The sequence below is a fragment of the Flagellimonas meishanensis genome (assembly GCF_019880545.1).
Taxonomy (GTDB): domain Bacteria; phylum Bacteroidota; class Bacteroidia; order Flavobacteriales; family Flavobacteriaceae; genus Flagellimonas; species Flagellimonas meishanensis.
Genome location: NZ_JAINVW010000001.1, coordinates 115,343 through 173,013 on the forward strand (window position 1 = coordinate 115,343; position 57,671 = coordinate 173,013).

At 44.1% G+C, this 57,671-nt stretch carries 51 protein-coding genes and 1 tRNA gene (2 of these 52 running past the window's edge); 30 read left to right on the top strand and 22 right to left on the bottom strand.

Annotation, left to right across the window (positions count from 1 at the left end; translation table 11 throughout):
- Both topA and K7G75_RS00520 read right to left on the bottom strand, forming a co-directional pair.
- A protein-coding gene (gene topA / locus K7G75_RS00515; RefSeq protein WP_222981661.1) for a type I DNA topoisomerase crosses the window boundary here: on the bottom strand, window positions 1-318 show its 5' portion. It extends 2,166 nt beyond the left edge of the window; only the first 318 of its 2,484 coding nucleotides appear in the window; it begins with the start codon at window positions 316-318; its stop codon lies off the left edge, out of view.
- A gap of 117 nt (window positions 319-435) precedes the next feature.
- Window positions 436-1,686, bottom strand: a complete 1,251-nt coding sequence (locus tag K7G75_RS00520) for an LVIVD repeat-containing protein (protein WP_222981663.1) — start codon at window positions 1,684-1,686, stop codon at window positions 436-438.
- A 141-nt stretch (window positions 1,687-1,827) separates the two neighbouring features.
- On the opposite strand from K7G75_RS00520, the gene miaB reads away from it, so the two are divergent.
- The 7 genes from miaB to groL all read left to right on the top strand — a co-directional run bounded on the left by miaB (window position 1,828) and on the right by groL (window position 8,448).
- Window positions 1,828-3,291 carry a tRNA (N6-isopentenyl adenosine(37)-C2)-methylthiotransferase MiaB gene (gene miaB, locus K7G75_RS00525; RefSeq protein WP_222981665.1) on the top strand — a complete coding sequence of 488 codons (1,464 nt, stop codon included), beginning with the start codon at window positions 1,828-1,830 and terminating at the stop codon, window positions 3,289-3,291.
- A gap of 3 nt (window positions 3,292-3,294) precedes the next feature.
- Window positions 3,295-4,566, top strand: coding sequence for a sigma-54 interaction domain-containing protein (locus K7G75_RS00530; RefSeq protein ID WP_222981666.1), 1,272 nt, complete (start codon window positions 3,295-3,297; stop codon window positions 4,564-4,566).
- Between the two features lie 29 nt (window positions 4,567-4,595).
- Window positions 4,596-5,114 (top strand): LptE family protein, encoded by a 519-nt coding sequence (locus tag K7G75_RS00535; RefSeq protein WP_222981668.1) that lies wholly within the window; start codon window positions 4,596-4,598, stop codon window positions 5,112-5,114.
- Window positions 5,115-5,118: 4 nt separating this feature from the next.
- Window positions 5,119-6,006 (top strand): hypothetical protein, encoded by an 888-nt coding sequence (locus K7G75_RS00540; protein ID WP_222981670.1) that lies wholly within the window; start codon window positions 5,119-5,121, stop codon window positions 6,004-6,006.
- A gap of 8 nt (window positions 6,007-6,014) precedes the next feature.
- Window positions 6,015-6,374: a preprotein translocase subunit SecG gene (gene secG, locus K7G75_RS00545; protein ID WP_222981673.1), complete on the top strand. Its 360-nt coding sequence runs from the start codon at window positions 6,015-6,017 to the stop codon at window positions 6,372-6,374.
- A 145-nt stretch (window positions 6,375-6,519) separates the two neighbouring features.
- Complete coding sequence (locus tag K7G75_RS00550; RefSeq protein WP_166523534.1) at window positions 6,520-6,798, top strand: co-chaperone GroES; 279 nt, start codon at window positions 6,520-6,522, stop codon at window positions 6,796-6,798.
- A gap of 21 nt (window positions 6,799-6,819) precedes the next feature.
- Complete coding sequence (gene groL, locus K7G75_RS00555; RefSeq protein WP_222981675.1) at window positions 6,820-8,448, top strand: chaperonin GroEL; 1,629 nt, start codon at window positions 6,820-6,822, stop codon at window positions 8,446-8,448.
- Window positions 8,449-8,496: 48 nt separating this feature from the next.
- Here groL and K7G75_RS00560 read toward each other — a convergent pair whose 3' ends face one another.
- The 4 genes from K7G75_RS00560 to K7G75_RS00575 form a co-directional block, all read right to left on the bottom strand.
- Entirely contained in the window at window positions 8,497-9,207 is a 711-nt protein-coding gene (locus K7G75_RS00560) for a heavy-metal-associated domain-containing protein (RefSeq protein ID WP_222981677.1), read from the bottom strand.
- Entirely contained in the window at window positions 9,208-9,576 is a 369-nt protein-coding gene (locus tag K7G75_RS00565; protein WP_222981679.1) for a heavy-metal-associated domain-containing protein, read from the bottom strand.
- Between the two features lie 19 nt (window positions 9,577-9,595).
- The gene (locus tag K7G75_RS00570; protein WP_262420211.1) at window positions 9,596-11,830 is read right to left on the bottom strand and encodes a TonB-dependent receptor; all 2,235 of its coding nucleotides are present in this window, start codon (window positions 11,828-11,830) and stop codon (window positions 9,596-9,598) included.
- 84 nt (window positions 11,831-11,914) lie between these two features.
- Window positions 11,915-12,325, bottom strand: a complete 411-nt coding sequence (locus K7G75_RS00575) for an HYC_CC_PP family protein (protein ID WP_262420212.1) — start codon at window positions 12,323-12,325, stop codon at window positions 11,915-11,917.
- A gap of 161 nt (window positions 12,326-12,486) precedes the next feature.
- Here K7G75_RS00575 and K7G75_RS00580 point away from each other — a divergent pair, with 161 nt between their 5' ends.
- The 8 genes from K7G75_RS00580 to rodA all read left to right on the top strand — a co-directional run bounded on the left by K7G75_RS00580 (window position 12,487) and on the right by rodA (window position 22,687).
- Entirely contained in the window at window positions 12,487-14,901 is a 2,415-nt protein-coding gene (locus tag K7G75_RS00580) for a hypothetical protein (RefSeq protein ID WP_222981681.1), read from the top strand.
- Window positions 14,902-14,940: 39 nt separating this feature from the next.
- Window positions 14,941-15,402, top strand: a complete 462-nt coding sequence (locus K7G75_RS00585; protein ID WP_222981682.1) for a GAF domain-containing protein — start codon at window positions 14,941-14,943, stop codon at window positions 15,400-15,402.
- Between the two features lie 92 nt (window positions 15,403-15,494).
- Window positions 15,495-17,027, top strand: a complete 1,533-nt coding sequence (gene purH, locus K7G75_RS00590; protein WP_222981684.1) for a bifunctional phosphoribosylaminoimidazolecarboxamide formyltransferase/IMP cyclohydrolase — start codon at window positions 15,495-15,497, stop codon at window positions 17,025-17,027.
- 53 nt (window positions 17,028-17,080) lie between these two features.
- The gene (locus tag K7G75_RS00595) at window positions 17,081-18,109 is read left to right on the top strand and encodes a rod shape-determining protein (RefSeq protein ID WP_222981692.1); all 1,029 of its coding nucleotides are present in this window, start codon (window positions 17,081-17,083) and stop codon (window positions 18,107-18,109) included.
- Window positions 18,110-18,175: 66 nt separating this feature from the next.
- Window positions 18,176-18,991 carry a rod shape-determining protein MreC gene (mreC, locus tag K7G75_RS00600; RefSeq protein WP_222981695.1) on the top strand — a complete coding sequence of 272 codons (816 nt, stop codon included), beginning with the start codon at window positions 18,176-18,178 and terminating at the stop codon, window positions 18,989-18,991.
- Window positions 18,984-19,490, top strand: coding sequence for a rod shape-determining protein MreD (locus K7G75_RS00605; RefSeq protein WP_222981702.1), 507 nt, complete (start codon window positions 18,984-18,986; stop codon window positions 19,488-19,490). Before mreC ends, K7G75_RS00605 begins: the two co-directional genes overlap by 8 nt.
- A 55-nt stretch (window positions 19,491-19,545) precedes the next feature.
- Window positions 19,546-21,414: a peptidoglycan D,D-transpeptidase FtsI family protein gene (locus tag K7G75_RS00610; RefSeq protein WP_222981705.1), complete on the top strand. Its 1,869-nt coding sequence runs from the start codon at window positions 19,546-19,548 to the stop codon at window positions 21,412-21,414.
- Complete coding sequence (gene rodA, locus K7G75_RS00615; protein ID WP_222981707.1) at window positions 21,404-22,687, top strand: rod shape-determining protein RodA; 1,284 nt, start codon at window positions 21,404-21,406, stop codon at window positions 22,685-22,687. Before K7G75_RS00610 ends, rodA begins: the two co-directional genes overlap by 11 nt.
- Here the strand turns inward: rodA and K7G75_RS00620 are convergent.
- The gene (locus K7G75_RS00620; RefSeq protein ID WP_222981709.1) at window positions 22,684-23,481 is read right to left on the bottom strand and encodes a DNA/RNA non-specific endonuclease; all 798 of its coding nucleotides are present in this window, start codon (window positions 23,479-23,481) and stop codon (window positions 22,684-22,686) included. The genes rodA and K7G75_RS00620 overlap by 4 nt on opposite strands.
- A gap of 92 nt (window positions 23,482-23,573) precedes the next feature.
- Complete coding sequence (locus K7G75_RS00625) at window positions 23,574-25,748, bottom strand: carboxy terminal-processing peptidase (RefSeq protein WP_222981711.1); 2,175 nt, start codon at window positions 25,746-25,748, stop codon at window positions 23,574-23,576.
- A 199-nt stretch (window positions 25,749-25,947) separates the two neighbouring features.
- Here K7G75_RS00625 and surE point away from each other — a divergent pair, with 199 nt between their 5' ends.
- Genes surE through K7G75_RS00650 form a run of 5 tightly spaced genes read left to right on the top strand, consistent with a single transcriptional unit; the run spans window position 25,948 to window position 30,735 of the window.
- Window positions 25,948-26,718, top strand: coding sequence for a 5'/3'-nucleotidase SurE (surE, locus tag K7G75_RS00630; RefSeq protein ID WP_222981713.1), 771 nt, complete (start codon window positions 25,948-25,950; stop codon window positions 26,716-26,718).
- On the top strand, window positions 26,718-27,005 hold the full coding sequence (locus K7G75_RS00635) for a hypothetical protein (RefSeq protein WP_222981715.1): 288 nt from the start codon (window positions 26,718-26,720) through the stop codon (window positions 27,003-27,005). Before surE ends, K7G75_RS00635 begins: the two co-directional genes overlap by 1 nt.
- Window positions 27,006-27,031: 26 nt before the next feature.
- Complete coding sequence (gene lpxB / locus K7G75_RS00640; protein ID WP_222981717.1) at window positions 27,032-28,144, top strand: lipid-A-disaccharide synthase; 1,113 nt, start codon at window positions 27,032-27,034, stop codon at window positions 28,142-28,144.
- Between the two features lie 33 nt (window positions 28,145-28,177).
- On the top strand, window positions 28,178-28,717 hold the full coding sequence (locus K7G75_RS00645; RefSeq protein WP_222981719.1) for a C40 family peptidase: 540 nt from the start codon (window positions 28,178-28,180) through the stop codon (window positions 28,715-28,717).
- Window positions 28,717-30,735 (top strand): ComEC/Rec2 family competence protein, encoded by a 2,019-nt coding sequence (locus tag K7G75_RS00650; protein ID WP_222981721.1) that lies wholly within the window; start codon window positions 28,717-28,719, stop codon window positions 30,733-30,735. Before K7G75_RS00645 ends, K7G75_RS00650 begins: the two co-directional genes overlap by 1 nt.
- Here the strand turns inward: K7G75_RS00650 and K7G75_RS00655 are convergent.
- Together K7G75_RS00655 and K7G75_RS00660 are read right to left on the bottom strand one after the other, a co-directional pair.
- Window positions 30,732-32,264 (bottom strand): peptide MFS transporter, encoded by a 1,533-nt coding sequence (locus tag K7G75_RS00655; protein ID WP_222981723.1) that lies wholly within the window; start codon window positions 32,262-32,264, stop codon window positions 30,732-30,734. The two genes, K7G75_RS00650 and K7G75_RS00655, sit on opposite strands and share 4 nt — an antisense overlap.
- Before the next feature lie 16 nt (window positions 32,265-32,280).
- Window positions 32,281-34,479 carry a S9 family peptidase gene (locus tag K7G75_RS00660; RefSeq protein WP_222981725.1) on the bottom strand — a complete coding sequence of 733 codons (2,199 nt, stop codon included), beginning with the start codon at window positions 34,477-34,479 and terminating at the stop codon, window positions 32,281-32,283.
- Window positions 34,480-34,655: 176 nt separating this feature from the next.
- Here K7G75_RS00660 and K7G75_RS00665 point away from each other — a divergent pair, with 176 nt between their 5' ends.
- Genes K7G75_RS00665 through bla form a run of 3 tightly spaced genes read left to right on the top strand, consistent with a single transcriptional unit; the run spans window position 34,656 to window position 37,626 of the window.
- Window positions 34,656-35,972, top strand: a complete 1,317-nt coding sequence (locus tag K7G75_RS00665; RefSeq protein ID WP_222981727.1) for a hydroxymethylglutaryl-CoA reductase, degradative — start codon at window positions 34,656-34,658, stop codon at window positions 35,970-35,972.
- Window positions 35,972-36,886: a GYDIA family GHMP kinase gene (locus K7G75_RS00670; RefSeq protein ID WP_222981729.1), complete on the top strand. Its 915-nt coding sequence runs from the start codon at window positions 35,972-35,974 to the stop codon at window positions 36,884-36,886. The genes K7G75_RS00665 and K7G75_RS00670 overlap by 1 nt, the downstream gene beginning before the upstream one ends.
- 2 nt (window positions 36,887-36,888) lie before the next feature.
- Window positions 36,889-37,626 (top strand): subclass B1 metallo-beta-lactamase, encoded by a 738-nt coding sequence (bla, locus tag K7G75_RS00675; RefSeq protein ID WP_222981731.1) that lies wholly within the window; start codon window positions 36,889-36,891, stop codon window positions 37,624-37,626.
- Between the two features lie 44 nt (window positions 37,627-37,670).
- Here bla and K7G75_RS00680 read toward each other — a convergent pair whose 3' ends face one another.
- From K7G75_RS00680 to K7G75_RS00710, 7 genes are all read right to left on the bottom strand, one after another.
- The gene (locus tag K7G75_RS00680) at window positions 37,671-39,791 is read right to left on the bottom strand and encodes a peptidylprolyl isomerase (RefSeq protein WP_222981733.1); all 2,121 of its coding nucleotides are present in this window, start codon (window positions 39,789-39,791) and stop codon (window positions 37,671-37,673) included.
- 84 nt (window positions 39,792-39,875) lie between these two features.
- Window positions 39,876-41,165, bottom strand: a complete 1,290-nt coding sequence (locus K7G75_RS00685; RefSeq protein ID WP_222981735.1) for a hemolysin family protein — start codon at window positions 41,163-41,165, stop codon at window positions 39,876-39,878.
- A gap of 3 nt (window positions 41,166-41,168) precedes the next feature.
- The gene (locus tag K7G75_RS00690) at window positions 41,169-41,372 is read right to left on the bottom strand and encodes a hypothetical protein (RefSeq protein ID WP_222981737.1); all 204 of its coding nucleotides are present in this window, start codon (window positions 41,370-41,372) and stop codon (window positions 41,169-41,171) included.
- Window positions 41,373-41,975, bottom strand: a complete 603-nt coding sequence (lptC, locus tag K7G75_RS00695; protein ID WP_313777798.1) for an LPS export ABC transporter periplasmic protein LptC — start codon at window positions 41,973-41,975, stop codon at window positions 41,373-41,375. It lies immediately after the preceding gene.
- A 1-nt stretch (window position 41,976) separates the two neighbouring features.
- Complete coding sequence (locus K7G75_RS00700; RefSeq protein WP_222981739.1) at window positions 41,977-43,350, bottom strand: tetratricopeptide repeat protein; 1,374 nt, start codon at window positions 43,348-43,350, stop codon at window positions 41,977-41,979.
- A gap of 102 nt (window positions 43,351-43,452) precedes the next feature.
- Complete coding sequence (locus K7G75_RS00705; RefSeq protein WP_222981741.1) at window positions 43,453-44,718, bottom strand: BamG family beta-barrel-assembly machinery protein; 1,266 nt, start codon at window positions 44,716-44,718, stop codon at window positions 43,453-43,455.
- A complete protein-coding gene (locus K7G75_RS00710; protein ID WP_222981743.1) occupies window positions 44,719-45,447 on the bottom strand; it encodes a type III pantothenate kinase in 729 nt (242 codons plus the stop codon). It abuts the gene before it with no gap.
- A gap of 102 nt (window positions 45,448-45,549) precedes the next feature.
- On the opposite strand from K7G75_RS00710, the gene K7G75_RS00715 reads away from it, so the two are divergent.
- Window positions 45,550-45,622 (top strand) — tRNA-Phe (locus K7G75_RS00715).
- Window positions 45,623-45,740: 118 nt separating this feature from the next.
- Here the strand turns inward: K7G75_RS00715 and K7G75_RS00720 are convergent.
- Together K7G75_RS00720 and K7G75_RS00725 are read right to left on the bottom strand one after the other, a co-directional pair.
- Window positions 45,741-47,630 carry a serine hydrolase domain-containing protein gene (locus K7G75_RS00720; RefSeq protein WP_222981745.1) on the bottom strand — a complete coding sequence of 630 codons (1,890 nt, stop codon included), beginning with the start codon at window positions 47,628-47,630 and terminating at the stop codon, window positions 45,741-45,743.
- Between the two features lie 74 nt (window positions 47,631-47,704).
- The gene (locus tag K7G75_RS00725) at window positions 47,705-48,778 is read right to left on the bottom strand and encodes a helix-turn-helix domain-containing protein (RefSeq protein ID WP_222981747.1); all 1,074 of its coding nucleotides are present in this window, start codon (window positions 48,776-48,778) and stop codon (window positions 47,705-47,707) included.
- Between the two features lie 261 nt (window positions 48,779-49,039).
- Here K7G75_RS00725 and K7G75_RS00730 point away from each other — a divergent pair, with 261 nt between their 5' ends.
- A complete protein-coding gene (locus tag K7G75_RS00730) occupies window positions 49,040-49,267 on the top strand; it encodes a hypothetical protein (RefSeq protein ID WP_222981756.1) in 228 nt (75 codons plus the stop codon).
- A gap of 425 nt (window positions 49,268-49,692) precedes the next feature.
- Here K7G75_RS00730 and K7G75_RS00735 read toward each other — a convergent pair whose 3' ends face one another.
- Window positions 49,693-51,243, bottom strand: coding sequence for a glycoside hydrolase family 32 protein (locus K7G75_RS00735; protein ID WP_222981758.1), 1,551 nt, complete (start codon window positions 51,241-51,243; stop codon window positions 49,693-49,695).
- Between the two features lie 192 nt (window positions 51,244-51,435).
- On the opposite strand from K7G75_RS00735, the gene K7G75_RS00740 reads away from it, so the two are divergent.
- From K7G75_RS00740 to K7G75_RS00755, 4 genes are all read left to right on the top strand, one after another.
- Window positions 51,436-52,053, top strand: a complete 618-nt coding sequence (locus K7G75_RS00740) for a TIGR04282 family arsenosugar biosynthesis glycosyltransferase (RefSeq protein WP_222981759.1) — start codon at window positions 51,436-51,438, stop codon at window positions 52,051-52,053.
- Complete coding sequence (locus tag K7G75_RS00745) at window positions 52,046-52,861, top strand: purine-nucleoside phosphorylase (RefSeq protein ID WP_222981761.1); 816 nt, start codon at window positions 52,046-52,048, stop codon at window positions 52,859-52,861. The genes K7G75_RS00740 and K7G75_RS00745 overlap by 8 nt, the downstream gene beginning before the upstream one ends.
- 101 nt (window positions 52,862-52,962) lie before the next feature.
- The gene (locus tag K7G75_RS00750; RefSeq protein WP_222981763.1) at window positions 52,963-53,706 is read left to right on the top strand and encodes a DUF547 domain-containing protein; all 744 of its coding nucleotides are present in this window, start codon (window positions 52,963-52,965) and stop codon (window positions 53,704-53,706) included.
- Complete coding sequence (locus K7G75_RS00755; protein ID WP_222981765.1) at window positions 53,693-54,400, top strand: TIGR04283 family arsenosugar biosynthesis glycosyltransferase; 708 nt, start codon at window positions 53,693-53,695, stop codon at window positions 54,398-54,400. Before K7G75_RS00750 ends, K7G75_RS00755 begins: the two co-directional genes overlap by 14 nt.
- A gap of 12 nt (window positions 54,401-54,412) precedes the next feature.
- On the opposite strand, the gene K7G75_RS00760 is transcribed toward K7G75_RS00755, so the two are convergent.
- Entirely contained in the window at window positions 54,413-55,270 is an 858-nt protein-coding gene (locus K7G75_RS00760) for a hypothetical protein (protein WP_222981767.1), read from the bottom strand.
- 181 nt (window positions 55,271-55,451) lie between these two features.
- Window positions 55,452-56,468: a glycoside hydrolase family 113 gene (locus K7G75_RS00765; protein WP_222981769.1), complete on the bottom strand. Its 1,017-nt coding sequence runs from the start codon at window positions 56,466-56,468 to the stop codon at window positions 55,452-55,454.
- Between the two features lie 145 nt (window positions 56,469-56,613).
- Here K7G75_RS00765 and K7G75_RS00770 point away from each other — a divergent pair, with 145 nt between their 5' ends.
- Window positions 56,614-57,671, top strand: partial view of an NAD(P)/FAD-dependent oxidoreductase gene (locus K7G75_RS00770; protein ID WP_222981778.1) — the 5' portion only. 286 nt of this gene lie beyond the right edge of the window; only the first 1,058 of its 1,344 coding nucleotides appear in the window; it begins with the start codon at window positions 56,614-56,616; its stop codon lies off the right edge, out of view.

Genomic DNA, 57,671 nt, shown 5'->3' on the forward strand with positions numbered 1-57,671 from the left:
CTTGGTCTTTTGCTTATCCAGTTGCAGTTCTTCCGCCAGGTGCCAAGAAATGGCCTCTCCCTCCCGGTCCTCATCACTGGCAAGCCAAATGGTATCCGCTTTTTTGGCCAGGTCCCTCAGTTTCTTCACCAGGGCCTTTTTTTCCTTATCTACGGTATATTTTGGTTTGAAATCGTTCTCCACATCAACACCCAGCTCTTTGGAGGGAAGGTCCACAATATGACCAAAACTAGATTCAACTTGGTATTCCTTTCCTAAAAATCGCTCTATGGTCTTTGCCTTTGCAGGGGACTCAACGATGACTAAATTCTTGGGCATGTGTTGGGTTTTGAGGAACAAAAGTATATCAATTTTTCGATTTTGGGTTTTCTCTTAAAACTATGGGCAAAAAAATATCCCGTTTAAAACGGGATATTTACTTGAACAGTATCCTTTTTAATTGAGCCCAATTTGGCTCATCAACTTGATGCCATCATCCAGATATTCATATTGGTAGAGCACCCCATCACCCACCATGATCAGATGTGTTTCCAAAGGAATCACGTCAAATGTGATGATATCCTTAAAATGGTCCAATTGTATCAAATCGTTGATATCGGTCTTATCATAAACCTTGAGTCCCGAAGCTCCATCGCACACAAAAATCTTCTCATTTTGGATACCAAGGCCGTAGGGCTCATCCATAGGGTAGGAAATGGCCAGTTCAGGATTTTCAATATCGGAAATGTCCACGATAAAAAGGCCGCTTTCCAAGGCCCCACACCCGTTCCCCCCCCTGAGGGTCACATAGGCGTAGTTGTCATCTACCACTACGGGGTCGCAGGCAGTGCCATGCTGAAATTCGGAAACAAAGGTAGGAGTCGCCGGATCTGTGATATCATAAATGTACATGCCCCGCATGCTGCCCAAGAAGAGATATTCGCCGCGATTAAAAATGGTCTCAATATCAAACCCTGCGTAAACATCCTCTAAATCCTGGGGATTTTCCAAATCGGAGATATTGAACACATTGATGTTGTGACTGTCCACGGCATACAGATAATCGGCAACTATCTTGAACCTGGCCAAGGATCCACCCTGCCCCGTCGTACCATTGGCGGACTCGGCAATGGCAAAGCCATCAAACAGGCCCCAACCATTTCTTTGCTCAACCTCAGAAATCAACCGTCGTTCGGTCGTGGTCTCCCATCCAATGAGTATCTCATTTTCAAAATCATAATTCTCGCCTTCCACAATGTCGGCTTCAAAGGGCCAAAAGACATTGTTGTAGAGCACATTTTCCAATCGATTCACCTGGGTGATGTTGTTAATATCTGAAATGTCCAATACCACCAAATCCATAAGGCTGTCCGCATACAGATAATCGTCCTTGGCCGAGATGTCCACATTCCCGGGAATCTTGATGAATGCTATTTTTACAGGTTGCAGCGGATTGCTGTTGTCAATCACATGTACGCCTTGGTAACGATCGTTCACAAAAATGTAATCTTTATAGGTATAGATTTTGCCTGACTCGTTAATGGGCCTGGGTGTTACGATATCGACGCTGGCGGAGAATTCGGCCTTGCTCATGATCAACGGTCTGGCCACAAGATAGTCGGCAAATTCACCATCCCCGTTGTCATTATCACAGGCAACAAAAGAGAGTATGGTCAGGAAACACAGGAATAGGATGCTCTTTTTCATAATTGTTTAATTTTTTTGGATAGTTTTTTGCCATTAGATTAAAAACCTTAAACAAAGTTGCTTCGTTTTTATCCAAATTTTAACTGCCAAATTGTCACTAAAATGGAATAAGCGCTATCTTTGCACCCCATTACCGCTGAAATGATAAAGGACGACACTGTAGAAAAAATTATTGACGAAAGTCAACAGGGCAGCACCTTGGCCTTGGAACACAGGGAGAAGAACACGCGCAAACTCTACATCGAAAGTTATGGATGCCAGATGAACTTTTCCGATAGCGAGATCGTGGCTTCCATTTTGTCCAAGGAGGGATTCAATACCACCCAAGATTTGGCCGAGGCCGATTTGGTCTTGGTGAACACCTGTTCCATCAGGGAAAAAGCGGAGCAGACCGTGCGCAAGCGTTTGGAGAAATTCAATGCCGTGAAAAGGACCAATCCCCATATGAAGGTTGGCGTGTTGGGCTGCATGGCGGAGCGCTTGAAAAGTAAGTTCCTTGAGGAGGAAAAAATTGTGGATATGGTGGTAGGCCCTGATGCCTACAAAGACCTTCCGAACTTGATACAGGAAATTGATGAGGGACGCAATGCGGTCAACGTTATCCTCTCCAAAGACGAGACCTATGGCGACGTGGCCCCTGTCCGTTTAAACTCAAACGGTGTTACCGCCTTTGTTTCCATTACCAGGGGCTGCGACAACATGTGCACCTTTTGTGTGGTCCCCTATACACGCGGTAGGGAACGTAGCCGGGACCCACAATCCATACTGGAAGAGGTAAACGATCTTTGGGAGAAGGGCTTCAAGGAAATCACCTTGCTTGGGCAAAATGTGGACAGCTATCTTTGGTATGGCGGTGGGTTAAAAAAGGATTTTGACAAGGCTTCCGAAATGCAAAAAGCCACATCGGTAAACTTTGCAAAACTTTTGGAACTGGTAGCCCAGGCCCAACCCAAAATGCGCATTCGTTTTTCCACGTCCAATCCGCAGGACATGACCCTGGACGTAATCGAGGCCATGGCCAACCATGAAAATATCTGCAACTATATCCATCTGCCCGTACAAAGTGGAAGCAATCGGATTTTGAAGGCCATGAACCGTTTGCACACCCGGGAAGAATATTTTCAGCTTATCGATAATATCCGAAGGATTATTCCCGATTGTGCCATTAGCCAGGATATGATCGCTGGATTTCCCACAGAGACCGAAGCGGATCACCAAGACACCCTGAGTCTCATGGAATATGTGAAATATGACTTTGGTTTTATGTTCGCCTATTCGGAAAGACCGGGCACTTTGGCGGCCAGAAAATTGGCTGACGATGTTCCCGAGGAAACCAAAAAGAGGCGCTTGCAGGAAATTATTGCGCTTCAACAAAAGCACGGCCTATATCGCACCCAACAACATGTGGGCAAAGTGGAAGAAGTTCTGATTGAAGGGACTTCCAAAAAATCGGATGCCCATTGGATGGGTCGAAATTCCCAAAACACCGTGGTGGTCTTTCCAAAGGAACACTACAAGGTCGGTGATTTCGTCAACGTGAAAATAAATGACTGTACCTCGGCAACGCTGATTGGCGAAGCTGTGGAATATTCAAAGAACAACTAGGATATGGAAAGTGTTCAGTCCATAAAACAACGGTTTGAGCTCATTGGCAACGATGTTAAGCTGAACCGTGCCCTGGAAAAGGCCATTCAGGTGGCCCCAACCGATATTTCGGTGCTGGTTACGGGAGAAAGTGGTGTGGGCAAGGAGGCCATTCCCAAAATAATACATTCCCTTTCACATCGAAAACATGCCAAATACATCGCAGTAAACTGTGGGGCAATTCCGGAAGGAACCATCGACAGTGAGCTTTTTGGGCATGAAAAAGGAGCCTTTACCGGTGCCACCCAAACCCGCAGTGGGTATTTTGAGGTAGCCGATGGAGGCACCATCTTTCTCGATGAAGTGGGAGAACTCCCCCTAACAACGCAGGTAAGATTGCTGCGGGTTCTGGAGAATGGGGAATTCCTAAAAGTGGGGTCTTCACAGGTTCAAAAAACCGATGTGCGGATCGTGGCAGCGACAAACATAAATATGTTTGAGGCCATCAAAAAGGAAAAGTTCCGCGAAGACCTTTATTATAGGTTGAGCACGGTGGAAATTGGCATCCCCCCGCTGCGTGAACGAAAGGAGGACATCCACCTATTGTTTAGAAAATTTGCATCGGATTTTGGTCAGAAATACAAAATGCCCACCATCCGTTTGGAAGAGGATGCAGTGCAATTACTGCTGAAATACCGATGGCCCGGAAACATAAGGCAACTGCGAAACATAGCCGAACAGATTTCGGTTTTGGAGGAAAACAGGAATATTTCCGCCATCACACTTAACGGTTATCTGCCCCACGCGAACGACTCCAACCTGCCCGCCGTTATAAATCAATCCAAAAAGGAAAGTGATTTTAGCAACGAACGGGAAATTCTTTACAAAGTCTTGTTCGATATGAAAAGTGATCTTAACGATCTCAAAAAACTTACGCTGGAGCTTTTGAAACATGATGATTCGGAAAAAGTGCAGGAGGAAAATGAAACCTTGATCCGTAAAATATATGGAAATGGCAATGACATAACCGCTGCCGACGATGAAGCGGAAGTATTGCATTTGCCACAGCCCGTAGTGGACGCCGCAGAGGCTGTCCCCTCCATGCAAACCCAGGAGGACAGGTACCACTTTGCCGAGGAAATTGAAGAAGAAGAAACCCTATCTTTACAGGAAAAGGAAATAGAGCTCATTAAAAAAGCACTGGACAGGAACCGGGGAAAACGAAAGGCCGCTGCAACCGAGCTGGGCATTTCGGAGCGCACACTATATCGAAAAATAAAGCAATACGATCTATAAAAGGCCATCGTTCCATAAGCATGATATTAATGAAAAGACACAGGTTGAAAATTGGAATACTGGGATTGATACTATCTTTTTACGGCTGTGGGGCATACAATTTTTCAGGTGCCGACATTGGCACCGCGGAAACCTTTCAGGTTAACTTTTTCCAGAATTATGCCGATCAAACACCCGGGTCAACCATTGAACCAGGGCTGGACCGGGATTTTACATTGGCACTGCAAGATCTTATCCTCAATCTCACGAGCCTTTCCCTAACCGGAAGCAATGGAGATCTGTTGTACGAGGGTGAAATTGTGGAATACAAGGTGGTGCCCATGACGGCCACCGCTGACCAGCGTACCGCCCAAAACCGACTTACCATGGGTGTGAACGTGCGTTTTTTTAACAAAACCAAGGACGATGCCGATTTTGAGCGCCGTTTTTCCTTCTTTTTTGATTTTGACGCCGCATCCTCCTTAACTTCGGTCCAGGCCCAGGCACACGAGGAAATCTTTGAACGTTTGACCCAGGATATTTTTAACGCCTCACTTGGAAATTGGTAGTCCCATGAACGTATCCGATTTTTTACATATTCTGAACAAATCGAACACCATACTGTCCCCCCAGCAGACCAGGGAACTTGAGGACATATTGGAGGAATATCCCTACTTTCAAGCTGCAAGGGCGCTGCACTTGAAGGGCCTAAAAAACTTGGACAGCTATAAATACAACAATGCCCTTAAGGTCACTGCCGCCTATACCGCAGATCGGGACACGCTTTTTGATTATATCACTTCCCAAGAATTTGTGCAAAACAACATAGCGGATACCATCTCAGGCAAAACGGCCAAACTGGAGGATCAAAATGCAGTTTCTGAGGAAATTGAACCCAATCCCGAAGCGGCAACCATTCAAGGGGAATCCGAAGAAGCGCTGCCACAGAACATCCATGATGCCGAAAAAATCCTGAATCCAAAGCTCTTCAGTTCAAAAAACCCAGAGGATTCCTCGGAGGCTTCCACAGTCGCTAAAGAACCCGATCCCGAGGAAGACCTACAGTTGGGAAAGCCGCTTCCGTTTACCAAAAAGGAAAAACACTCCTTTACCGAGTGGCTGCAACTGACCAACAAGAAAAAAATGGCAACTCCCGAAAGCTCGCCGGAAGAAAGGCTGGAAAAAAAGCAAAAGTTTGATCTGTTGGACAAGTTCATCGAGAACAACCCCAAGATTTTGCCAACGGAAAAAATCAAGGCAAAAGTGAACATCAAGGAGTCGACCAAAATTGACAAAAATGAGCTGATGACCGAAACTTTGGCCAAGGTGTATCTGGAGCAAAAAAAGTACAAAAAAGCCATTCAGGCATTCAAAATTTTGCGTTTGAAATATCCAGAAAAAAGTGGTTTCTTTGCAGACCAAATTCAGGCGGTGAAAAAGCTGCAGAACGAAAAAGATTGAATTAAGCAATGAGCACATTTACCATTTTTTTGATCCTGATCATTATTGTATGCCTTTTGTTGGTTTTGGTCATTATGGTCCAAAATCCCAAAGGTGGTGGGCTTTCCTCCTCATTTGGTGGAGGTGGCAACCAGATTGTGGGTGGTGTTAAGAAAACCGGGGACTTTTTGGATAAAAGCACCTGGACCCTTGCCACATTATTGATCGTGTTGATCTTACTGTCCAACGTATCCTTAAAAGGAAGCTACAGTCAAGCGGAATCCAAATTGCTCCAGGGTGATGATACCGAAACAACGGTGCCGGAAGAAGTGCCAGAACAACTTCCTCCTGCAGACAATACGGCAAACCCAGCGGATACCATCAATTGATATAATGAACAACAAGCATCCAAAATGCCAGTTTGAATGACAAGCTGGCATTTTTGCTTTCCAGAATGTCAGTTTTTGGGCAATGGCATAATTTCTGCCAACATGATTGGAGAATTTTAAAAACAAATACCTAAAAATTAAAAATATGGCTAAAGTAAATATCAAACCATTGGCTGATAGGGTTCTTGTGGAACCTGCAGCAGCCGAGACCAAGACAGCTTCAGGTATCATTATTCCAGATACTGCAAAGGAAAAGCCCCAAAAGGGAAAGGTGGTAGCGGTAGGTCCAGGTACCAAGGATGAACCGATCACTGTAAAAGTTGGCGATATGGTCCTATACGGAAAATATGCCGGTACCGAGTTGAAACTGGACGGTGTGGATTATTTGATCATGCGCGAAAGCGACATTTTAGCAATTGTTTAATTCAAAAAAATCAACTAGAAAATGGCAAAAGATATTAAGTTCGATATAGATGCACGTGATGGCCTAAAAAGGGGTGTCGACAAATTGGCTGAAGCGGTCAAAGTGACATTGGGCCCTAAGGGACGTAATGTAATCATCAGCAAATCCTTCGGGGCACCGCAGGTCACCAAAGATGGGGTGACGGTGGCCAAGGAAATTGAATTGGAAGACCCACTTGAGGATATGGGAGCGCAAATGGTGAAGGAAGTAGCTTCCAAAACCAACGATCAGGCTGGTGACGGTACCACCACAGCTACCGTTTTGGCACAGGCCATTGTAAAGGAAGGATTGAAAAACGTTGCGGCCGGAGCAAACCCCATGGATTTGAAGCGCGGTATTGACAAAGCCGTGGAAGCCATAGTGGGCGATCTTGAAAAACAAGCCAAAAAAGTTGGTAACGATTCCGATAAAATCAAACAAGTTGCCGCCATTTCTTCAAACAACGACGAGACCATTGGAGACCTTATAGCCACTGCTTTTGACAAAGTGGGCAAAGAAGGCGTCATCACTGTTGAGGAAGCAAAGGGCACTGACACTTATGTGGATGTGGTTGAAGGTATGCAGTTTGACAGGGGCTACCTTTCTCCCTACTTCGTTACCGATACTGACAAAATGATTGCTGATCTGGAGAGTCCTTACATTCTTCTTTTCGACAAGAAAATCTCCAACCTACAGGAAATTCTTCCCATCCTTGAGCCCGTTGCTCAATCCGGAAGACCCTTATTGATCGTTGCCGAAGATGTGGAAGGTCAGGCATTGGCCACTTTGGTCGTAAACAAATTAAGGGGTGGCTTGAAGATCGCAGCCGTAAAAGCTCCTGGTTTTGGTGACAGAAGAAAGGCCATGTTGGAAGATATCGCCATCTTGACCGGTGGAACTGTAATTTCAGAGGAACGAGGCTTCTCTTTGGAAAATGCTTCTTTGGATATGTTGGGTACCGCAGAAACCGTAACCATCGACAAGGACAATACCACTATCGTCAATGGTTCCGGAAAAGCTTCTGACATCAAGGCACGGGTAAACCAAATCAAATCACAGATTGAAACCACTACCTCGGACTACGACAAGGAAAAACTTCAAGAGCGTTTGGCCAAATTGGCCGGTGGTGTCGCTGTATTGTACGTTGGTGCTGCATCCGAAGTTGAAATGAAGGAGAAAAAAGACCGTGTTGACGATGCGCTTCATGCTACACGCGCTGCCGTGGAAGAAGGTATTGTTGCCGGTGGAGGTGTTGCCTTGGTTCGAGCCAAAAAAGTGCTAGAAAAATTGGCAACTGACTCCCTTGATGAAACCACTGGGGTACAGATCGTTGCCAAAGCAATCGAATCTCCCTTGCGAACCATTGTGGAGAATGCCGGGGGCGAAGGTTCCGTGGTGATTGCCAAAGTAATGGAAGGCAAAAAAGACTATGGTTACGATGCCAAAGCCGACAAATATGTGGACATGTTGCAAGCGGGAATCATCGATCCCAAGAAAGTAACTAGGATTGCTTTGGAGAACGCCGCTTCCGTGGCTGGTATGATCTTGACCACCGAATGCGCATTGACCGACATTAAAGAAGATACGCCAGCCGGACCTCCAATGGGTGGAGGTATGCCAGGAATGATGTAATCTTTTGGGAAACAACAATAAAAGACCGCACCAATTGGTGCGGTTTTTTTATATCAACAGCATCCAAAAAGCCATGACCAACATGATGGCATTCTCAATAAAGGTAGCCTCCGTCATGGGAAGATTGAGTGCGGTTCCCAGACATGCGCAACGGATACTTTTCTTGTCCAACAAAGTTTTGGTCACGCCAAAGGTGGTGATCCCCAATATGACTATCGTGGCAATCAATGCAAACTGAACCTGTATGCGCCTCAAAAACAATAGCCCCAGGCCCAACTCAATAAAGGGATAAACCCAGCCATAGGCAGGAACCATTTTTGCCAATGGATCATACATACGGAAGCTATCGGGAAAGCCTTTCAAATCCAAGAACTTGAAGAAACTGAACACAATATAGAACAGTCCCATGAAATCCAGCATGGCCTCGGACAAGTTCCAATCTTTGTAATGCAACAAAAATGCTGCTGCAAATAGGTAGGCAAAAATCAAAAAGAGGGGTCGTAGCTGCATCCATTTTGATTCTTCCTTTGGAAAGGACATTTCCATAGCATGATTACCTTTCTCGCTGATGCCGTATTTTTCGGGCAAGGAGGATCTCAGCTTTTGAAGGGGAACGTGCTTAGCCATAACAATTTCAGCCTCACCTTTTTCCAAATTCACTTGTACCTCTTGAACATCATCAACCTGTGACAATTTTTCCTGCACCGAGGCCACACAGTTTTGACATGTCATCCCGGTTATTGAATATATATGCTTCATCTAGTGTTTCATTTGATGGTGTTTGCTGTCGTCAGTGTCATCTTCCCTGTATTTACAGCAAGGATGTATCCCATCATAGGCTTCTTGGGTGGCCTTCAGTTCCTTGGTGTCGTGGCCCACTTCGGCCAATGCCATTTTTATCTCCATCGGGTTCGTTTTCCGTTCATCCACCACAAGCGACAATTGGTGTGTGGGAATGTCCCAAAGGGCATACTTGACCCCGGGCACGTTCAGGGCCGCTTTTTCAATGCGCACCTTGCACATTTCGCATTTGCCATCCACCTCGAAGGCCATTTTCTTATTCTTTTGTTGCGCCATGCCCATCATGGAACCCAAAAAACATATTATAATTAAAAGGCGTGTCTTCATCTTTATAGGTATTTAATATTCAGGATTTAAATCTAAAGCCCATATAGAGCATTCTTCCAAAAATTGGTGCGTACACAATGGTAGTGTCAAAATTTGTTCCGAAAGGGTCGTCCGCTCCCAAAATGGGATTGGGTTGCATAAAATTAGTCAAATTCTCGCCCCCGACATATACCTCGAATTTATTGGAAAAAACCTTGGTCACCTGTGCGTTCATCAGCGAGTAACCGTCTACAAAATCTTCCAATTGCAACTTCGCTGGATTGGTGTCGGTACTGGGTAACCGCTGTTGTCCCAAGACATGCAGGGTATAATCAAACCGCCATTGCGATCCATTCTCCCTTGGAGCGGTGTTATATCCCAAATTGGCAAAATAACGATGCTCTGCCTGAAGCGGTTTCTGCAACAGTCCTATTTGAAAATCAGTTTTCACATCATAATATTTATAAGCGGTCCTGAGCTCAACCCTCGGTATAATCTCGTGGTTCAATTCTACCTGAAGGCTGTTGGCAAAACTTTTGCCGTCCAAATTGGTGAACCTGACCTCTCTAGGGTTTTCCCAATCGACCACTACTTGGTTTTCAAAATCAGTTCTATAAAAATCCATTGAAAAATCTCCTGGGCGTTCAAACAATAGAAATTTTTGTATGAATCCGAAACCGAAATTAACCGCCTTCTCTGGATCAAATCCGTAAATATTTCCTCCGTTTCCAATAAGTTGGATGTTTCTTGCGGAAGCGAACATTCTTTGGTTTTCAGCAAAAATATTGGCCGCCCTTCGCCCCAATCCAAAGGAACCTCTTAGGCTGGCCTTTTCCCATGGTGTATAACGAACATGCAACCTGGGTGTAAAAAAATTGCCCAGTCTATTGTGTGTATCGAACCTGAGCCCTGCCGTGAGGCTCAATTTTTCCAAATTGGTGTAGCTGTACTCAAAAAAGGCGCCAGCAGACCGGTCTGTCCTTGAGAATGGCTGTCCGCTCACCGATTCGTCGTACCCATCATAGGCAACGGCAATCCCTGTTTTGAAATTGTGCTTGGTATTTCCTAAAATGGAGTTGAAAATCAAATTGGAATAGAAACTCTCGTGGTCAATGGCATAGGTGTTGAATCCATAATACGAGTCCTGCTCATGGTCGCTGTAGGAAGCCTGAAAGCCCAAACTCTGGAAAGGCAATTCCGGGAAAACATAGCCCAGTTTCAATGAACCATCAAACCTACGCGTATCTATTTCGCTTCCCCATGCATTGGTAGTGAAGCGGTCCGTATCTGGATCAAAACTGGTCTGCCCCAATTGTTTTTCATCATTCAAAAACCGAATGTTGAGAAAACTCACCCATCCCTTCTCAGGGTTTTGGTACTGCCAACGGTTCATTATATTTATTTGGTTTGCCAATGGGGTATCCAAAAAGGCATCGTCGTTTTCGTCAACTTCAATATCCCTTCGGTTGCCGTGCAAATAAAGGCCGGTACTCCACTTTTCGGACAACTTGGTATTGATATGGGTGTTCAGTTCCAAGCGCCCGTTCATGTTGGCATAACCGTTAACAAAAATGGGGAAGTCGGTGAGCGGTTTTTGGAGTTCGGTATTTATCTGTCCTGATATGCTCTCGTACCCATTGACAACACTACCCGCACCTTTGGTGATCTGGATGCTCTCCACCCAGGTCCCTGGGGTAAAAGTGAGTCCAAAAGATTGGGATGCCCCTCTCACCATGGGTATATTTTCTTGGGTAATCAACAAATAGGGACTTGTAAGGCCGAGCATTTCTATTTGTCTTGTTCCCGTGAGTGCATCATTGAAATTGACATCGATGGCAGGGTTGGTCTCAAAGCTTTCGGAAAGGTTGCAGCAAGCAGCCTTCAAAAGCTCTTCACTGTTTATGGTTACCACATTCTGTGAAGAAAACAGGGTCTTTTCAACCGCTTCCCGTTCTTGTTCCACGACCACTTCATCCAACTGATTGGAGGGAACCAACCAATGGTGGATCATTCTGGGTTCGTTTACTGTAAGCGTATCAGACTGAAAACCAACATAACTGATTACCAGTTTGTTGTATTTAACGGAATAAGGAATGGCAAAGGTTCCATCTTCCTTGGTAATGGTCCCTATGGGGGAGTTTTGCCAATATACGTTGGCCCCTGAGAGCCCCAAGTGTTTGTTCTCGGTATTGGCCTCCATGACCATACCCGTGATTTCTTCTTGGGCAGCAATGATGGTTGGAAACCAAAAAAATAGTATTATAAAGTATTTCATGTTGTATTGAATCAAATTGAACCAGTGTAAAAAGCCAAGCCCTTTTTATTTAAAAGAAAAGGGCAAACCAAAAAGTTCAATACATCAAATAAGGAAGACCTGATCCAAAACATGGATATCCATGACCAACATGGGCGGCGGATATTTATCATTGGCAACAGGAAGTTGTTCAAGGAGAAGGAATAATTCCAAATGGAACCGCAAAAAAGCCACTAGGAAAATCTGCTGCTCCACATCCAGATCGGACCACGAAAATTTCAGATCATCTTGACCTTTTAAGGTGAAGGATTCATCCTCACAGCAGCCGTTCTGGTCCAATTCATCCTCCAAGGCGTCCATTGCAGCCTCCGTGGCACAGTCCTTAGCACTTACAAAGAAGGATAGGTCCATTACCTTTCCCATACAGAGATGCTTGTCCACGGTCCAAGAAACTGTGGAGAGTAGCACCATTAGTGCCAAAAAAACCGACACACTAGGATGAAAGCCTTTTTTCATGAAGGTAAAATTACGATTTTCAGGAAGACATAGTGGGGTGTTAACCAAACATTGGGATTTTGGTAAATTATAACTTCTTGTTTTGAAGCCCATTAATTCGTATTTAACTTTTTCTAAACACCAAAAATGATTCCATCACAATATCTTGTATAAAAATACTTATGAAAAGAAAAATTCCACTTCTCCTCTTCAGTTTTGTTGCAACAACCATATTCGCACAAAATACATTGAACCAAGTGTTGGACTCTTATGAAAACTATTTCAACTTACCCAGGGAAACCCTATTTGTCCACACGAATAAGACCGCATACCTGCCTGGTGAGATTATTTGGTTCACAGCCTATTTATATGATAGAAAGGGGAGCGTTCCCATATCAGAAGACACCAACTTGATCTGTGCGCTATTTGATGAAACAGGCAAAATAATTGAAGACATGATGATTAATGTGGTCAACGGTATAGGTTCAGGTCATATTGAGCTTTCTAGCGCTATTCAGGGAGAAAGGATTTTTCTAAAGGCAAGAACCACATGGATGAAAAACTTCAAAGAAGACGATTCATTTACAGCACCTTTGGAACTAGTTGGAGCCTATAGGGAGACTGTGCAGCATTCACAATCAGAGGCTGTTGCTTTCGAAAATAGTATTGAACTAATGCCGGAGGGGGGGCATTTGGTTGCCAATACGGTCAATACTATTGGCTTAAAACTGGTGAACCTTCAAAAATCTGATACTCCGAAGACCTTAAGCCTCTTATCCAAGGATGGGGCCGTATTGGTCCAATCGATACAGACCAACAAGGAAGGGATTGGTAAGTTTGAGTTTATTCCGTTATCGAACCAGGAATATTTTGTGGAGGGAGAGGGAAAAAATGGAAAAAAAATGTGGGCGAAACTAGGGAAGGCTGAAGCCCAAGGCGTTACACTTTCGGTAAATAATCTATTTGATGACAAAGTGGCCATCTTATTAAAGACCAATGAACGAACATTGGACCATATTAGAGGAAAAGACTACTTTGTTGCAATACACAGGGATGGTATACTAACACTGAATGCATTTCAGTTCAATGATAGTGAACATTCCATTTTGGTCTCAAAGGATAAGTTGTTGAAGGGCATGAACATTATAACTGTCTTTGATCATAATCTCAATCCAATTTTGGAACGATTGATTTTCAATGAGACCAACCTCAACACAACAAGGGCTTCGATATCGAAAATTCCCGATTTTGGAAAAAAAGATTCTGTAGGACTGAAAATCAACCTGTTTTCAAAAACGCAAGCTAAAGCAAGACTTAGTGTATCAGTGCTCCCCGAAGAAGCCGAATCCATGTATCCCGATCAATCCATAATTTCGGCCTTTTTGATTCAACCATACATAAAAGGCCCAATACGAAATGTAACAGAATATTTGAAAAATCTGGATAGGATAAAAAAATATGAACTTGACAACCTACTGCTCACCCAGGGTTGGAGTAGATATGACTGGTCGGGAATCTTTGGCGAGCCCCCTGTGCAAAGTTTTCCTTACGAACATGGTTTTCAACTAAGAGGCAAAGTACTGAACGCCGAAGCTGGCAAGGATAGATTTCTAGCCATATACCAAAAAAGCCATCCGCAGGTATATCAAGCCGAGGTTGACAATAACAAAGAATTCCAGATAAAGAACATAGTACTTCACAAGGGTGAGGAGGTGTTCGCAACTTTGCTCAATAAACGCAATAAGACGGAAGAACCCAAAATTACCGCGGAAATCACAGCTCCACATGAAGATTCAAAAATGACACTTTCAGAAGTTTTTTTAAACACGCAGACTAGGGGAACTATAGGCAATAAGGAGGAAGAAGAATACTTACTGTCCGATCAGGATTTTTTTATTGATGATAAAATCATACCCCTTAAAGGGGTAACAGTCACCGAAGAAAAATTCGAAAAAAAGCTCGTTCATAAACCGGTGGGGGTAAGCGAAGCCATTTTTGATGGGTTAAAGATTACCGAAGATGAAGTCAAGAAAAGGCCTACTTTGCAGTTGGTCCTTCAGAATTTGGGTTACCGGACTATGATTTCTCCTTTAGGAGAAGGGATCATACTTCCCAAGCCTGGCGCTCCCAATATTGGTGCTCCAATAGTTATAATTGATGGTATAGAGATGTTCAATCCATCCAGAAATATATTCAATCTTCCTCCGAATCTTTTAAATTCAAACTCTGCAGGTATAGATGAGATTTACTATACGCATCAGCCCATCGAAATGGGAAACAGGCCGGTAATATACATTTATAGAAAATATGGAAGCTATGTTGGTGAAAAAACCAAAGAGCGTTTCGCGTCATTTATGGCCACACAAGGTTTTCAAAGGCCAAAAGAGTTCTATAATCCGCAGTATGCATCCGTATCCACCCAAAAATTCAGGTCGTACGGTACGCTCCATTGGGAAAACCAGCTTAACACGGATGAAAATGGAGAGGCCAAATTCATGGTCCCTTGCTTGGAACAAAATGGAGCCAAAGTCTATGTGGAAGGTTTTACGGAGGACGGGGCTTTGATTTCAGAATACCAAATCATAACTTTTGAATAGATTTGCACATCATATTGATCAAGAGATAACCGCAAACAAATGGCGAAAGACTTCAAGCTTCTCAAAGAAAGGGCACAACAAATCTTTAATGATGAGCAGAGCCCTACGGATAATCGCTTACAGGTACTATGTGAATTACTTCGTGAAGAAATTCCATACTACGACTGGGTAGGCTTCTATTTTAAAAATGGTGACAGGGAAGAACTCAAACTGGGCCCATATGCCGGAGCGCCAACGGACCATACCATTATTCCCTTTGGGAAAGGCATTTGCGGTCAGGTTGCCGTAAGCAACAAGAATTTTGTGGTGCCCGATGTCTCGGCCCAGGACAACTACATAGCCTGCAGCATAACGGTCAAAGCCGAGATAGTGGTCCCCCTATTTGTCAATGGTGAGAATGTGGGTCAAATCGACATTGATTCCAATACCCCAGATCCATTTACAGAGGAAGACGAGCGCTTTCTGGAGTTCATCAACAGCAAAGTGGCCGAAATTCTGTAAAACTAATGCCATTTTGTTGATAACCCTTCCAATTTAATAGTGACAAAAAAATTACTTTTGTGTGCTTAAGAAACTGATTTTTAAGACACCCAATGAGCTCTGCCAAAAAAGCCTCCGCTGCATTAATTTCTGTATTCCATAAAGACGGTCTTGAACCTATTGTAAAAAAACTTGATGAACTTGGTGTAACCCTGTACTCCACGGGGGGAACGGAAAAGTTTATCCGCGACCTGGGCATCGATGTGGTGCCCGTGGAAGAAGTAACGAGCTACCCTTCCATCTTGGGGGGGCGCGTGAAAACATTGCACCCCAAAGTGTTTGGAGGGATCCTCAATAGGCAGGACAACGCAAGTGATGTGGCCCAGATGGACGAGTTCAATATCCCGCAGTTGGACATTGTAATCGTAGACCTATATCCTTTCGAAAAAACTGTGGCCAGCGGTGCTTCAGAGCAAGACATAATCGAAAAAATAGATATCGGGGGCATTTCACTGATCAGGGCAGCGGCCAAAAACTTCAAGGATGTACTCTGTGTTTCTTCCATGGAGGATTATGGCGATTTCCTGAACGTCATTTCCAAAGGAAATGGCTCAACCACTTTGGACGACCGAAAGCGTTTTGCTTCAAAGGCGTTCAACGTTTCCTCGCATTACGATACGGCCATTTTCAATTACTTTAACAAGAATCAGGGAGAAGTGGCCCTCAAGATCAGCGAAACCAAGGGACAAATACTGCGTTACGGTGAAAACCCTCATCAAAAAGGATATTTCTTTGGAGATTTTGAGGCCATGTTCACCAAACTACATGGCAAGGAACTCTCCTACAACAACCTTTTGGACGTGGATGCCGCGGTTAATCTCATGGAAGAGTTCAAACACGATGATCCCACCTTTGCCATCCTGAAGCATAACAACGCTTGTGGCCTTGCCACCCGCACCACCATCAAACAGGCATACCTGGATGCCTTGGCCGGCGATCCCGTTTCAGCCTTTGGTGGAATTTTGATTTCCAATGTTGAAATTGATGCTGGGACCGCCAAGGAAATCCATGAGCTGTTCTGCGAAGTGGTGATTGCCCCAAGTTATTCAAACGAAGCGCTGGAAATCCTTAAAGGCAAAAAGAACCGCATAATTCTTGTTCAAAACGATGTTGCATTACCGGAAACTTTGGTGCGGACCTGCCTTAACGGTGTATTGGTACAGGATAAAGATTTTAAGACCGATTCCAAAGCAGATTTGCAAAATGTGACAGATAAAAAACCGTCGACACAGGAAATTGAAGATTTATTGTTCGCCTCCAAATTGTGCAAGCATACCAAGAGCAATACCATTGTTCTGGCAAAAAACAAACAACTCTGTGCGAGTGGCACCGGGCAAACCTCTCGTGTAGATGCCCTGAACCAGGCCATCCATAAAGCAAAGTCTTTCAATTTTGATTTGGATGGCGCCGTCATGGCCAGTGATGCTTTCTTCCCTTTTCCCGATTGTGTGGAGATTGCCCACAAGGCAGGCATAAAAAGCGTCATTCAGCCGGGTGGGTCCATAAAGGACCAATTGAGCATTGATTACTGCAACGCGAACGGAATTGCCATGGTAATGACCGGCACAAGACATTTTAAGCATTAATTTTAGTACATTAGCCGATAATTTTTGCGCTAACTCAAAAAACTGAAGTTTTTATGGGATTTTTTGATTTCATGACCGAGGAAATTGCCATTGACCTCGGTACGGCAAACACCCTGATCATCCACATGGACAAAGTAGTTGTGGACAGCCCTTCGATTGTGGCCAGGGACCGTATATCCGGAAAAATTATAGCTGTGGGCCGTGAGGCTAACATGATGCAGGGCAAGACCCATGAAAACATAAAGACCATTAGGCCCTTGAAAGACGGGGTGATCGCCGATTTCGATGCTTCGGAGAAGATGATCAACATGTTCATCAAAAACATTCCGGCCCTGAAGAAAAAATGGTTCCCGCCTGCATTGCGCATGGTAATTTGTATCCCTTCAGGAATCACCGAAGTGGAAATGCGCGCTGTGCGCGAATCGGCCGAGCGGGTGAATGGTAAGGAAGTGTACCTTATCCATGAACCCATGGCAGCGGCTATAGGTATTGGATTGGACATTATGCAGCCCAAAGGAAACATGATTGTGGACATTGGTGGTGGAACCACAGAAATTGCGGTTATCGCCTTGGGTGGGATTGTGTGTGACAAATCGGTTAAGATTGCGGGTGACGTGTTCACCAACGATATCATTTATTATATGCGCACCCAGCATAACCTGTATGTGGGTGAAACTACCGCAGAAGCCATTAAAATAGAAATTGGTTCGGCCACAGAGGATCTTAAATCCCCCCCGGATGACAAATCGATTCAAGGAAGGGATCTTTTGACAGGAAAGCCAAAACAGGTCCACGTTTCATACAGGGAAATAGCCAAGGCACTTGATAAGAGTATCCTCAGGGTGGAAGATGCCGTAATGGAAACCTTGTCGCAAACCCCTCCGGAACTAGCCGCGGATATTTACAATACCGGAATTTATTTGGCAGGTGGTGGTTCCATGCTCAGGGGACTAGATCGCAGATTGTCCCAAAAAACGGACTTGCCCGTGTATATCGCAGAGGATCCTTTGAGGGCGGTGGTTCGGGGAACCGGAATTGCCCTTAAAAACCTGGAGCGCTACAAGAGCATTTTGATCAAATAGAGCAGATTACTGTATTGTGCCCGACCTGATCACGTGCGTTTGGGCTTTCTTACTAATTTAGATGACATGCAACGCATCATCAATTTTATTCTAAACAATAGAAATGCCTTTCTTTATGGATTTCTATTGTTGGTCTCTTTGGTGATCACCGTTCGTTCGCACTCCTATCATCAATCCAAGTTTTTTAATTCTTCCAAGTGGCTCACTGGCAATATTTATCAAACCGGCGCCAATGTTTCATTCTATTTTGGGCTCAGGGAAGAAAACCAAAGATTGGTAAACGAAAATGAACAATTGCGAAGGATGCTTTTCAACATGGAGACATCCGGTGCCCTGCTTTTGGACACCACCGCAATCGATTTTGAAGTGATGAGTGCCAATCTGATAAAGAACAGCTTCGCCTCCCCAAGAAATTACCTGACCATTGATCGTGGCAGGAAAGATAGTGTGGTCCAAGATATGGGTGTGATCACCACGAAAGGCATTTTGGGCATCGTGGAAAATGTTTCCAAAAATTTTGCAACCGTGCAAAGTGTGCTGAACACAAAATCCAACATCAACGCGAAAATAAAGAACACCAACTTTTTTGGATCATTGATCTGGAATGCCGAGGATTACAAAGTGGTCCAGTTGGTCGATATCCCCAGATTGGTTCCCCTTGTGGTTGGAGATACCATTGTCACCGGAGCCATGTCCAGTATTTTCCCTGAAAATATTCCAATTGGGGTCATCAAAAAATATGATCTTAATACCTCCAAAAGTTTCTACAACATCGATGTGGAACTTTTTAATGATATGGCAAACATCAAGAATGTGTACTTGATCATGAACAAAAACCGGCAAGAGATCAAAACCTTGGAAGCAATTACCTTGGATGAATAGCACAGTGCTCCTAAATATCGTCCGTTTTGTGCTTTTGGTCTTGGCCCAGGTATTGATTTTCAATACGTTGGGGTTTTTGGATTCCATCAACCCGATGGTATATGTCATATTTTTCTATTGGTATCCCATCAAGGGCAATAGGGCAATTTTCATGCTCACTGCGTTTCTTTTGGGTTTCATCATAGATATTTTTTCCGACACCTTGGCCCTACACGCCATAGCATCGCTCACCATAGCCTATGCACGACCAGTGATCATGCGTTTCTGCTTTGGTGTGAACTACGAATTCCAAAACTTTAGTTTCAAGAACACCACCAAAGTGCAGCGGGTCACCTTTTTGGCATTGGTGGTCCTTTTGCACCATACCGTTTTCTTTTCGTTGGAAATTCTTAGTTTCTCCCATGTATTGCTCATTCTGAAAAAGGTTTTTTCAATTGGTATTGTTACCTTAGTGTTCTGTGTGCTTTTCAGTTCACTTTTTAGTCCTGCCCGCGAATAAAAAAGTTCATTTTTCGTTAAGTAAAATAGGTTAGGAGCCCTAAATTTGTGCATTAATGAAAAAACTCCTTTTATCTTCCATTATCGTTATTATAGGATTCACCTTTATTGGGAGACTTTCCTATTTGCAGCTTTTTCGCTTTTCTCCGGACCAAACTTTTGAGGATCCCGCCATCAAGGCCATTTACGATTACCCAGAGCGTGGCTATATTTATGACCGAAACGGCGAATTACTGGTCGGGAACCAACCTGCCTATGATGTAATGGTTATCCCCAGGGAGGTTAAGCCATTGGACACTTTGGAGTTTTGCGGCCTCTTGGGAATTGATAAGAACACCTTTGTGGAGAAAATGGAAAAGGCCCGGATTTACTCTCCCAGGCTTCCTTCGGTGTTGGTGCACCAGCTCTCCAAAGAGGATTATGCCCGTCTTCAGGAAAAAATGCGCCATTTTGAAGGTTTTTATATTCAAAAAAGATCTTTGCGCTACTATGCGACCAACAGTGCCGCCAATGTGTTGGGATACATAAGCGAAGTTGGGGAATGGGACCTTAAAAACAATCCTTACTACCGTGCGGGCGAACTGAAGGGCCGGACAGGGATTGAAAAACAATATGAAGAGATTTTGAGGGGCCGGAAAGGGGTCAAATTCATTCAAAAAGATCGTTTCAATAGGGATATAGGCCCCTATAAAGATGGTAAGTTGGATACTTTGCCCGAACAGGGAAAGGAAATCCAGATCACGGTGGACAAGGCCCTTCAAGAATATGGCGAGGGATTGATGCATGGCAAACGTGGGGGGATTGTGGCCTTGGAACCCAAATCGGGCGAGATTTTGGCCATGATTTCAGGACCCACATATGATCCCTCTCTTTTAGTGGGTCGCCAACGTTCCAATAATTACAGTACCCTGCACTACGATACCATTTCAAAACCAACTTGGGACCGCTCCATTTTGGCCGAACCCTCTCCGGGATCGCCTTTTAAAATACTCAATGCACTGGTGGCGCTTCAGGAAGGGGTTATAGAGCCAAGCACCACATTTAAATGTTACCATGGGTTTTATGTGGGCAGTACATTGCGAGGATGTCATTGCGGAGGCGGTACTCGGGACATGAACACTGGCATATTTCGCTCCTGCAACGCTTACTTTGCAGGCACATTTAGAAAAATCTATTCAAAATACCCCACAACGGATGAAGGCATGGATGTGTGGGAAAAACACATGAAGAGTTTTGGCCTTGGCGGATATCTAGGCTCAGACCTTCCCACAGGAAGACCTGGAAGAATTCCCGATAAAGCCTACTACGACAGGGCCTATGGCGATAATAGATGGGCATCTTCTTTCATTATTTCCAATGCCATTGGCCAGGGAGAAGTGGCCGCTACACCATTGCAATTGGCCAACATGACGGCTGCCATTGCCAATCGCGGATATTATTACACACCACATGTCATAAAAAGTGTTGGCAACAAAGGTGCCATAGACCCGAGATATACCGAACCCAACTACACCACCATAAATCGGAAGCATTTTGAGCCAATTATTGAGGGTATGGCCAATGTGTACAAATATGGTACGGCCAAATGGCTTCAGGTTCCCGAGATTGAAATTGCGGGAAAAACGGGAACGGTGGAAAATTTTGTCCGTATAAACGGGGAACGGATGCAGCTTACGGATCACTCCATCTTTGTGGCCTTTGCCCCTGTTGAGAATCCCCAGATTGCATTGGCGGTATACATTGAAAACGGATATTACGGCGCGCGCTACGCTGGCCACATCGCCTCTCTTTTGATTGAAAAGTACATCAAGGGAGAAATCACCAGAAAAGATTTGGAAAAGCGTATGTTGGAGAAGACTTTGGAGCATGAATACGCCAAACCATTCAGTGGCGAACCTTTCAATATAAACGAATATGTCTGGTAGGGGACTCTTTGGAAGGATAGATTGGCTTACTGTTTTTCTTTATTTGTTTTTGGTGCTGATTGGGTGGGTAAACATTTATTCTACCACCTTAAGTGATCCAAACCTTTCCATTTTTGATTTCTCCACGCTATATGGGAAGCAACTTTTGTTCATTGGCATGGCCATTTCGGGTGTGCTTTTGGTGCTTTTTATAGAAACCAACTTTTTTGAACGCTTTGCGTCCATTTTCTATATCATATCCATCGTATTGCTGCTGGGGCTTTTTCCCTTCGGGAGAACCATTGCTGGTGCAACTTCGTGGTACGACCTCGGTTTTTTTAACCTACAACCCTCAGAGCTGGCCAAGGTGGCCACGGCCCTGGCCCTGGCCAAATTCTTAAGTGATATCCAAACCGATATCAAAAAGCCTAAGCATCAGCTGTTTGCTGTGATTATTATCCTATTGCCCGCACTTTTGATCCTGCCCCAACCCGATCCAGGGAGTGCCCTGATCTATTTTTCACTTTTTTTCGTGCTCTTCAGGGAAGGGTTTCCCCTGTATTATTTGGCCATTTTGTTGTTCTTGGTAATCCTGTTTGCCACCACCTTGATGTTTGGCACGGTATGGGTAGCCATTGGTCTGGCAGTGTTGACCGTATTGGTATACACTTTTAAAAAGGCATCCACAAAAATTCCATTCATTCCGGTTTTGGGCATCATTGTGGTTGCGGTGCTGTATTCCCTATCGGTCAATTTTGTTTATGAAAATGTTTTTGAACAACGGCACCGTGATCGTTTTGCCCTTTGGCTAAGTTTGGAAAAAGATGAAAGCAAGCTGGAAGAAATCCGAAAAACAATCGGGTACAATACCTATCAATCTGAAAAGGCCATTGAATCCGGAGGTTTTTTTGGGAAAGGATTTCTGGAGGGCACACGGACCAAAGGGGATTTTGTTCCGGAACAGCACACCGATTATATTTTCAGTTCGGTGGGAGAGGAATGGGGATTTGTAGGTACCGGCACGGTAATTCTTCTATTCACGATCTTCTTTTTAAGGTTGATCCACCTCGCTGAGCGGCAAAAGAGTGAGTTCAACCGGATGTTTGGGTATGGGGTCATTTCCATTTTATTGTTCCATTATTTCATCAATATAGGCATGGTGATCGGACTCTTGCCCACAATCGGTGTCCCGCTTCCGTTTTTCAGTTACGGCGGCTCCGGACTGATCTTTTTTTCCATGCTGCTCTTCGTTTTCCTAAAATTGGATTCCAATCGCCTAAAGGATGGCATTTAGAATTTCCAACCCTTACTTTTAACCTCGGTTTCAAATGTTTCTTGCCAGGTCGATGGTTTTTTTTCAAAGAAATCAATCCCTGTCCTCCTTTCTATCTCATCAATAGGGACCAAGAAAGCATTGAGCGGCAATGTGCTCTCGCGATGCGGAATAATAAAGGCCACAATTTTTGATGCATGGTTGTTTTCCCTAACAACTATCTTATAAAAAGCCTTGGGCACGTCCACATCTTCCTGTCCAATTTCCTCCAATCCCTCTTCCAAAATCCCTCCTGTTATAATGGTAAGCTCGCCGTATTTTTTGCACCAGGAGCGCACCTGTTGTTCCAGACGGTTCCAGATACCCGCATTAAAATCCCGGTCCTGCGGCACAATATTGCTGGTGTAAAAAGTCTCGTTATAGGCATATTCTGAAAAACGACGGTCCCCGGCCGGACACAAATGCCCCCGGTCGTACCCAGAGCCTCGGTAGTTTCGCCAATCGGCAGACTTGGTCTTTACCTTTGGATCTTCAATGAAGTGGGGACGCTCTCGGTCATCGTAGGTCAAATGATCTTTTTGGAGTTTATAGAATACCCATTCGGCCTGTTCATAGGGCTCATTATAGGAAAGCATATAGTGTTGGTGTTTTACCACCATCCCCGTTGTGGAACTTGGCAGTAGCTCGGTTTCTGGCCCCTCGGTATTTTTCGGATTTGGATTGGAATATGAAGCTGGGGTATAAAAGTTCTCGAAAATCCAAAATCCAACCACACAAAGGACAAACAAAAGGGTATACAGTGTTCTATTCTTCAAATTGACGGGATTTGTTTACAAAACTAAGCATCTCCAGAAACTAAAAAGCCGACTTTGTCAAGTCGGCCTTTTCATTTTTTATACTGGTATTATTATCCTTTTACACTGGCCAGTTTGCGCTCACTGCTTTTGATATTGTTCAACTGCAGGTCCTTCAACACATTGACGGCTTCTTCCACATAAATATCCTTGGCCAGTTCCTTGTGCCATCTGTCGCGTTTTTCACGTAATACGGAATCTTGCGTGAACAGTTCCGTTTCATACCTCAGTGACTGGAAGGTCAATTTGGAATCGTAATCCCTGAGGCTCTTGAATTTTTCAGAACGTTTCTTCGCCTGTTCCTCCCGCTGCACGTATGCATCATAGCTTAGAGAAATTACCGTTTCATCCTGCTGTTCTTTCAACCATTTGGCATTTTCCTCGATCAATTTGATCTGTGGGTTATTGGCCAATCGCTTTTTACTGTTGGCCACCGTGGTTTCAAAATCTATATAGCCATCCCACACTTTATAGTCGGCTGCGGTGATCTTGTCCCATCCCAATGGATTTTCTTGATCGCGCTCGCCCAAATCGATGTAGCTATATCGGTCTGGGACCACAATGTCACTTTTCACGCCTTCGAGCTGGGTAGATCCTCCATTGATCCTGTAGAATTTCTGGGTGGTCAATTTGATGGCACCCAAATCGCCATGTTCGTTGCTTCGCACAATGTTGTCCAAAGGAATCACATTTTGAACGGTTCCCTTGCCAAAGGTCTGCTTACTGCCAATAACAACGGCCCTTTTATAATCTTGCATGGCGGCCGCCAAAATTTCCGAGGCGGATGCGGAAAGCTCGTTGACCAAAATCACCAACGGACCATCCCACTGAATGCGCTCGTCCTTGTCCTCGTGTACCTCTTTTCTTTGTCCGGAAGACCTCACTTGAACAATGGGGCCGTCCTTGATGAACAATCCGGCCATTTCCACTACGGTCTTTAATGAACCTCCTCCATTGTCCCTAAGGTCCAAAACGATGCCTTCAACACCTTCTTCCTTCAATCGTTCAACTTCCTTGGCCACATCGGTGGCAGCGTTCCTTTCGGTATAGTCCTCAAAATCCACATAGAATTTTGGTAGGTTTATCAAGCCGTATTTGTTCTCTTCTCTTTGAATTGTTGCCGATTTGGCATAGGACTCTTCCAATTCGACCACATCGCGTGTAATGGAGACCTCCCCGATGGTGCCATCCACTTTCCTAACGGTAAGGTTTACCACGGTACCTTTGGGCCCTTTTATAAGTTTTATTGCATCGTCCAAACGCATGCCCACAATATCGATGGGTTCTTCACCTTCTTGGCCGACCTTCAGAATTTCGTCACCGACTTCCAGGGTTTGTTCCCTCCATACGGGGCCTCCCGAAATGATTTCGACAATACGGGCACCCTCCGGTTTCTTTTGTAATCTGGCACCAATGCCCTCAAACTTTCCGGACATTCCAATATCAAATTTCTCCTTATCATCAGGCGCAAAATAGAAGGTGTGGGGGTCAAATTCTTCAACAATGGTATTAATGTACTGTACGAACCAATCCTTGCGCTCTAGGTCGTCCACAAAATCAAAAAACTCATCCAGTGTGTTTTTTGTGTTCTCACGTGCCTCCTCTTCTGTCAAAGCCCGGTCCACCGACGTGGGGATTTCTTTAAAAGAATAGCTTACCGAAGCCACTTCGTCCCCAGATGACTGTTGGATCTCCACGATCTTGTTCTCAACCTTGTTCTCGAAAATGGCCAGTGTGTTGTATTTTAGCTGTTTTCTCCAGCGTTCCTTGAGTTGCTTTCTATTTGCGGCAAACTCTTGATCTTCATAATCAATGTTGATGGTCTCGTCAAGCGCATAGTCAAAAGGTTCTGCCAAGACTTCTTTATAGATTTCCTTGGCCTCTTCCATGCGTTTCATCAAACGTTGGTACACCACATTGAAAAAGGTGATCTCCGTGTTCCTGATCTCATCATCGATCATGAACCTGTATTTTTCAAACTCCCTGACATCGCTTTGCAGAAAGTATCTTTTTGTGGGGTCCACTATGTCGATGAAATCATCAAAAACATTGGAACTGAAGGTGTCGTTCAAATCTTTGGGCTCATAGTGTCCGCGTTCCAAAACATAGGTGATCAAGTCCAACAACAATTTGTCCTTGTCATCATTCTCAAAAGACTTGTTCGTGAAACTGCAGGAGGCAACTGCAACGAGCATAATCAAAAGTGCCAGGATGAAATTCTTTTTCATGATATTTTTTTTAGGGGCAAGATTCTTTGACTTTTTACCGTCAAAAATCCTTCACACCATCCATCGTTTCTGTTTGAATGAATCTCTAAGATACTGAAAAAACCATGCCAGTTCCGAGCTTTGCGTTTAATTTTTTGTTAAACGTACAAAGGTTCATATCCTTTTGAAAAACGTATTTTTATGCCATTAATTATACCGTATGAAAAAACCACTCATCTTGGTTACCAACGATGACGGAATAACTGCCCCGGGATTGCGGACCCTGATCCGCATTATGAAAGAGCTTGGCGAGGTGGTCGTGGTGGCCCCCGATAGCCCCCAATCGGGCATGGGGCATGCCATAACAGTGGACAGTACCCTGTTCTCAAAAAAGGTGATCGTGGACCATATGGAAGGGGCGCCAAACGAATACAGTTGCAGTGGAACCCCTGCGGATTGCGTCAAATTGGCACTCCGTGAAATTTTGGAAAGAAAGCCCGATATCTGTGTGAGCGGGATCAATCACGGTTCCAATTCGTCCATAAATGTGATCTATTCCGGCACCATGAGCGCGGCCATCGAAGCGGGTATCGAGGGAATTCCAGCTATTGGTTTTTCCCTCTGCGATTATTCCTGGGAAGCCAATTTTGAACCCTCGGTTCCTTTGGTAAGGAAAATTACCAAGGAAGCTTTGGACAATGGCATTCCCAAAGGAACGGTGCTCAATGTGAACATACCCAAGACCAATGAAGCCCCAAAGGGAATCAAGGTGTGCAGGCAGGCCAGGGGCAATTGGAAGGAACAGTTCGACAAAAGAACAAGCCCATCGGGGAAGGACTATTATTGGCTCACCGGTGAGTTTGAACTATTGGACAGAGGCCAGGATACGGATGAATGGGCCCTGTCCCAAGGCTATGTTTCCCTGGTGCCCACCCAGTTTGACCTGACCGCACACCATGCCATACCGCAAATTAACAATTGGAATTTTTGATGAAGAACAAGAAAGAAATCCTGATCGGTTTTATTGTTGGATTAATCGCAAATAGTTTTGGCACCTTGCTGTACATACTTATTTTCTCCGATTTGGGAATTATCGAAACATTCATGGCTGCTGTTGACCAAGGTCATTTGGGCAGTCTGCTGGCGCTGGGGGCCATATTGAATCTGATAGCATTTTTTGGTTTTCTTCGGATACGGAGGGAACAAAGGGCACGGGGAGTGATGATGGCTACCCTGCTCACGGCACTGATCATTTTGGGTTACAAAGTGTTTTTTTAAGCTGCAATGAAACTTGAACGCAATCCATGAAGTACTACATTATAGCCGGTGAAGCCTCTGGGGACCTCCACGGCTCAAATCTGATCAAGGCACTTAAAAAAGAGGACAAAAATGCGGAGATACGCTGTTGGGGAGGGGATTTGATGCAGCAGGCAGGCGCAGAGCTGGCCAAACACTACAAGGAAATGGCTTTTATGGGTTTTTTGGAAGTCATTAAAAATATCCCTGCCATTTTCAAGAACATTGCTTTCTGCAAGGAAGACATCCAGAATTTTGGTCCCGATGCAATCATATTTATTGATTTTTCAGGTTTTAACCTTCGCATTGCCAAATGGGCCAAAAAGAAGGGGTACAAAACCAATTACTACATCTCCCCACAAATATGGGCCTCAAGGGAAGGTAGGATCAAAAAAATAAAACGGGACATCGACCATATGTATGTCATTCTCCCTTTTGAAAAAGACTTTTATGAAAAAAAGCACGGCTACCCCGTGCATTTTGTTGGTCATCCCCTATTTGATGCCATGGCGAACACTTCCCTTATTGATGAAGCGACATTTAGGGAAGAAAATGGCCTAGACAAAGAAAAACCCATTATCGCACTGCTTCCTGGAAGCAGAAAACAGGAGGTGCAAAAGATGCTGGACATCATGCTCTCCGTGACCAAGGATTTTCCGGATTATCAATTTGTGATTGCCGGCGCTCCCAGTTTATCGGATGACTTCTATTCCCCATTCTTGAAGAAGGGCCAAGTGGGTTTCGTATCCAACCGCACCTATTCGCTTTTAAAACATTCATATGCCGCTTTGGTCACCAGCGGAACCGCAACCCTGGAAACCGCCCTTTTTGAAATCCCTCAAGTGGTGTGCTATAAAGGGAATTGGATTTCATATCAGATAGCCAAGCGAATCATAACCTTGGACTATATTTCACTTGTGAACTTGATAATGGACAAAGAAGTTGTCAAGGAGTTGATTCAGAATGAGTTAACTTCAAAAAATATCAAAATTGAGCTTTCCAAAATAGTCGAGGGAAGCGCACGGGAACGCATTTTGGAGGACTATAAGAGCTTAAAGAAAAAACTGGGCGGAAAGGGTGCTAGTCAATTGGCGGCCCAATTAATCGTCAAAAATGCTTAGATTTAGCTTCCAAGAAAGCAATACTATTCTTGGATGTTACGTAAAACCCTAATCTTACTATTAATTTTTTCTTTGGCCTCCTGCGGCTCAAAAAAAAGAACTTACAGCAAGACCCGGACCGTTACGGTAGCGGGGTCCACCGAAGACAGCACTTCCACAAGGGAATCCAGCAAGGAGGAACGAAAAAATGCCAAGGCCGAGGCTATTATCTCCACTGCATTGCAGTTTTCAGGCACGCGGTACAAATATGGCGGCATCACCGAAAGTGGCATGGATTGTTCCGGTTTGGTCTATGTTTCCTTAAAGGAAAACGACATCGCTTTTCCCAGAGCTTCCTATTTGATGGCCCAAGAAGGCAAGCCCGTGCGGGTCGCAGAGGTTGAAAAAGGGGACCTGCTCTTTTTTAAGACAGGCAAAACCGGCAGACGCATCAATCATGTGGGACTTGTGGTGGATGTGGATGGAAAGGATATCAAGTTTATTCACGCCACAACCTCCAGGGGCGTTTTGGTCTCTTCCCTGCGGGAAGGGTACTGGAACCATGCTTTTGTAAAGGCCATGCGTATTCTCTAATGCGCACTTTTGATTTTGTTTCCATAAAGTTGACATTATGCCTTGTAGTGGGCATCATTATCGGTTTTTATTTTGAAATCGGTCCGAGGCTTCCTTTTTTTGCGCTGTTGTCCCTCTTTCCTGTGCTGTATTGGAGCATGAAAAAACAGCCTAGGGATGGCCTTCCCTTTTTTGAGCTCGGCGCCATGTGTTTCACCATTGTGCTTGGAATGCTGGTGCTTGCATTGTCACAAAAGATGCCCAATCACTATTCCCAAGTTGATTTTCAAAATGAACAATTTTGGCATTTAAAGATCTCTGAGGAACTCAAGCCCAATCCCTATGCCCAAAACTACGTGGCGGAGGTGATCGCCGTTGGATACAAAAAGAGTACGGGTAAGGTATTGCTGAACCTTCAAACGGATTCAACACGGGAAAAATACGCCATTGATGATGAACTATTGATTTCCGGTCAGGTCCAATCCATCCCTTCGCCATTAAACCCGAATCAATTCAATTATAGGGAATATCTCAAAAAACTAGGGATTCAACACCGGATCAAGGCCCATCAAAAATCCATTTTCACTTTAGGTGAGCATTCGGAAACACTTGTGGGCAAAGCGGCTCGTATTAGGGAAAATATCATCGCAAAATTGAAAAAACAGCATTTTGGCGAGGAAGAACTGGCGGTAATACAAGCATTGTTGTTGGGACAACGGGATGATATTTCGGAAAACACCTATAACAACTACAAAAATGCCGGGGCCGTACACATTTTGGCCGTTTCGGGCCTACATGTGGGCATCCTTCTTCTTCTTCTCGAGTTTTTGCTTTCTCCTTTGGATTACATACCGAAGGGCCGGGTCTTGAAATTAATCATCATTGTTCTATTGCTTTGGCTCTATGCCTTTATCGCTGGGTTGTCCCCTTCCATAATCAGGGCAGTGACCATGTTCACTTTCTTTGCCTATGCCCTCTATTTGAATCGACCCACCAATTCCTTCAACATAATTGCCCTTTCAATGCTGTCCATTCTGCTCATGAAGCCGTTGATGTTGTTTCAGGTAGGTTTTCAAATGAGCTACGCAGCGGTAATCGCGATTGTCTGGATATACCCAAAATTGCAAAAGTTCTGGTTTCCCAACAATTGGTTGGTTCGCAAAACATGGCAGTTATTATCGGTGAGCATTGCAGCGCAATTGGGTGTTTTACCTATAAGTCTTTTCTATTTCCATCAGTTTCCGGCCCTGTTCTTTGTTTCCAATCTCTTGATCATCCCTTTTTTGGGATTGATTCTGGGCATGGGAATTCTGGTCATCACGTTGTCGTCTGTGGGTCAATTGCCCATTTTTCTGGCGCAAATTTACAATTGGGTCATTGCCACGATGAATTCCATTGTAGGATGGGTGGGGCAGCAGGAAAGTTTCATCGTCAAGGATATCCCTTTTGACCGTTTTCAATTGATTGCTGGTTACCTGGTCATCATAACCTTGGTGGTGTTGCTTTCCAAACCCAGATGGAAAACAGCCATTATCCTGGCCATCGGCATCGTTGGGCTGCAGATTCATGCCCTATGGAGCCATCACATCCTAGTCGAAAAAGAACAACTTTTGCTACTTCACCAATCAAGAAATACGGTCCTGCTTGATCAAAATGGTCGTCATTTGAGCATCTACGCCAAGAACAGCAGCAACCTGGAACGCCTTGTAGCGAATCATTCCGTGGCAGAACGTGTTCAATCCACCTCATATATTGAACTCAAAAACAGCTATCAACTTTTTGGAAAACAGCTGTACATAGTGGATAGCCTGGGGATTTATCCCACGGAAAAACAGCTAGATTACATGCTGCTTACCCAATCCCCAAAAATCAACCTGGAGCGCCTTTTGGATTCGGCATGCCCCAAAATCGTTCTTGCTGATGGCAATAACTACAGAAGCTATATTGAGCGATGGAGACAAACCTGTGCAAAAAGAAAAATCCCTTTTCACTACACCGGCAAAAAGGGATATTATGTTTTTAATTCAGTGGATGATTAGTGGACGTTGCCCATTAGGCGTTTCATGAGCGGGGCAAAAACAATTACCACAGCACCAGCCACCAGCGCATAAATTGCAATCAATCGGAAGCCGTCCAAATAAACATTCAATGTTTCAAATCCGCCCACATTCTTATCGGTGCTCTCTATGGCCAATTGCTTGGAAATGAACCCTACGATCTGGAATGCAAATGCGGAGGACAGGAACCAAATTCCCATCATAAAGGCAACGATTCTTTTGGGTGACAGGTCCGTAATCTTGGACAACCCTACCGGAGACATGAACAACTCCCCCACGGATATTATAAAATAGAGGGCCAAAAGATATGAAAAGGGCACCATGCCATTTTCATCGGCACTTGCACCGCTCAGCGAAACAACGTAAAAGCTCAATCCCGCCAAAAGCAATCCCATACCAAATTTATAAGGGGTCCTGGGATTTATTTTTTTCTTGGCCAAATACGTCCACATAATGGATATGGGAATGGATAGAATGACGATGAACATAGAGTTAAGAGCATTCGTTTGGCTTGCATTGATAAGGGACAGATTCACATTTCTGGCTGCGAACAGGGTAATAACGCTTCCATGAAGCTCATGGAAACCCCAGAAAATGGTCATGAAAAAAGTTATCAGCAAGGCCATGAAGAGTTTTTTACGCTCGTCCATTGTTGCGTTGAACATGATATAGGCCATATAACCCAACACGGAAATTCCAATTACGTAGAACAATAGATTGACAATGTTCGTATCCTCCAAGGCCGTGCCCTCCCCTCCCAACGATTTGTAGGAATAGAGCAAAAATGCAATCAGAGGTGCTGCCAAGAAGGCCAAAATCCGCACCAATCTGTGTTGAGGAACCCCTATTACCTTTCTTTCATAGGCTTCCATATTCTGTGGCTTGCCACCTTCCCCGAACACATTCTTTTTTATCCCGCTCCAGAAAAAGAGCAATCCAGTCAACATGCCTATCCCTGCCAATCCAAAACCATAATGCCAACCATAGGTCTGGCCTAGCCAGCCACAGAGCAGTGGCGATATGAATCCTCCAATGTTGATCCCCATATAAAAGATGGTAAATCCCGAATCTTTACGAGGGTCCCCATCCTTGTACAGCGTACCGACAAATGTGGAGATGTTCGGTTTAAAAAATCCATTGCCAACAATGATGAATGCCAGTGCCAAAAAGAAAGCGATGTTGTTTTCAATGGCCAGCACAAAATGACCCAGTGCCATCAAAATTCCTCCCAAAAAAATGGATGCACGCATTCCCAAAATGGAATCTGAAATTTTACCCCCGATTACCGTGGAAGCATATACCAACGATCCGTAAGAGGCATAGACGGCCGCAGCTGCATAATCTCTTGTGGACAATGCTTCAAAAATAACATTGACCATATAGAGCGTGAGCAGGGCCCGCATGCCATAGAAACTAAAACGTTCCCACAGCTCTGCAAAGAATAGGTAGAAAAGACCCTGGGGATGACCTAAAATGGTTTTCTCACTGGGCGGTTGTACAACTTGTGACATATTTTTTGGTGTTTGGTTACAGATTTTCCTTTATGAAATTGGTCATTTTGGTATAGAGGTGCAATCGGGTATTGCCACCATAAATTCCATGGTTCTTATCGGGATAAATGGCCCAATCAAACTGTTTGTTGGCCTGGACCAACGCCTCGATCATGCGCATGGAGTTCTGCACATGCACGTTATCGTCTCCAGAGCCATGGACCAACAAATATTTTCCTTTCAACAATTCTGGATAGTTAAAAGGGGAATCATTATCGTAGCCCACTGGATTTTCCTGGGGGGTCCTCAAAAATCGTTCGGTATAGATGGTATCGTAAAAGCGCCAGGATGTTACCGGAGCTACCGCAATGGCCATTTCAAACGTGTCGTTCCCTTTCAACAAACAATTGGTGCTCATATGCCCGCCAAAGCTCCAGCCCCAAATTCCGGTCCTTTTCTCATCCACAAAAGGGAGCTCGCTCAACTTTTTGGCAGCAGCAATTTGGTCTTCGGTCTCAAATTTTACCAAGTTTAGGTACGTAACTTTTTTAAAGTCACGACCTTTATACCCTGTGCCCCTACCGTCGATGCAGACCACAATATAACCTTCGGAAACCAACATTTCATGCCAATAATCGTTGCTGGCAAACCATTTGTTGGCCACCTGCTGCGACCCCGGTCCACTGTACTGGAACATCAACAATGGGTATTTTTTGGTTGGGTCAAAATCGACTGGTTTCATCATCCACATGTTCAAATCGTTTCCATTGATGTCGATGGTGGAAAATTCCTTGGGAACAAGCTCGTAGTTTTCCAACTTTTTCAATAAGGCCGAGTTATCCCTGATGAGCCTTCCCCTGGAAATCAATTCATTCTCCTGGTTGAAATCTTTCATTCTCTTGCCCTTGGCCACTTGATGAAGGGTAAACTCATAAGGGACCGTTGCACTGGAAAAGGTGTTGATATAAAAGGTATAATCCGCACTGAAGTCCGCCGAATTGGTCCCTTCCTTGTTGCTGAGTCTCTTTTTATCCGTTCCGGAGCTCGAAATGCTGTACACATCGCGGTTAATGGAGCCGTTTTCCACCGATTGATAGTAAATCCTATCTCTGGACTTGTCATATCCATAGTATCGGGTGACTTCCCATGGGCCCTTGGTAATCTGGTTTTTCAGTTTGCCATCCTTCTTATATAAATATAAATGGTTGTATCCGTCCATCTCACTGGTCCATACAAAGCTGTCATCCTCCAAAAAGGTCAGATCGTCATCCACATCCACATAGGCGGCATCCTGCTCCTGTAGCAGCAGGGTTACCGTGTTGTTCTTTGCATCCACCTTGTGCAGCTTTAGGTCATTTTGGTGTCTGTTCAAGGTCTGCACACTCAAATGGTCAGGATTGTTCATCCACTTGATTCTGGGAATATAGTACGAATCACCCAAGTCCACTTTTGAGATGGATTCCGAACCCAAATCATAAAAGTGCAATGTGACCTTGGAGTTCTCCTCCCCTGCTTTGGGATATTTGAATTCATACTGGAAGGGATACAAGTTCTGTCCGAACACATCCATGGAAAAATGTGGCACGTTGGTTTCGTCGAAACGCAAAAAGGCAATTTGGGTACCGTTGCTGTTCCATTCAAAAGCCCTTACAAAAGCGAACTCTTCTTCATAGACCCAATCGGTGACACCATTTATGATGGTTCCCTTGCTGCCATCGGTGGTCAACTGTTTTGTGGTCCTGGTTGCTATATTAAAAAGATAGAGGTTATTGTTCAACACATAGGCCACTTGATTGCCATTCGGGGAAAGGGTGGGTTCCTGGATCTTGGTCTCCGAAATCTTGACTAGATCTTTGGACGCAATGTCGTACACGTAGAAAATGCCCAAACTGGAATGACGGAATATGGGCTCGACTTCTGTCGCCAAAACGATTTTTGACTCATCCTCACTGAATTCATAGGAAGTGAAAAAAGGTACGGCCCCGGAAGAAGCCACGATTGTCTCCACTTTCTCCAACGATTCATAATCATATTTATCCAAGCTGCTAGATCTTGGTGAGCGTTCAAAATTCAGTAGGGTATACTGCTTTCCATTTTTCATGGAACGGAGCACATCCATGTACTCGGTCCTGAATTCGCCGCCCCAAATCTCATCAAGGGTTATTTTTTTCTTTTGGGCAATGGAAGATGTGAAAAATCCGAAAACAAACAGAATCAGGAGGAACTGTTTCTTCATGAAGTAAAGAATTGATTAAAAACTGTCAAGTTTACTAATATTTATTCAAAAATTAAACTTTGTTCTTATAATAATCACAAGAACAGGGTCGAAAACTCTCTGTGAGAATACTATGAAACCTACGGGCCAGTGCAAAGCACCAATATCATTATCTTTGAATCCTTTAACCCAGCTTTATGAATACCCCGGTAGAAGGATTTTCAAAACTGACAAAGGCCGAAAAAATAGAGTGGATCGCCAGGAACTACACCAAAGATCCCGACGCTTCCAAACAGCTATTGGAACGTTATTGGAATCCTGAGGAACAGGTGCAAAAACTGCACGATGAATTTATAGAAAATACGCTGTCCAATTATTACCTCCCCTTTGCCATTGCGCCCAATTTTCTGATAAACGAAAAGCTCTATGCCATTCCCATGGCCATTGAGGAAAGTTCCGTGGTGGCCGCGGCCAGCAAAGCTGCCAAGTTTTGGTTGAACCGGGGCGGTTTCAAAACTACCGTTTTGGGAACCGAAAAAGTGGGGCAGGTGCATTTCATCTATTCCGGCAATCCCAACAAATTGGATTCCTTTTTCCAAAACCTTAAGCCTGCCCTCATCAAAAGTGTGTCATCCATCACGCAGAACATGGAAAAAAGGGGTGGGGGTATAAAAGACATCCAACTAAGGAATTTTGATGAAAAGATTCCCGGGTATCACCAGCTCCATTGCACCTTTGAGACCTTGGACGCCATGGGAGCCAATTTTATCAACTCATGTTTGGAACAATTTGCAAAGACGCTGCAGGAACAGGCACAGTCTTATCCTGAATTCACCTCGGAAGAAAAACAAATTGAGGTGGTCATGAGCATTTTGTCCAATTATGTGCCCAATTGCCTTGTAAAGGCTGAAGTGAGCTGCCACATCTCCAATTTGAAAGAAGAGGGAATTCCCGGTGAAGTCTTTGCCAGAAAAATGAAAAGGGCGGTGGACATTGCCAAAGCCGAACCCTACCGTGCCGTAACCCACAATAAGGGCATCATGAATGGCATTGATGCCGTGGTACTAGCCACAGGGAATGATTTCAGGGCGGTGGAAGCTGGCATTCATGCCTATGCGGCCAAAGATGGGCAGTACAGTAGCTTGACCAATGCACATATTGAAGACGATATCTTCAAGTTCTGGATTGAAGTGCCGTTGGCCCTGGGTACCGTGGGCGGACTTACCTCCTTGCATCCGCTGGTGAAGTTGGCATTGGAAATACTTCAAGAACCCACGGCCAAAGAACTTATGCAAATTGTGGCCGTTGCCGGTCTGGCGCAAAACTTTGCCGCGCTGCGCTCGCTGGTGACGACGGGCATCCAGAAAGGACACATGAAAATGCATCTTTTGAACATGCTCAACCAAATGGGCGCCACCGAAAGCGAAAAAAAGCAATTGGTGACCTATTTTAAGGACCACACGGTAACCAATGCCTCGGTAAAGGAAGCCTTGGAACGAATCCAATCCAGATAATGCAGCAGGAGTTTTACAGTCATGGCAAATTGTTGCTTTCAGGGGAATATGCCATTTTAGATGGGGCCCTGGGACTGGCTGTTCCCACAAAATATGGACAATTACTTCAAGTGGACTCACGGGATTCCGGATTTTTGGAATGGATCAGTTTGGACGAAAATAATGCTCCCTGGTTCCAAGGAAAATTGGACCTGAGAAGCTTTTCTTGGGTTTCCTCATCAAATAAAGAGGTCAGCAACGCGTTGGGCAAGTTACTTTTGGAAGCAAAAAAAATGGATCCCAACTTTCTTGCTGGTTCCGAAGGTGTTCGCGTTGAGACCAAGCTTAGTTTTCCTCGACATTGGGGATTGGGCTCCTCTTCCACACTCATCAATAATATTGCGCAGTGGGCACAGGTTGATGCCTATCAACTTTTATGGAATGCTTTTGGTGGCAGTGGGTATGACATTGCCTGTGCCCAAAATGATGGCCCTATAACCTATCAATTAAAGAACCGTGTTCCGATTGTGGAGAAAGTGTCCTTCGCACCTTCCTTCAAGGATGACCTTTATTTTGTGTATCTCAACAAAAAGCAAAGCAGTAAAGAGGCCATTGCTAATTACCAGCGAAAAGAATTGGACAAAGTGACCTTTACCGACCAAATTTCGGCAATTACCAAGGCCATGATTTCTGCAGAAAATCTAGAAGATTTTGAGACGTTCTTGATTGAACATGAAACTTTGCTTTCAAGCGTTCTTGACCTTCCTACTATAAAATCCCAGCTTTTTCCAGATTATCCTGGAACAATCAAAAGCCTTGGGGCCTGGGGTGGCGACTTTGCTTTGGTTACGTCGAGGGAAAATCCTTTTCGCTATTTTCAAATCAAGGGATACCCCACCATTTTTCCTTTTTCAAAACTGATTCTTTCAAAGTGACCATGAACAAAACATACCTGTATTCCTTGATGTCTTTATTTCTATTTGGCTGTAAGGCAGAAAAAAGTAATATACTATATGAGAGTGAAACTCTAATAATAAAGCAACTTTCGGAAAACAGCTTTCAACATATTACCTATTTGGAGACAGACAGTTGGGGCAAGGTTCCTTGCAATGGACTTATTGTGGTTGCAGATGGGCATAGCGTAATCTTTGATACCCCAACCAACAATGCCGTATCCCATGAGTTGATCAATTGGGTGGGACAAGCTCTCAAATGCGACATAAAGGCCGTGGTTGCCACCCACTTTCACGAGGATTGTTTGGGAGGGCTGGCCGCTTTTCATTCCGAGGGCATCCCCTCATATGCCCATGCCAAAACCATTGAATTGGTGAATGGCAAGGATGCAGTTGTTCCGCAAAATGATTTTTCAAACACAAAAGTGCTCGAAATAGGAAAAGAACATATTATTTTGGATTATTTGGGAGAAGGCCATACACCGGACAATATTATTGGCTATTTCCCAAAAGATAAGGTACTATTTGGAGGTTGTTTGCTTAAATCCTTAGGAGCAGGAAAAGGGTATTTAGGAGATGCCAATATCGATGCGTGGCCGAAAACCGTTGCCAAGGCTAAATCAAGGTACAAGGATGCGATGATCATCATTCCCGGTCATGGAGATGCTGGGGACAGGGAACTGTTTGACTATACCATTAAACTTTTTGAAACAAAAAAATAAAGCCCCGTAAACGGGGCTTTATTACTATTGAACGATGTTGGCTCTTAATAGAAAATGGATCTTTTATCCTCTATTTCAGCCTTGTCCTTAAGTGCATCGTATACCTCTCCATTCACCCTATTGGCGGCACTTGTGCGAAGGCTGTTCGCATAGGTGCTGAAATTTTCCACCGTGGGTGCACCCTCCTTTTTGGTTACCTTGATCTTGAAAACGCCTGACACTCCTTTTATCAAATCCGATGTTTGGTCCTGTCCCAAAGCGAATGCGGTACCAACCACCAAGGGCTCCCTGCCGGCACCCGGTATGGTTGGGGATTTTATGGTCAATGCGGAAGCAGTATTCACCGTGACGCTGTTATCCGAAGCGATAGCTTCCAAATCCTTGTTTTGGTTGGCTGCCATAATCTGCTCTGCCTTCTTTTCCTTTCGAATCTCGGGTAAGGCGGTTGCGGATGCCTCTTCTGGGGTCATCAACCCTTTTTTATACTTTTTGGTCAATTGTACGACGGCATACCCATTGTTCACGTTGAACCGTCGAATGTCGCCCACACTGGTATCGTCATTGAATGCCCACTGCACAATGCTGCGCTGCGCACCAAGACCTGGCAGGTTTTCATCCATTTCCTTGATTTTGTTCACGGGCCGTATGGAGAAACCATCATCCTTAGCAATGTCATCAAAAGCCTCCGGATCTGCATCCAAAGCTTCCATTTCAAATTTGGTGGCTTCGGTAAACAATGTGTTTATGGTCTCTTCTGAAGGGGCAACTTCCCTGGCCAATGTGGCCACTTGAACAATGTCCTGTTTGTCGTCCACCTTAATAACGTGATACCCAAACTGGGTCTCTACCAACCCGATGGTCCCAACTGGGTTTCCAAAGCAAAAATCGTTGAAGGCATCTGCCATGACCCCTTCCTGGAAATACCCTAAATCCCCACCTCTTGGGGCCGAGGGTCCATCAGAGTTTTCCCTGGCCAAGGTTGTGAATACTGCGCCTTCTTTTTGTGCCTCCGCCAAAATTTCCTTGGCTTTGGCCTCAGCCTCTTCCTTGGTCCGAGAAACGTTTGGATTGGCTCTTTCAGCACCTTGCCATGCAAAAAGAATATGGCTTGCCTTTACGGTACCATTGGTCTTTTTGTCCAAAACTTTGGATACCTTAAAGAAGTCGCCATCACGGTAGGGACCATAAAGTTCCCCCACTTGCAGGGCCATAAGCGTATCGGCCACCGTGGATGGCAAATCGTTCTTGGCCTTGTAGATGGAATCAAATTTGATATCCGAATTTCTATCCAAAAAAGCTTCCATATCCTGGGTGTTCCTGAACCCTGGAATGGTATCGGTGGTGTTTCTTTCTTCCATGTATTCCACAGTATCACGAAGCAGGGCCACCACAGCATCCTCCACCGCTTTTTCGTCTTCGGCGGAAGGTTTCTCCTCAAAGTACACAAATCGGATATCCCTTGCCTTTTCCTGCTCAAAATCGTCCTTGTGATTGCTTATGTAGGCCTGGATTTCATTCTTGGACACCTGAATGGTGCTGTCCGGGATACTTGTATAGGGTACCCTCACATACTGTATGTCTACTTTTTCATTGGCTGATTTGTAGTCAAACTCACCTTCGGTGAGCGTAGCCGCAACGCCACCTTTTATGAGGTTGAAATAAATTCGTTCCTTGGCCGCTTGTATTATGGATACTTCGTCCTGCAACCATGCATCATAACGCAGTGGGTCATTGACCTTCCAATCGGCAATGGCACTTTTGAACACTTCTTCGTTAAAGATCCCGTTCTCATCCTGAAAGTCTGGAATTTGTGCATAGCCTGAAGTTTTCACGAACTCGATGATCTGATCGCTTTCCACCTCAATGCCCAAATCTTCGAACTGTTGGTTCAATATGGCCTTTCTTACTTCTTGATCGTACACGGTGTTCACCAACTGCATGGATGAAAAGTTGGGCCCATATCTCCGCGAGGCGGTCTCCACTTCCTTTCTAAAGTCATCAATGGAAATATTCTCTCCATTTATCTCTGCCACAGCGGATCCCACTTTGTTCCCTCCAAAGTCATTACTTGTAAAGACCCCTGATATTACAAAGGCAAACAATGCCATACCTATGATGAGGATGAGCACCGTTGTGCGTTTTCTAATATTCTCTAATATTGCCATTTTACTGCTTGTTTTCTATAATTTCAGTGGGCGAAAATACCATTTTCTTTTCAAATAGGAAAGCTTAAAAAAGTGTGTTGGCCGTTAATCTTCGGTGTTGACACGAACGGTGACCAAATCAATTTTGGTATTGGACACTTCAAGTATCTGAAAGGTGAACTTGTCCAATTTCACTTCGGAGTCCTGATCCGGGATTTGGCCGGTCTCGTTCACTATCAAACCGCCCAAGGTTTCATATTCCTCGCTTTCGGGCAGCTCCAATTTATAATTTTCATTGATGTAGTCCACTTCCAACCGTGCAGAAAATTTGTACACATTCTCACTGAGCTTTTCTTCGTAAAGGTCCGTTGAATCGTGCTCATCCTCTATCTCTCCAAACAATTCTTCTATAATGTCCTCCACGGTAAGTATCCCCGAGGTACCGCCATATTCGTCCAAGACCACGGCCATGCTCTTTCTTTTTTTGGTGAGCACATTCAGTATATCTTGGATCAGCATGGTCTCGGGCACAAATTCCACGGGCAACAGAATGCTGCGAATGGTCTTGGGCTTTTTAAAAAGTTCGTAGGAGTGGACGTATCCTATGATCTCGTCTATATTTTCCTTGTAGATCAATATCTTGGAAAATCCCGTGTCGGTGAACAGTTTGGTAAGGTTCTTCGGGGTCTCGTCAATATCCACCGCCGTGATCTCGGTCCGGGGTACCATAACTTCCCGGGCCTTTACCGTTGAAAATTGCAGGGCGTTCTGAAAAATCTGTATTTCGGAATCCACCTCATCCTCTTCCTGCACCGTTTCCATTTGTTCGGTAATATAGTCGCCCAGTTCCAATTTGGTAAAGGTGAGCTGTACCTCATCGCCAGTGGTCTTAAACAATGCTTTAAGCACAAAGTCCGACACCTTGATGACAAACCATGAAATGAACGAAAAAAGCACATAGAAAAAATAGGCTGGGACGGCAAAAAATTTCAAAAGTGTGTTGGAATAGATCTGGAACAGGACTTTGGGTAAAAATTCCGCTGTCAGCAAAATTATCAGTGTGGATATTATGGTTTGGCTCAGGAGACTGAACTGGGTCAACAGGGAATCCACGAACTGTGAACCTGTTGGAACCAGGTCCTGAAACCATCCCATGAGCATATCCCCCATGAAAAGGCCATAGATCACCAGCGCAATATTGTTGCCAATGAGCATGGTGGCGATGAACTTGGAAGGTTTTTCCGTTAACCAGGTAAGCACCTTGGCCAAGAGGCCTTCTTGTTTCTTCTCAATTTCAATGTGGATCTTGTTGGCAGAAACGAAGGCAATCTCCATTCCGGAAAAAAATGCCGAAAAAAGCAAGGAAATTATTATTATGATCAGGGGCGTGTCCAAGGCTTATTGTCGATTGTCCCTTTTTCGTTGTTCAAAACGCTTTCGATATTTCCTGCGGAAACTGAACATGGCCAGGGAGACCACTGCAAAAAAAATGAAAATATAGGTTTCCTTGGGGTCTACACTCCACAGCTCTGCTATTTTGTAGATGGAAATGGCCGCCACGGCCAAATACAGATATTCGGTGTATCGTAAAATCTTGATCATTTATTCTTTTTCTTTTATGGTCATTAGGCCAAAGGTCTTATGGGCCTTAAAAAAACTAAAGTCCCTATTAAAGTCCATTCCTTCACCATCCATTACGGTTCCATCTTCAGGATTTGTGTAGGTGAAGGTCTCTTCTGTAAAGATCCAATTATTTTTTCTATCATAAAACAATTGGGGTGTCTCCAACTTTTTGCCATCATGGCTTTCTATTACCACGTTGCCCTGTAAATCTATCAGATTGGTCTGGGAATAGACTATGCCATAGTCTGCTGTGATCACACTTTTTTGGTCCTTTTCATCAAAGAAATCTACTTTAAGTCCTTCTGGAAAGGTACGGAACTTAAAGTTTTGGTTATCATAGTCCTCGGTTATTGGACTGGTCAATATGGCTAGGACCCTTGATCTTGATGAATCCTGCGTGCTAAGTTCCTTAATGGCCTCGGTATAGGTAAGGGTGAAGTTTTTGGCAATACCCTGGGGGAAAACAGGTTTTACGGCTTCTTCCCCAACTCTTTTATAGTCATCATCACAGGACATAAAAAGGATTGCCACGGTTAAAACCGTGGCAAAACACTTTAGATTATTTGATGATATTCTTTTCACATTATAGATTCGGCACTTGTACACTGCCACCTACCCAACAGCTAAAGGATACCGTTTTGCCTGCCATTCCTGAGCTAAAGATCATCTCTTTTGTGGGTGCCCTATCTGCATAACTGGAGGCAGACTGACTTGCCCTTCCTCCCAATGATGGGTCTACCCTACCGGCCTTACGTGCCATGTCCGCAGCTTTCCAATAGATCGCCCTTTTCTCAAAGGGTGTACTTCCACAGTCATTGGCACTGGAGGCGTACAGATTCGCAATGAGCAAATAGGCTTTTCCATTGGAGGGATTGGCCTCTATGGCCTTAAGGGCATAGTTCCTGGCCTGTGATTTACTGCCTCTACGAACCGTAGTGGCAATTTTATACAGGATGTTGGATTTTCTATAGGAATCGGTTTCCAATTCCACCGCTTTGTTGAAATCGGCAATGGCACCATTATTATTTCCATTTTTAGACTTCAAGGTCCCCAAGTATACATATACATCCGCAGAGGGATCCAACTGGGCTTGAATCTCAACCATCTTACTGAACAATGGGTCATCCGTACATTCCTTGGAGAACATTCTTCCCACGGCGCGCTTCACCCAATTTACATCTCCTTTTTTTGCTTCGTAACTTTTTTCATAGAGTGGAATCAAGTTGCCGCAATCGGCCAATGCTCCCAATTTGGAATCAATACTAGAGGCAATTTTACCGTAAGACTCTGAGTTGGTCTCGAATACCGTTTTTCTCTTTTGCTCTTTGGAGGTAAGTGCAGTTCCGGCGTCTTCCTTTTCCAAAAGCTTTTGAAGGTCATCGGTCAACTTTTTGTTTTCCTCTTCCACCTTCTCGGTCACGTCATCATAAACATCAAAGACTTCCTGAAGGTCCTTTTTGCCAGCTGCGTGCAGATCTACCAAACTGGAAAAATAGAGATAGAGGGCCTTGGGGTTCTTAAAATTGGCCCTGTCTTCCTTGAATGCCTTGTCCAACATGGCATAAAGCTGGTCATCGGAGGCCATTTTTTCGTCATAGGAAAGAAGTGCCTTGTCTATGGCGACACCTGCCTTGGTGAACTTCCCAGGGAAATATTTTAGACTATTGTCATACAAGGCCATAAGATCTTGCACGAAGCCATCCTTTTGGGCCCCTGTAGAGTTTTTAATTTTGTGGGCCAATATTTTCTCCCCATAGGAAAAATTGGCCTTGTTGATGTCTGGGCAACTTTCATAAACCATTTTCCATGGTTCATAGGCCGCATCATAATTTTTAACCTTTGCGTGTTCCGCATAAATGGAAAGATTGGTCATGCACTCTGGATTTTGTGCTTGAGCCATACTTAATCCCACCGACATAATCGCCGCTATCATCGTTAAGTAGTATTTCTTCTTCATCTTACTAATTTTAAAGTGGTTAATGTACAAATTTTCATTAAAAAAACATCTTAAAGAAATGTATAAGAGTGGTTATTTAAGAATTTTGGAAAAATTTTCCTGTTAATTTATTTTTCGTTTAATAAACCATCTGTCATTAAGAGACAATCCAATATTGACCTTAAAATAACTTTCTTCAATCAGGTTGGCATCCGTTGTTCCTCTTCTTCCCAATTCAAATCCCAAATTGAGATTGGAGAAATTGTTGCTCAACGGTAACCCAAATCCAAAAGTTATGCCAAAATTGTTTATCTCCTTGTTGTTCACTTCCAAACCAGTAACATCGTACCGCACTCCAGCCCTATAGGTGATCCTTTTGAAGTAGCTGGACAGGGACCGATAGTCGGGCACGAAATATGTGCCGAATGCAAAGGTGCTTCCATCGTTATACCTAACGTTTTCTATTCCGAGGAACTCGTTGTCAAAATCTGAGAATTTTTGAAAACTGTATTCCCCACCCATAAACCATTTTTTGTTCTCCCCAAAACCAAGTCCCACAGTGGCCCTTGTTGGGATTTTCAATTCGGTGTTCCTTAGGTTGGTGGCATCAAGGTCCACGTCGATGACTTCTATTTCATCCCCCGTTACAAGGGAGAAAGAGCCAAGGCGTTCGGAGTTTTTAGAAACAAGATTGCCTTGTGTGTTTACCACAATAGAGGTATATAGTGTGTACTTTTCTTTTATGGTAGGGGTGTAGTTGAGGGAATAGTTGAAATCATACCCATTGATGCGTGATTCCCTTCTATCCAAAGTGCCAAACTGCACGTTTTCCACACTTTGAATGCGTTCATATTCCAGATTTCCAAAATTAAAATTAACTGTGGCCCCAATGCTCAGGTTCTTGATGGGTTCAAATCCGATAGAGGCATAAACACGGTTCAAACCGCCTTCGCCAGTGAATACATTGGTTACCGTGGCACCATTTGCATTGGTGCTTTCCTGCCTCAGGCTATAACCCACAGAGGACAATGGCATCAATCCGAAGCCCATTCCCATGTTCTTGGACAACGGGAAACCAATGGACAAATAGTCGAGGTTGGTCACGCCAATATTCTGTTCTTCGGTAAAGTCCTTCAATCGATATTCCGTATGGGCAATCCCGGCCGTATAGGCTGTTAGTCTTAACTGGGAATATGCAGCGGGATTGGTAAGATTCAAATGGATGCTGTCGGCATACATACTTATCCCCCCCATCATCTGATTTTCAACCGTTCCGTTGTTCCTTAAATCCCCAATGCCAAAAAAAGAGTAAGGCGATATGGTACCATTTTGCGCAAAAAGGCCATGGGCCATTAAGCAAAAAATTGCAATGATAAATTTCTTGACCATTTAGCGTTTGTTGTATTCCAGCAAGTGATTAAGCCCCTCTAGGAGAAATTTAGAATTCGCAAATATGGTGTTTTTTAGTCTTTTGGCAAAAAAATGGGAGTCACCACCTGTTAAAATAACTGTTAAATGTTGGAAGCGTGAACTATACTGTGCAATAACCCCGTCAACTTCTTGTGAAACACCATTGATAACCCCGCTATGCATACATGCCTCGGTAGAATTTCCAACGAAATCCAACAAATCATCCGGTTCCAACAGTGGCAGGTTTGCGGTTTGGTCGTGCATGGCTTTATACCGCATCCGTATTCCAGGAGAAATGGCACCGCCAATATATTCGCCGGAATCATTAACCATATCATACGTGATGCATGTACCCGCATCGACCACAAGCGTATTTCCCCTGGGATTTTGATAAAAGGCGGCCGTGGCCAATGCCACGCGGTCCATTCCCAATGTCTGTGGTGTCGCATAACTATTCTTGAAAGGCACTCTGGAACTGCCCGAAAGTACATGCACCTCGCAAAAAAGTGCCACGATGTCACGCTCCTTTCGGTCCAGTTTTCCCACGGAGGAAATCAGGGCATGGTCAATTTTTGGAAACCTGTCGAAGATTCCCTTTACCTTGGTCAAAAAGAGATTGGATTCCGAACTTTCATCGAAATGCAGTATGCCATTTTCAAAAACAGCGTACTTGACCAGGGTGTTTCCAATGTCGATGACAAGGTTCATAATACAAAGATGTGGAATTGGAAAAAAACGAGTGCCTTTTTTCGGGTTTTTGTTTGTATATCCTATTTTTGAAATTATATTTGCACCCGCTTTATTAAGCATGGTACCTTAGCTCAGTTGGTAGAGCAACGGACTGAAAATCCGTGTGTCCCTGGTTCGATTCCTGGAGGTACCACAAAAAACCCGGCAAAATTGCCGGGTTTTTTGTTTGATTCCTATATCTGAACAACCTTTCTTGACTTCTTAACCTATCTCAATAAGTATCCCATAAGCGTTGCAGTTTCCATATTGATCTAAAGTTGGTAACCTATTAAGTTCCAGTTGTTCAGTAGAAGTAAAAAAACCGCCATTGTCGTCAGGCTGATCAAGCTCAACAGGATTCCTTTAAAAAAGCCATTACCATTTCTGAATTTTTTATAAACAAAGTACCCTGAAACAAATAGAAACACAAGGACCATGTAAGGCAACAATAGTATCAACCTCAGGTTGGCGGATAAACCATACTGCAACTCCCATGGGCCAATATGCATGAATTCAGAGATAAGCAAATAGACAAAGATTAAGGAGGTCGCATTTCCAAAAATAACATTAAGCCTTTCCACTGAAATCTGCATGACCCTGGAGAACCAAAATCTTTTGACAGTGAGATAAATTGATATGAGCAGAAGTGCGAGTTGCATTGTCAAAATGAAAATAAAAACATACAATTGCACCTGGGCGGTTTCAAACCATTTTATCTTTTCATTGGCATCATAGGGGCTATAGTCCCGAACCATGTGGGTGATTTGATGGTTCGCATTTCGAATAAATGCAATTTTTCCATGGCCATCGCTACGGGAAAAAACATCATTCCCCAAAAATATTAATGGCACACCTTGATAGTTCAGGGAATCATTGATGACTTCTATTTCAAACTCTGGTATTGCCCCTAAGAGAATGCCCGCCTTGGTAATGGTATGTCTGGAATGGCGGTTACTCCTATAGGTGCCTACATACGGCAATAAATCTGCAGGATTGTGCCTAATCTCCATAGCATCCGTGCACGGATCCAAGAATTTTTTTTTAAAGGCCGAAAGAAGTTCTTCGGCCAATTGGGTAGAATCGTCCGTGTTCACACTAACCATGAAGCCAACCCCTTTATCAGGAAAAATGAAAAAATCGTTGTTATAGCCTTGCCAACCGCCATTTTGAGCCATAATTCGTGATGGGCATATTTGCTGTTCCCGTAATGAGTAACCCAGACCAATTATATCTGGGTGACTTGTATATTGGGTAGAGGTCATTTTATCGACCATGCCCTCGCCCAATATTACCTTACCATCGAACTTGCCCTTATTGAGCAGCATTTGGACAAAATTGGCCATATCTCCAGCACTCCCCCTGAGGCCCGCTGCAGGTAAATTTATTTGGAAGTTTTTAGGCACGGCATGATATGTCCCATCGAAGTATTCATATCCCACAGCCCGCTGCTCATCCATCTGATGGATCTGGGACACTTCAAAAGAGCTATGCTCCATTTGTAATGGTTCAAGCAGATTGGATCTCATATATTCCTGGTATGGTTTATCCGTTGCAATTTCCATCATTCGGCCAATTAACCCATAACCCAGGTTAGAGTAGCTCACTACCCGTCCTGGGCCGGTAAACTGCTTTGGAGGATTGGCTTCCAAGAAATCCGATAAACTTGGAAAATCCACAATAGATTTGGATGCACTTCCAATATTGGAAATGTCATCGATACCCGCAGTATGGGTCAACAAATGATGAAGTGTTATAGGTCTCCCATCTTCAAATTTGCAGTAGGGAAGCGCACCCAAAACCTCGCTGATGGGCGCATGGAGATTAAAAATGCCATCTTCCACCAATTGCAGGGCCGCCACCGCTGTCAGCGCTTTGGGAATAGATCCCATATCAAAATGTGTTTCAAATGGATTTACAGGGATACGGCCTTCTAAATTTGCAAACCCGTACCCCTTGGAATAAAGTATTGAATCTTTTGACACTAAGACAAACGCAACACCGGGAATATTGAACGATTCCATACCTTTTTGGATAATGGGGTCCACCCATAATCCAATATCCTTAAATTCCGCTATGGAATCCTTTTTATCTGGGGACTGGCATTTTAATGCTATAGGAAAAAATACCCGTAAAGTAAATAACAGGAACAATGTTGTTTTCATGGTTTGGATAAATTTTTGCCAAGAAACCTTGAAAAATTGAAATAGAAGCTCGACTACGCGAAGTCGAACAAGATTTAATTGGCAGCGCGGAACTGGGTTGGGGTGGTGCCAGCATGCTTTTTGAATGCCACATTGAAGGAGGATCTTGATGAAAAGCCCACATCGTACATTATTTCTGAAACTCTTCGGTCTTTATCCTTAAGTTGGTTTTTAGCATCTTTTATTCTATAGCCATTGACAAAGTCAAAAAAGCTCTGTTCCAAGCATTCATTTATAGCTTGGGACACCAATCGGGGTGAAAAGCCGCTCTCCTTTGCCAATTGTCCAAGGGATATATCGGGTTGTCTATACGATTTTTCCTTTTCCATAAGAGACACCAAAATTTCCGAACATGTTTCACAATCCTGTATGGTGTATACACTCCCTTTATATTTTTTCCCCATAGCACTGACTATCAACTCCTCCTCATCTGTAATTGGCCTAAAAATATAGGGGTGGCCTAATCCCATATAAATAAGGCCAAGCATACAAAGTAGAATTAGGGAGGCTATGGAAAGTGCAATTGCTCTTCCAATAGATTCGGGCAGGTTGTCCAAAATTAGATTCACTATGGCCAATAGATAAAGTAGGGAAATCGCTGCCAATAACATTTGGATAAGGTTGATTCTTTTTGTTTGTGTAATGGCCCTGGTTTGCAACCAAATCCTGTGAAGCTTCGCCGTTTTAAAATAGGAGTATACCAAATAACACAACAAATGGGCAAACACAAAAAAGGTTAGGAATCTGATCTCACCGGTAGAGGTATCGATTTTCATCCAATTTTGGATCATTATCCGCACCAACAATAAACCAGAGGGCAAAAAGTGGAACAACATACGCTTTTCATGGTTAGAGCTATGGCCCAATATGAACTGTAACACCAGTGGACCATATAGTAGCCCAAATACAAAGCCAAAATGTGAAAACTCTACATATTGCAGCAACAACAGGTTTGCAAAATGCAATCCAAACACAAGGAAGATACCGGACATCCACCTATTGACGGCGTACTCCCCATTTAAGACAAAAAAAAATGCTAGAAAGATACCTACCACAACTATGTTGAAATAGATGGCATCCCCAAAGGCAAAATCAAGAGATGTATCCATGTTTTGGGCAATTGTTCTCGCAAGAAAGATTCTAGGATATAGTACCATAAAATTAGAAAATTTGCATAATACCAAAGTGAGAGATTGTTCGCTACCAACTTGTTATCAGCGTGTAAGCCCCCATAAGCCCTCTAATTGTCAGGGGATGCAATTTCAATTTGTCTTAAGGTTTTCATAAATATGAAAATCGAATAGCATTATTGGCACAAACTATGAAACTAACGATTATATTTAGTCAATCTAAATTAATTTTAAATAAAAATGACCCAGGATTTACTCACCAAGGCTGAAGAGTTCGAGAACAGAAAACTGAGCCATATGTCCACTAGCGATAGGGTTGCCGCTTCCAGGGAGGCGAAAAAACTCATACTATCCATAAATGAAATATACAAGAAGACCAAAGATGCCGGCCTCATGGACATCATGAAACGATTGACAGAAAAAAAACGCAAGATTGAGAAACGTTTGAACGGCACACCTTTGGTATGAACTTCCATAGATTGTTACATTAAAAAGGGATTTCGGATTGGAGTCCCTTTTTCTTTTCTCCCCATAACCATCTTATAAAAAACTGTCCGTTTACCATCCACAAAATTTTTGACACCGATTATATCCCATTTTTAGTCACGGACATAGTTTCAAATTGTACGGCCTTTATTATTGGTATTTTTGGTTATAGGAATTCATCTCAACCTAAACAAACATTTTATAACCATGAACACTGTAGAAGAAAAATTGGGCTATCTCTTCTGGTATTTAATGATAGCCTTGTCCATCTGCTCGCTCATCAACAGCTTGTACATATACATGAACTGACCTAAACAGGCAACAACAACCAAGTTTTCAATAGTTGACCATGTCTCAAAAAAAGGGTGCCAAACAAGGCGCCCTTTTTCCATTTCATCATGAAAGGGTTAGGGCCAAATGGAAGGCATTTTCTTTACAAAAACCAACTCCATGGCTTCTTCTCCATCATTATTGTGCACCTCCAAAGCAGTATAGGGCTGTGATGGAAAAATCTGGTCCGTCATGGCCAATAGCCCCCTGTCCAAAAAAACCTCGATGGAAGACCAATCCAAATAAATATCTATTTCATAGTGCCCGTCCGTTAAAAACTCGATGGGCATATAGTGTTTTTTATTCCCAAACTCCGGCTGAAAGTTCACTTGGCCCGAATTCATCCTGTCCAAAAGAAATGCGTTGCTGTTGGAGTCCATGGTCAGTTCCAAGGTCTCGCCCATATCATTCTTAAAAACCAGCTCAAAGTCTTTGGAGGCCGTTCTCAATCGAATTTGGGACTGGTTCAAATTGGCAATGGAGAAGGTCTGTGCCCCTTCCGTACTTATTTTGGTGCTTCCCAACAATTCCGTAGCAGCCAATGTCGCTATCTGCGGCAATGGATAGTTGGCAAGTAGATATTCGCCCTTATGCCTTCCCAAAGTAAGCCTTCTGGGCAAGGTCATAGCACTCCTCCATTTTTTTGTCGGGGTATCGCGGGCGTAGTCCCAGTTGCTCATCCATCCTATAAAAATTCGGTCGTCATTGGGCACATTGTTATAGGTGACCCCTGCATAATTGTCCGTTCCGTAATCCAGCCATTTGGGCTCTTTCTGATCGGAAATGAACCTATTGCCATCAAATTCGCCAACAAAATACTGGGTGCCGCTGCCACCATTGGGCGCGCCGGGGTTTATGCTGATGAGCAAGACCCATTTGGGTTCTTCCTCCCCTTCAACAAACAAAGGAAAAAGGTCTGGGCATTCCCATACCCCACCATGGGCTCCTTGATTTTTTCCAAAGGAACTCCGGTATTCCCATTCCCTTAAATTTTTTGATGTGTAGAACCTGGCATGGTCCCCGGCCACCAAGACCAATACCCAGCTTTGGGAACCTTCGTGCCAAAAAACCTTGGGATCCCTAAAATCACGAATGCCTTCATTTCCGATCACGGGGTTTCCCTCATATTTGGTCCAAGTCGCGCCGTTGTCCAAACTATACGCTATGCCCTGCGTTTGGAAATCATTTCTTCCTGCCTTTTCACCCTCCATGGAATGATAGGTAAATATGGCCACCAAAGGTGGTTTGCCATCCTTGCCAAAACCAGAGGTGTTTTCCTTATCCACGACAGCGCTTCCCGAAAAAATGAGACCGTGCCCGTCCGGATACAGCGCAATGGGTTTATGCTCCCAGTGTACCATATCCGTGCTGATGGCGTGTCCCCAATGCATTGGGCCCCATACAATGTCATCTGGATAATATTGAAAGAAAAGATGGTAGGTTCCTTCGTGGTACACCAACCCATTGGGGTCGTTCATCCATTTCTCTTCTGGGGTAAAATGAAACTGGGGCCGATACTGTTCCGTGAAAGCCTCAACCAATTGTTTTTCAGTTTTCTCCTCTTTTTCCTTGGTTTTGCATGCACAAACAAAGAAGACCAAAAAAATCAACAAGAGCTTGTTTTGCATCTGGGGTGGAATGGGTTATTTTTTAGTAGTAAGATAAACATAATGTAACACTTCCCATGCATTACTCTCGCTCCAAGTTTTAAAATAACCAACGCAAAACAACACTTTCGAATAAAAAAATGGTGCATCATGATAAGTACTGCATCCATTTTTTGACCAATCTCTGCGTATCTTTCGTTCCAAAACATTTTTTTGAAAAATTATCTACTCATCATATTGACCCGTAATCCCGAATTGGGGAAATGTAAGACCAGACTGGCGTCAAAAGTGGGGGATGCCGCGGCTTTGGAGATCTATAAATTCCTGTTGCAGCATACGGCTTCCATAACCAAGGACCTTCAGGTTGAAAAATGGCTCTACTACTCTGAAAAAATTGGGGTAGGTGACATCTGGGACCCGTTCCTGTACAAAAAACGAATTCAGCAGGGTGAAGATCTTGGCCAACGGATGATGAATGCCTTTCGCGATGGGTTCAATGCGGGTTTTGGAAAAATCGTTATTATTGGCAGCGATATGTTCGACCTGGCCCAAAAAGATTTGGAAGCGGCCTTTGATAAATTGGAAAAGCACGATTTTGTGCTTGGACCGGCGGAGGATGGTGGCTACTATCTTTTGGGAATGAAATCCCTAAGACCTGAACTGTTCAAAAACAAAGCATGGGGCGGAAATACCGTACTGTCAGCAACCCTAAAGGACATGGATGGCCACAACGTTTATTTATTACCTGAACGAAATGACGTGGACCGTTACGAAGATATCAAGGACATCAAGGCCTTTGAGCCCTTTTTAAAACATATGGACAATGACTAAAAAACAACTTGCAGAATCAGTTGATTATCTAGAAAAAAGAGGGTTCGATGCCCCAGAAATCGGAATTGTGCTCGGCACCGGCCTAGGGCAACTGGTGGACCAAATAGAGGACCCCATCACGGCCCACTACAACCACATCCCCTATTTTCCCCTGGCCACGGTAGAATTCCACACTGGAAAGTTGATCTATGGCACCATTGAAGCTAAAAAAGTTGTGGTGATGCAGGGACGGTTCCATTTGTATGAGGGGTATGACTTTATTGATATCACCTATCCTATCCGAGTGATGCACCAATTGGGAATAAAAAAATTGTTCGTCTCCAATGCCGCAGGGGCCATCAACCTCAACTTCAAAAAAGGAGATATCATGCTGATCGAGGACCACATAAACCTACAAGGCGGATCGCCACTTGCCTTTAAAAATGTTGCCGAATTTGGCGAAAGATTCGTGGACATGAGTGAACCCTATGATCCGGACATGCGCCAAAAAATTGAGCTTTTTGCTAAAGATCGTGGAATATCACTTCAAAAAGGCGTTTATGCCTCGGTTGTGGGACCGCAATTGGAAACCAAGGCCGAATACCGTATGCTCAAGACCTTGGGCGCGGATGCCGTGGGCATGAGCACCGTGCCGGAAGTCATCGTGGCAAACCATCTAAAACTACCGGTGGTGGCCGTTTCCGTACTGACCGACGAATGCGATCCAGATAACCTAAAACCGATTGACATCCAAGAGATCATTGCCATTGCCAATGAAACGGAACCCAAGATGATCCAGCTCTTCAAAGGTCTCATGAACGCCATTTAGAAACTTTGGCCGGTCTTTGCCCATTTTGTTGTAATTTTTGATAGTGATGAAAGGTTAGGCATTTTTTTAAGACTATTATTCCCAAATCCAACACCAAGGCAATGAACCTGTTTCAACATCTTTTTTTTGGCCTCCTGCTGATCTCGTGTCAGGGCAATGCAGAAAAATTATTGGCCCAGGATGATATTTCCCAGTTGAAGCCAAACCATCAGGCATGGAATGTCATTCTTCAAGAACATGTCGATGAAAAAGGCAATGTCAACTATGCCGCAATTGCGGAAAATCCAAAGCCCTTGGATGCGTATCTGACCCATCTTGCAGAAAACCCTCCGGCAAGCACTTGGGCCAAGAAAGAGAAACTGGCCTACTTCATCAACCTATACAATGCAGCAACGGTCAAATTGATTGTTGACCATTACCCGGTGGAAAGCATAAAGGATATTCCCTTCCGATGGAAAAAAGAATGGATCAAGGTGGGCAATGAGATCACTTCACTGAATGATATCGAGCACGAAGTATTGCGGAAAATGGATGAACCCAGAATCCATTTTGCCATCAACTGTGCATCGTTTTCATGCCCAAAACTGCTCAATAGAGCCTTTACCCCTGAGAATTTGGAAGAATTGCTCACCCAAACGGCGAAGGATTTCATCAACGATCCAAAACGCAATCGGTTTGAAAATGGGAAAGCACATCTATCAGAAATATTCAATTGGTTTAAAAAAGATTTTACAAAAGATACTTCTCTTGTTGGCTATATCAACCAGTATCTGGAACAGCCCATTTCTGAAGAAACAAAAATCTCATATCTGGATTACGATTGGAGCCTAAATGAAACCAAATAAGAACCCCTCCATCAGCATAATAATCCCCGTGCTCAACGAAGAGCGTTACATCGGCCCATTGCTGGAACACTTAAGCCGCATTGCGGGTACTTCCAACATTGGGGAGATTTTGTGTGTGGATGGGGGAAGCAAGGACAATACCCGAACGATTGCGGAGCAAGCGGGGGCCAGGGTAATCAAATCAAAACGAGGTAGGGCCATTCAGATGAATTTGGGTGCTAGAGTTGCACATGGGGACATACTGTATTTTTTGCACGCTGACACCTTCCCTCCGAAGGATTTTGACAAAAAAATACTCCATGCTGTTGAAAAAGGCTTTGAGACGGGCTGTTTTCGAATGAAATTCGACACAAGACACCCCTTTTTGAGGTTTTTTGCCTGGTTCTCCAGGATAAACCATTCCCTGTGTCGCGGAGGAGATCAATCCCTTTTTGTTTCCCGTACCATTTTTTTGGAAAGTGGCGGTTTCAATGAAGCTTACCTTATCTATGAGGATTCCGAATTCATTCGGCGGTTGTACAGGCATACACGATTCAAGGTGTTGCCCGATTACGTAATCACCTCGGCAAGAAAATATCGGGAGCTTGGCTGGATGCGGTTACAGTTTCATTTTGCCATGATTCACCTTAAAAATTACCTAGGTGCCGGACCTGACGAACTTTTCCGTTATTACCGAAAACATGTTTTGCTCTAGAGAGTTGCGCCTCTATTCCTCTATGTTAAGATCGGCATAATCCCTCATTATTCCATTCCCCAACAAGTCGGCGAACCGCCGCTGATCCACTTTTATGGAAAGTTGACCTGCCTCTCCTGGCTTCGATTCCTTATCGAGCACGAGGAGCGTTACCGCCGGAAGCAGGTTTTTGGCCAGGAACAGGCTATTTTTATCTTCAAAAATGGCACTCTCCTTGCCATCAGCCCCCTTGTTTATTCCATTTTTGCTGAACACTTTTTGAATGCTCTCCGCCAAGCGCTGCCCATCGCCACTTTTTTGATAATGGTACAGCCCTAGATTCATATTGCCTCCAACAATAGGGTCGTTTGCACGCAGCACCAGTACCCGTTGATATTTTTTGCCGTGTTTTAAATAACGCTTGTTTATGGCATCCACATAATGGCCCATTTTTGCAGGCCCCAGGAGCGACCCATCCTCAGCCATCTGTTCAGGTATCCAATCGTCCAGCAAATACACCTGTGCCCCGTGGACCATTAGATCGGCAGCCAATCTCAAGACCATTTTCTGCAAAAACCCCTTATTTGCTTGGAAATGGTTCTCTATCAATAAATAATAGACCGCTTCCTTCAGCCTGGTGCTTTTTAACGACATGCTGGCCAGTTCCTTATCAAAAATGGCTGTCTCCCCACCATCCGATGAATGCACCCGTACTCCTGTTCGCTTAAAAGAATCCTTGCTATAGGGCACTTTGTATGTCATCCCTATTTTCAAAAGACTTCCTCTATCAAGATTTTCCTTGTTGAGTTCCACAAACTCGGCATAGTGCCGAACAGGGTCCAGTCCCTGTTTTCGCAAGAGTGAGAATATCCCATCCCCCCGTTCTGCCACAGTTGTGTAATGGTCTTGTTGGGACCATGAATTAACACAAACGAGCATCGATAGCATTAAAGTCGATACCAATTTCATAAAACCGATTAAATGATGTGGGGAGTCAGGGCAAAAGTGATGAAAAAAAGCGAATAAAATGAAAAAAACAGGCGGAAGATTCCCACAAGTTAATAACAATGGCCTAGGGTCTCAATTTGCCGACCTTGGCATAGTGTTTTTTAATGACTTGTTCAGCGGGTTTATTCTGGGGGGTAAATCTGTTGTCCTCATGCCCCCCGACCTGACTGTGGTCCGTGAACCATTTCCAAAGGAAGCCACCGGTAAACCAATCCTCGTCCCAAAACTCTTCAAAAATCACCTGTGTGGCAACTTCCTGGGCTTTTAGGTTGACCCGCATCTGATTTCTATCAACCAACCAAGGTTTTTTGCCCGCGTAGTCCATGCTTCGATAACCAAATTCAGTGAACAAAATGGGCTTTTCCAAATCCTCGGAGAGCCTTTGCAATTTGTTTTTCCAAGGCTGCCAACCGCTTCTCAAGTCCTCGGCACTTGGTTCCCGCTTATCGGTCAATGGAAAGTATGCATCCACACCGATGTAATCCAACTGCGGCCAAAAAGGGGTTCTTGTATATTCATCCCAATTGGCGGCATAGGTCAGTTTTCCGGAGTATACCTTCCTCACCTTGGCGATGAGTTCCTGCCAAAATGCAGGTCGGTGCTTTACAAATTCCTCCAGCTCGGTTCCGACACAATAAATTTCGCATTGGGTCAATTGGGCAAGCTCTGCAAAGGTCATTATAAAATTGGTGTAGGATGTTTCCAATTGTTCCCAATCCTTTTCAGTTTTCATCATTAAATCCCCGGTAAACTCCCCGCGCCAAACCCAAATCTGTGGTTTTAGCATCACTTTGACACCATTTTTCTGTAAGGTCTCAATATATTGATGGGCTCCCCTCTTGGTTTCCCCGTACCATTGTCGTTCCGTATCAAAAATAAGATCGGGTGAGTTCAGGTCCCTTAAAAAACCAAAAGGCATTACTGCGGCATAATTGGCGTGGATGTCCAGAACCGGGTTTACATGGACCTGATCCACCGGCTCGCGAGATCCCACGAAACTGACACCATTAATCTTCTCCTTTTGTTGTCCGCTACAGGAGAACAGCACAAAAAGACCAATAAGGATCCAATTCTTGATCATCTGCAATAGAAAGTTCTAAATTTAAGATATTGTTGGTTAAGTGCCTCTAAAAAAGATTATTCCTTAATTAAAATCTTTCTAAATTAATCTACCGGATTAAGTTCCTATATTTAAGTGCGACACAATAGCCACAACCCAACCGATTATGGAGAACATTGTAATTATCGGGAATGGAATTGCCGGTGTCACGGCAGCAAGACATATCCGAAAACTTTCCAACAAACGAATCATTATCATATCGGGCGAAACCGATCACTTTTTTTCCAGGACAGCACTCATGTACGTTTACATGGGACACATGAAGTTTGACCACATCAAACCTTATGAAGATTGGTTTTGGGAAAAGAACAGGATAGAACTCATGCGGGGTTATGTCACAGAGGTGATCACGGATAAAAAACAGCTTGTGGTCGATGGCTCGAGGAGCGTACACTATGACAAGTTAATCATCGCCACGGGCTCCAAATCCAACAAATTTGGCTGGCCAGGTCAGGATTTACATGGCGTTCAAGGCCTGTATTCCAAGCAAGATCTAGACCTTTTGGAAACCAATGCCCCCAACAAGGATAGTTGTAAGCGTGCGGTAATCGTTGGAGGCGGTTTGATTGGAATAGAATTGGCAGAAATGTTGCGCAGCAGGGATATTCCGGTGACCTTTCTGGTTCGGGAAAGCAGTTTTTGGAACGGCGTTTTGCCCAAGGGTGAATCCCAAATGATCAACGAACACATTTTGGAACACCACATTGATCTGCGGTTGGCGACAAACCTCAAAGAAATTGTTGCGGATGAACATGGCAAGGTAAAGTCGGTCATCATTGCTGAAACCGGAGAGGAACTTCCTTGCGATATGGTCGGACTCACCGCTGGGGTTACACCCAATATCGATTTCCTAAAAGGTTCTGGAATAGAACTGGGAAGAGGTGTGAAGGTAAACCGATTCTTGGAAACCAATGTGAACGATGTATATGCCATCGGTGACTGTGCAGAACAACACGAGGCCATTGGCAATCGCAGGCCCATTGAAGCAGTATGGTACACGGGAAGGATGATGGGAGAAACGGTGGCACAGACCATTTGCGGAAACAAAATAGAATACAAGCCCGGACATTGGTTCAACTCGGCTAAGTTTTTGGATATTGAATACCAAACCTACGGTTGGGTCTTTTCTGAAAGGAACAAAAAAAATCATGAGGAACATTTTCA

Coding starts and splice junctions, on each gene's coding strand:
- K7G75_RS00520 (WP_222981663.1), bottom strand. CDS start 1,686: ATGAAAAAGAGCATCCTATTCCTGTGTTTCCTGACCATACTCTCTTTT.
- miaB (WP_222981665.1), top strand. CDS start 1,828: ATGATAAAGGACGACACTGTAGAAAAAATTATTGACGAAAGTCAACAG.
- K7G75_RS00530 (WP_222981666.1), top strand. CDS start 3,295: ATGGAAAGTGTTCAGTCCATAAAACAACGGTTTGAGCTCATTGGCAAC.
- K7G75_RS00535 (WP_222981668.1), top strand. CDS start 4,596: ATGAAAAGACACAGGTTGAAAATTGGAATACTGGGATTGATACTATCT.
- K7G75_RS00540 (WP_222981670.1), top strand. CDS start 5,119: ATGAACGTATCCGATTTTTTACATATTCTGAACAAATCGAACACCATA.
- secG (WP_222981673.1), top strand. CDS start 6,015: ATGAGCACATTTACCATTTTTTTGATCCTGATCATTATTGTATGCCTT.
- K7G75_RS00550 (WP_166523534.1), top strand. CDS start 6,520: ATGGCTAAAGTAAATATCAAACCATTGGCTGATAGGGTTCTTGTGGAA.
- groL (WP_222981675.1), top strand. CDS start 6,820: ATGGCAAAAGATATTAAGTTCGATATAGATGCACGTGATGGCCTAAAA.
- K7G75_RS00560 (WP_222981677.1), bottom strand. CDS start 9,207: ATGAAGCATATATATTCAATAACCGGGATGACATGTCAAAACTGTGTG.
- K7G75_RS00565 (WP_222981679.1), bottom strand. CDS start 9,576: ATGAAGACACGCCTTTTAATTATAATATGTTTTTTGGGTTCCATGATG.
- K7G75_RS00570 (WP_262420211.1), bottom strand. CDS start 11,830: ATGAAATACTTTATAATACTATTTTTTTGGTTTCCAACCATCATTGCT.
- K7G75_RS00575 (WP_262420212.1), bottom strand. CDS start 12,325: ATGAAAAAAGGCTTTCATCCTAGTGTGTCGGTTTTTTTGGCACTAATG.
- K7G75_RS00580 (WP_222981681.1), top strand. CDS start 12,487: ATGAAAAGAAAAATTCCACTTCTCCTCTTCAGTTTTGTTGCAACAACC.
- K7G75_RS00585 (WP_222981682.1), top strand. CDS start 14,941: ATGGCGAAAGACTTCAAGCTTCTCAAAGAAAGGGCACAACAAATCTTT.
- purH (WP_222981684.1), top strand. CDS start 15,495: ATGAGCTCTGCCAAAAAAGCCTCCGCTGCATTAATTTCTGTATTCCAT.
- K7G75_RS00595 (WP_222981692.1), top strand. CDS start 17,081: ATGGGATTTTTTGATTTCATGACCGAGGAAATTGCCATTGACCTCGGT.
- mreC (WP_222981695.1), top strand. CDS start 18,176: ATGCAACGCATCATCAATTTTATTCTAAACAATAGAAATGCCTTTCTT.
- K7G75_RS00605 (WP_222981702.1), top strand. CDS start 18,984: ATGAATAGCACAGTGCTCCTAAATATCGTCCGTTTTGTGCTTTTGGTC.
- K7G75_RS00610 (WP_222981705.1), top strand. CDS start 19,546: ATGAAAAAACTCCTTTTATCTTCCATTATCGTTATTATAGGATTCACC.
- rodA (WP_222981707.1), top strand. CDS start 21,404: ATGTCTGGTAGGGGACTCTTTGGAAGGATAGATTGGCTTACTGTTTTT.
- K7G75_RS00625 (WP_222981711.1), bottom strand. CDS start 25,748: ATGAAAAAGAATTTCATCCTGGCACTTTTGATTATGCTCGTTGCAGTT.
- surE (WP_222981713.1), top strand. CDS start 25,948: ATGAAAAAACCACTCATCTTGGTTACCAACGATGACGGAATAACTGCC.
- K7G75_RS00635 (WP_222981715.1), top strand. CDS start 26,718: ATGAAGAACAAGAAAGAAATCCTGATCGGTTTTATTGTTGGATTAATC.
- lpxB (WP_222981717.1), top strand. CDS start 27,032: ATGAAGTACTACATTATAGCCGGTGAAGCCTCTGGGGACCTCCACGGC.
- K7G75_RS00645 (WP_222981719.1), top strand. CDS start 28,178: ATGTTACGTAAAACCCTAATCTTACTATTAATTTTTTCTTTGGCCTCC.
- K7G75_RS00650 (WP_222981721.1), top strand. CDS start 28,717: ATGCGCACTTTTGATTTTGTTTCCATAAAGTTGACATTATGCCTTGTA.
- K7G75_RS00655 (WP_222981723.1), bottom strand. CDS start 32,264: ATGTCACAAGTTGTACAACCGCCCAGTGAGAAAACCATTTTAGGTCAT.
- K7G75_RS00660 (WP_222981725.1), bottom strand. CDS start 34,479: ATGAAGAAACAGTTCCTCCTGATTCTGTTTGTTTTCGGATTTTTCACA.
- K7G75_RS00665 (WP_222981727.1), top strand. CDS start 34,656: ATGAATACCCCGGTAGAAGGATTTTCAAAACTGACAAAGGCCGAAAAA.
- K7G75_RS00670 (WP_222981729.1), top strand. CDS start 35,972: ATGCAGCAGGAGTTTTACAGTCATGGCAAATTGTTGCTTTCAGGGGAA.
- bla (WP_222981731.1), top strand. CDS start 36,889: ATGAACAAAACATACCTGTATTCCTTGATGTCTTTATTTCTATTTGGC.
- K7G75_RS00680 (WP_222981733.1), bottom strand. CDS start 39,791: ATGGCAATATTAGAGAATATTAGAAAACGCACAACGGTGCTCATCCTC.
- K7G75_RS00690 (WP_222981737.1), bottom strand. CDS start 41,372: ATGATCAAGATTTTACGATACACCGAATATCTGTATTTGGCCGTGGCG.
- K7G75_RS00700 (WP_222981739.1), bottom strand. CDS start 43,350: ATGAAGAAGAAATACTACTTAACGATGATAGCGGCGATTATGTCGGTG.
- K7G75_RS00705 (WP_222981741.1), bottom strand. CDS start 44,718: ATGGTCAAGAAATTTATCATTGCAATTTTTTGCTTAATGGCCCATGGC.
- K7G75_RS00710 (WP_222981743.1), bottom strand. CDS start 45,447: ATGAACCTTGTCATCGACATTGGAAACACCCTGGTCAAGTACGCTGTT.
- K7G75_RS00720 (WP_222981745.1), bottom strand. CDS start 47,630: ATGAAAACAACATTGTTCCTGTTATTTACTTTACGGGTATTTTTTCCT.
- K7G75_RS00725 (WP_222981747.1), bottom strand. CDS start 48,778: ATGGATACATCTCTTGATTTTGCCTTTGGGGATGCCATCTATTTCAAC.
- K7G75_RS00730 (WP_222981756.1), top strand. CDS start 49,040: ATGACCCAGGATTTACTCACCAAGGCTGAAGAGTTCGAGAACAGAAAA.
- K7G75_RS00735 (WP_222981758.1), bottom strand. CDS start 51,243: ATGCAAAACAAGCTCTTGTTGATTTTTTTGGTCTTCTTTGTTTGTGCA.
- K7G75_RS00745 (WP_222981761.1), top strand. CDS start 52,046: ATGACTAAAAAACAACTTGCAGAATCAGTTGATTATCTAGAAAAAAGA.
- K7G75_RS00750 (WP_222981763.1), top strand. CDS start 52,963: ATGAACCTGTTTCAACATCTTTTTTTTGGCCTCCTGCTGATCTCGTGT.
- K7G75_RS00755 (WP_222981765.1), top strand. CDS start 53,693: ATGAAACCAAATAAGAACCCCTCCATCAGCATAATAATCCCCGTGCTC.
- K7G75_RS00765 (WP_222981769.1), bottom strand. CDS start 56,468: ATGATCAAGAATTGGATCCTTATTGGTCTTTTTGTGCTGTTCTCCTGT.